At 38.1% G+C, this 41,449-nt stretch carries 36 protein-coding genes and 5 pseudogenes; 17 read left to right on the top strand and 24 right to left on the bottom strand.

Translation table 11 applies throughout. The annotated features are described in order from the left end of the window. Positions 1-184: pseudogene (locus tag SAGCYANO_RS33575) on the top strand (hypothetical protein); the annotation flags it as partial. Between the two features lie 411 nt (positions 185-595). Here SAGCYANO_RS33575 and SAGCYANO_RS33570 read toward each other — a convergent pair. Continuing rightward, on the bottom strand, positions 596-793 hold the full coding sequence (locus SAGCYANO_RS33570; protein ID WP_202224006.1) for an NblA/ycf18 family protein: 198 nt from the start codon (positions 791-793) through the stop codon (positions 596-598). 594 nt (positions 794-1,387) lie between these two features. Here SAGCYANO_RS33570 and SAGCYANO_RS33565 point away from each other — a divergent pair. Then, on the top strand, positions 1,388-1,906 hold the full coding sequence (locus tag SAGCYANO_RS33565; RefSeq protein ID WP_202224005.1) for a tetratricopeptide repeat protein: 519 nt from the start codon (positions 1,388-1,390) through the stop codon (positions 1,904-1,906). A gap of 1,009 nt (positions 1,907-2,915) precedes the next feature. Here SAGCYANO_RS33565 and SAGCYANO_RS33560 read toward each other — a convergent pair. The 8 genes and pseudogenes from SAGCYANO_RS33560 to SAGCYANO_RS33525 form a co-directional block, all read right to left on the bottom strand. Next, a complete protein-coding gene (locus SAGCYANO_RS33560; RefSeq protein ID WP_202224004.1) occupies positions 2,916-3,680 on the bottom strand; it encodes an alpha/beta fold hydrolase in 765 nt (254 codons plus the stop codon). 444 nt (positions 3,681-4,124) lie between these two features. After that, on the bottom strand, positions 4,125-4,223 hold the full coding sequence (locus tag SAGCYANO_RS50930) for a PEP-CTERM sorting domain-containing protein (RefSeq protein ID WP_375340042.1): 99 nt from the start codon (positions 4,221-4,223) through the stop codon (positions 4,125-4,127). A gap of 15 nt (positions 4,224-4,238) precedes the next feature. Continuing rightward, a pseudogene (locus SAGCYANO_RS50925) lies at positions 4,239-4,337 on the bottom strand (FG-GAP repeat protein); the annotation flags it as partial. Between the two features lie 48 nt (positions 4,338-4,385). Further along, positions 4,386-5,588 (bottom strand): RNA-guided endonuclease TnpB family protein, encoded by a 1,203-nt coding sequence (locus SAGCYANO_RS33550; protein ID WP_202224003.1) that lies wholly within the window; start codon positions 5,586-5,588, stop codon positions 4,386-4,388. Positions 5,589-5,603: 15 nt separating this feature from the next. After that, entirely contained in the window at positions 5,604-5,795 is a 192-nt protein-coding gene (locus tag SAGCYANO_RS33545; RefSeq protein ID WP_202224002.1) for a type II toxin-antitoxin system HicA family toxin, read from the bottom strand. 100 nt (positions 5,796-5,895) lie between these two features. After that, the gene (locus tag SAGCYANO_RS50920; RefSeq protein ID WP_375340041.1) at positions 5,896-6,033 is read right to left on the bottom strand and encodes a DUF1902 domain-containing protein; all 138 of its coding nucleotides are present in this window, start codon (positions 6,031-6,033) and stop codon (positions 5,896-5,898) included. A gap of 886 nt (positions 6,034-6,919) precedes the next feature. Continuing rightward, entirely contained in the window at positions 6,920-9,532 is a 2,613-nt protein-coding gene (gene priA, locus SAGCYANO_RS33530) for a primosomal protein N' (protein WP_202224000.1), read from the bottom strand. Between the two features lie 45 nt (positions 9,533-9,577). Further along, positions 9,578-9,724, bottom strand: a complete 147-nt coding sequence (locus SAGCYANO_RS33525; protein ID WP_202223999.1) for a hypothetical protein — start codon at positions 9,722-9,724, stop codon at positions 9,578-9,580. Positions 9,725-10,657: 933 nt separating this feature from the next. Here SAGCYANO_RS33525 and SAGCYANO_RS33520 point away from each other — a divergent pair. After that, positions 10,658-11,697, top strand: a pseudogene (locus SAGCYANO_RS33520) (transposase). Between the two features lie 221 nt (positions 11,698-11,918). Here SAGCYANO_RS33520 and SAGCYANO_RS48375 read toward each other — a convergent pair. The 7 genes from SAGCYANO_RS48375 to SAGCYANO_RS33485 form a co-directional block, all read right to left on the bottom strand. After that, positions 11,919-14,102: a VCBS repeat-containing protein gene (locus tag SAGCYANO_RS48375; protein WP_202223998.1), complete on the bottom strand. Its 2,184-nt coding sequence runs from the start codon at positions 14,100-14,102 to the stop codon at positions 11,919-11,921. 122 nt (positions 14,103-14,224) lie between these two features. Further along, positions 14,225-16,552, bottom strand: coding sequence for a VCBS repeat-containing protein (locus tag SAGCYANO_RS33510; RefSeq protein ID WP_202223997.1), 2,328 nt, complete (start codon positions 16,550-16,552; stop codon positions 14,225-14,227). A 920-nt stretch (positions 16,553-17,472) separates the two neighbouring features. Further along, positions 17,473-17,838, bottom strand: coding sequence for a hypothetical protein (locus SAGCYANO_RS33505; protein ID WP_202223996.1), 366 nt, complete (start codon positions 17,836-17,838; stop codon positions 17,473-17,475). A gap of 16 nt (positions 17,839-17,854) precedes the next feature. Beyond that, a complete protein-coding gene (locus tag SAGCYANO_RS33500; RefSeq protein WP_202223995.1) occupies positions 17,855-18,685 on the bottom strand; it encodes a sulfotransferase in 831 nt (276 codons plus the stop codon). Between the two features lie 312 nt (positions 18,686-18,997). Next, the gene (locus tag SAGCYANO_RS33495) at positions 18,998-20,263 is read right to left on the bottom strand and encodes a tetratricopeptide repeat protein (protein WP_202223994.1); all 1,266 of its coding nucleotides are present in this window, start codon (positions 20,261-20,263) and stop codon (positions 18,998-19,000) included. Positions 20,264-20,663: 400 nt separating this feature from the next. Then, a complete protein-coding gene (locus SAGCYANO_RS33490; RefSeq protein ID WP_202223993.1) occupies positions 20,664-21,050 on the bottom strand; it encodes a VOC family protein in 387 nt (128 codons plus the stop codon). 478 nt (positions 21,051-21,528) lie between these two features. Next, positions 21,529-21,978: a Fur family transcriptional regulator gene (locus tag SAGCYANO_RS33485; protein WP_202223992.1), complete on the bottom strand. Its 450-nt coding sequence runs from the start codon at positions 21,976-21,978 to the stop codon at positions 21,529-21,531. Positions 21,979-22,249: 271 nt separating this feature from the next. Between SAGCYANO_RS33485 and SAGCYANO_RS46235 the strand changes: the two genes are divergently transcribed. From SAGCYANO_RS46235 to SAGCYANO_RS33450, 8 genes and pseudogenes are all read left to right on the top strand, one after another. Next, the gene (locus tag SAGCYANO_RS46235) at positions 22,250-22,429 is read left to right on the top strand and encodes a hypothetical protein (RefSeq protein WP_237396940.1); all 180 of its coding nucleotides are present in this window, start codon (positions 22,250-22,252) and stop codon (positions 22,427-22,429) included. A gap of 68 nt (positions 22,430-22,497) precedes the next feature. Beyond that, on the top strand, positions 22,498-22,992 hold the full coding sequence (locus SAGCYANO_RS33475) for a helix-turn-helix domain-containing protein (RefSeq protein ID WP_202223991.1): 495 nt from the start codon (positions 22,498-22,500) through the stop codon (positions 22,990-22,992). Positions 22,993-23,113: 121 nt separating this feature from the next. Continuing rightward, a pseudogene (locus SAGCYANO_RS50915) lies at positions 23,114-23,299 on the top strand (transposase); the annotation flags it as partial. 406 nt (positions 23,300-23,705) lie between these two features. Then, the gene (locus SAGCYANO_RS48370) at positions 23,706-23,837 is read left to right on the top strand and encodes a hypothetical protein (RefSeq protein WP_255502463.1); all 132 of its coding nucleotides are present in this window, start codon (positions 23,706-23,708) and stop codon (positions 23,835-23,837) included. Between the two features lie 311 nt (positions 23,838-24,148). Then, a pseudogene (locus SAGCYANO_RS33465) lies at positions 24,149-24,511 on the top strand (RNA-guided endonuclease InsQ/TnpB family protein); the annotation flags it as partial. Positions 24,512-24,519: 8 nt separating this feature from the next. After that, entirely contained in the window at positions 24,520-24,903 is a 384-nt protein-coding gene (gene rd, locus SAGCYANO_RS49650; protein ID WP_307786176.1) for a rubredoxin, read from the top strand. Between the two features lie 410 nt (positions 24,904-25,313). After that, positions 25,314-27,311: an AAA family ATPase gene (locus SAGCYANO_RS33455; RefSeq protein ID WP_237396938.1), complete on the top strand. Its 1,998-nt coding sequence runs from the start codon at positions 25,314-25,316 to the stop codon at positions 27,309-27,311. Positions 27,312-27,456: 145 nt separating this feature from the next. Beyond that, entirely contained in the window at positions 27,457-27,681 is a 225-nt protein-coding gene (locus SAGCYANO_RS33450; protein ID WP_202223989.1) for a hypothetical protein, read from the top strand. Positions 27,682-27,938: 257 nt separating this feature from the next. On the opposite strand, the gene SAGCYANO_RS33445 is transcribed toward SAGCYANO_RS33450, so the two are convergent. Further along, positions 27,939-28,577 carry a ThiF family adenylyltransferase gene (locus tag SAGCYANO_RS33445; protein ID WP_202223988.1) on the bottom strand — a complete coding sequence of 213 codons (639 nt, stop codon included), beginning with the start codon at positions 28,575-28,577 and terminating at the stop codon, positions 27,939-27,941. A gap of 12 nt (positions 28,578-28,589) precedes the next feature. Then, positions 28,590-29,429, bottom strand: coding sequence for a hypothetical protein (locus SAGCYANO_RS33440; protein ID WP_202223987.1), 840 nt, complete (start codon positions 29,427-29,429; stop codon positions 28,590-28,592). Positions 29,430-29,525: 96 nt separating this feature from the next. On the opposite strand from SAGCYANO_RS33440, the gene SAGCYANO_RS33435 reads away from it, so the two are divergent. Beyond that, positions 29,526-29,681, top strand: a complete 156-nt coding sequence (locus tag SAGCYANO_RS33435; RefSeq protein WP_202223986.1) for a hypothetical protein — start codon at positions 29,526-29,528, stop codon at positions 29,679-29,681. Positions 29,682-29,823: 142 nt separating this feature from the next. On the opposite strand, the gene SAGCYANO_RS33430 is transcribed toward SAGCYANO_RS33435, so the two are convergent. The 4 genes from SAGCYANO_RS33430 to SAGCYANO_RS33415 all read right to left on the bottom strand — a co-directional run bounded on the left by SAGCYANO_RS33430 (position 29,824) and on the right by SAGCYANO_RS33415 (position 35,034). Continuing rightward, complete coding sequence (locus SAGCYANO_RS33430; RefSeq protein ID WP_202223985.1) at positions 29,824-30,027, bottom strand: hypothetical protein; 204 nt, start codon at positions 30,025-30,027, stop codon at positions 29,824-29,826. Between the two features lie 380 nt (positions 30,028-30,407). Next, positions 30,408-32,081: an iron uptake porin gene (locus SAGCYANO_RS33425; protein WP_237396937.1), complete on the bottom strand. Its 1,674-nt coding sequence runs from the start codon at positions 32,079-32,081 to the stop codon at positions 30,408-30,410. A 786-nt stretch (positions 32,082-32,867) separates the two neighbouring features. Next, positions 32,868-33,884, bottom strand: coding sequence for an ABC transporter substrate-binding protein (locus tag SAGCYANO_RS33420; protein WP_202223984.1), 1,017 nt, complete (start codon positions 33,882-33,884; stop codon positions 32,868-32,870). Positions 33,885-34,284: 400 nt separating this feature from the next. Next, entirely contained in the window at positions 34,285-35,034 is a 750-nt protein-coding gene (locus SAGCYANO_RS33415; RefSeq protein WP_202223983.1) for an ABC transporter ATP-binding protein, read from the bottom strand. A 339-nt stretch (positions 35,035-35,373) separates the two neighbouring features. On the opposite strand from SAGCYANO_RS33415, the gene SAGCYANO_RS33410 reads away from it, so the two are divergent. The 3 genes from SAGCYANO_RS33410 to SAGCYANO_RS33405 all read left to right on the top strand — a co-directional run bounded on the left by SAGCYANO_RS33410 (position 35,374) and on the right by SAGCYANO_RS33405 (position 36,873). Next, entirely contained in the window at positions 35,374-35,655 is a 282-nt protein-coding gene (locus SAGCYANO_RS33410) for a MoaD/ThiS family protein (RefSeq protein WP_202223982.1), read from the top strand. Continuing rightward, a complete protein-coding gene (locus SAGCYANO_RS48365) occupies positions 35,655-35,780 on the top strand; it encodes a hypothetical protein (protein WP_255502798.1) in 126 nt (41 codons plus the stop codon). The genes SAGCYANO_RS33410 and SAGCYANO_RS48365 overlap by 1 nt, the downstream gene beginning before the upstream one ends. 349 nt (positions 35,781-36,129) lie before the next feature. Continuing rightward, positions 36,130-36,873, top strand: a complete 744-nt coding sequence (locus SAGCYANO_RS33405; RefSeq protein WP_202223981.1) for a HesA/MoeB/ThiF family protein — start codon at positions 36,130-36,132, stop codon at positions 36,871-36,873. Positions 36,874-37,303: 430 nt separating this feature from the next. Here the strand turns inward: SAGCYANO_RS33405 and SAGCYANO_RS48360 are convergent, their stop codons facing one another. Beyond that, on the bottom strand, positions 37,304-37,426 hold the full coding sequence (locus SAGCYANO_RS48360) for a hypothetical protein (protein WP_255502797.1): 123 nt from the start codon (positions 37,424-37,426) through the stop codon (positions 37,304-37,306). A 55-nt stretch (positions 37,427-37,481) separates the two neighbouring features. On the opposite strand from SAGCYANO_RS48360, the gene chrA reads away from it, so the two are divergent. Continuing rightward, positions 37,482-38,639, top strand: a complete 1,158-nt coding sequence (gene chrA, locus SAGCYANO_RS33400) for a chromate efflux transporter (protein WP_237396936.1) — start codon at positions 37,482-37,484, stop codon at positions 38,637-38,639. Positions 38,640-38,931: 292 nt separating this feature from the next. Here chrA and SAGCYANO_RS33395 read toward each other — a convergent pair whose 3' ends face one another. After that, positions 38,932-39,729 (bottom strand): ABC transporter permease, encoded by a 798-nt coding sequence (locus tag SAGCYANO_RS33395; protein ID WP_202223980.1) that lies wholly within the window; start codon positions 39,727-39,729, stop codon positions 38,932-38,934. 1,365 nt (positions 39,730-41,094) lie between these two features. On the opposite strand from SAGCYANO_RS33395, the gene SAGCYANO_RS33390 reads away from it, so the two are divergent. After that, complete coding sequence (locus tag SAGCYANO_RS33390) at positions 41,095-41,415, top strand: transglutaminase N-terminal domain-containing protein (protein WP_237396935.1); 321 nt, start codon at positions 41,095-41,097, stop codon at positions 41,413-41,415. Positions 41,416-41,449: the final 34 nt, after the last annotated feature.

Below are 41,449 nucleotides of genomic sequence, written 5' to 3'. Positions count from 1 at the left end.
ATGGCTGGGCATTGATTCAATTATTCAGCGCTATTGGGTACTGGGAAATGATGTCCAACGTCGTAGTGGTTTTGAAACTTTACTACGCTTAGACCCAGAGCGATATTATTCTACTGGCGGAGTTTTAAGTGGTCTTTCTTTGAGTAGTGCTATGGAGGCTACTATAGAGCGTCAACCAGACTAATTAATAAACAATTATTAATATTTTTTAGTATTCTTTGAGTATTCTTAATTTTTTAGCTAGTCACTCAATGATGTTGTTAATACTTGTAATATTTGTAAATTTATACCAATCCAATTAAATAATGTCACACAAATATATATTGATATGAAATAATCGCCTAAAGTTGTTGTCAATGAAACTTCTTAGCTCATAAAATCTTACTTTTAAGTTCAGTGAAACAGTATTAGTTGACCGAAAAATTTGGGTCTGAACCCTCCCTTTAACGAAGATAAAAAAGAAGATTCTGTATTTTTGTAGCTTCTTTATTCCAGAGGTACTGATAACTGAAATGACTCCCCACGATCCCCGACTCTATTTCATTAATTTGAAACTGAGTGAGAGAAAGAGGTCGTCCCTAAGACAACTTCCGTTTTAATCAAAATCAGGGTTAGATTCTAATCCCCACTTATGCTTTAAAAATTGTTGGTAAAGAGTTTCCCTCATCAACATCTGTTCATATAATTGAACCAAGCAATCTTGAGCCTGTTGTAAACTCATCTGGCGTACCTGAGCCTCAAAAGACCGAACGCTAAATTGCTTTTCCAGTGGCATTTCCATCGGTTGGTCCATAGCTTTACTCCATATTTATAATAACAACTATGTACTGAGCCTACTTCAGAGTAAACTCGGTAAATTTAGATACAACAAATCTATCTGGATTGCTCCAGATATGCCTTGTTTGATTTAGCGATCGCCTTAACGAAGTCAGAAGTCAGAAGTCAGAAGTCAGAAGTTAACCCACCCCGAGGGGAAGTAGGGGACTTGAGCAAGCCTCCAAAACATTTCTCCTTAAAAGGCGGGGTTGCCCGACCCAATCCTGTTTGATAAATTTTCTACAACTTGTGAGAATTCGTAAGACTATCGCATCATGTTACAAAATATAACAAAAATTTGACAAAACTGCCATTATTTTCCTTGTATCACAGATATAAAAATAGCAAATGTTTAGAATTTGATTCTGCTTTAAAGAAATCCTAGATAAGAGTCAAGAGTAAAGATGCTCATTTTGAACAAATTTCTGATGAGTAGACAATTTATCAAGAGCCTTAAGCAGAAATTTAAACAAGTTGAGTTTTCTTAAGGTTTATTTCACAAAGAGGGGATCAAATCTAAAAATAAGTAGTATGCTGAAAAAAGTAACTATTACTATTAGCATTCTTAAAAATGTTTTATAAAAAATCTAAGTACAATTTATTGGCCATAGTCACAATACTAAGCTTAGTCAGTACCACTTCAGCTTATGCTTCAACTCTCAAACCAACCGCAAAACAAACCCAATTAGCTAACACAACAATTATTGCCCTGGAAGGAGAAGCCAAAGCAGAATTCGATCGTGGGGTAAAACTCTATAAGGAAGGAGACCTGACATCAGCAGAAGCAGCATTTCGTAAAGCTATTGAATTAGATTCAGAATTTGCAGAAGCTTATGCTAATCTCGGCAGTCTTTTAGCGAATCAAAATAATTTGTCAGAAGCAATTTCCCAATTTGAAAATGCTGTTCGCCTTAAACCAGACTTAGCAGTGCTTCATTATCAATTAGGGGTAGCTTTGTATTTGGAAAATAAACGACCTGAAGCATTAGTATCTCTCACTAAAGCTAGAGACTTATTAAAAGAGCAAGGTAAAGGAGAAGATGCAGAAAAAATCGATAAAGCAATACAGAGAATTCAAGCAGAATCTTAAGAGTAATATAGTTCAACAATTAATAATTAATAATTAATAATTAATAATTACCTCTTTTTATAAAGAATGAGGATTGGCTAAAAAGATTTTTTTCTTCTTTTTCCATGAATGGGGAGGCTTTAGACCACAATTTCTTGGTAAAAAAATATAGTGGCTTGCAATCGATTTATGTGCAAACCACTATTTTTTTTGTTGTTAGTTTTTCAGGCAAAGCATTGCTAAGGCTACAGTTCATGACTTACGCAGAGGCTCTACATACAGGGAGGGCGTTTTGCTCCGCAACATATAAAGCGGAGCTTGGCGTTAGCCAATGCCATTCGCCCCTACAGATGGTGTGTGATTTGATATGCGTGCGTAAGTCCTGAGTTGTTATTGCGTTGATTAGGAAAACAGCATCACCTTATCCATCAGACTATAGAAGCCATTTAGTATCTTTGCTAATGCTGGTTTTTTTTTGCCAAGAAGTTAGGATCTTTATATTTACAGCGCTTTTCAAATTGATGAACCACATCTTCACAAGCAAAATATTGTAGGGACGTTCCATGGAACGTCCCTACTGTGGTTTACCCAAATGAAAACCGCTGTAATTACATAATTGATATTATTCTCCAACAATCAAAAATCAAATCAATTATTGCACTCTTATTCATCAATTATTTCCCCCTACTGGATTGTTTCACCTAAAATAGTGCAGAGCGCTTTTTTCGTCACCCCATCCCCCCATCACCCCCAAATTCCCCTCCACCGGAGGGGAGGGGCGAGGGGTGGGTTCCCATCACCCCATTTTCTAATGCAACATTTAAGATGAAACAGTCCACTACTGGATTGTTTCACCTAAAATAGTGCAGAGCGCTTTTTCGTCACCCCATCCCCCCATCCCCCATCCCCCCATCACCCCATCCCCCATCCCCCATCACCCCATTTTCTAATGCAACATTTAAGATGAAACAGTCCACTACTCTGTACGGACGTTGCATGCAACGTCCCTACGACTACTCCCTAATAGGTTCTATACAGCGAAAGTATCTACAGATACTGAACCTGTTGTGTTACCATTAACGGTCGCGAGTGAGAAAGTAGTGCCGTTGTTTTGCGCGAATGCGGCTCCATCTAATAGATCGTTATACAATGTGTGAGCGTAGCCGTGATTACCTACAAAACTAAAGGAACCTGGTTGGAATAGATCGTCCCAGTTAATGTATAAATCTAAGTCTCCTAATGGAGCGTCGTATCCCAATGTACTGCTGGTATGGAAAGCAACAACTCTATCCGCATCACTTGGATCTAGGCGATCGTCTGTGGGGTTAGCACTAGAGAACCAACCTCCTTCAAACTCAGGACCTGCTGGATCGAGACCAATAAGTTGATCGACTTCCCCACTACGTTCGCGAAATTCTTCTCCTGCTTCACCCATCACATGAGCACCTAGACTGTGACCAATAAGTGTGGTATCGGCAGGATTAATACCTTGACCCAACAAATAGTCTGCTACTTCAACTCCCACATCATCAACTCTGTCAGCAGCAGCCCAATAATTGAGAGTATCAGCGCCATCTTGCCAATCTACTAACAAAATGTTAGCATCATTGCCCTCCAAATCTCGTATATTTTGTGCCATTTCTGACATCCAACCTTCAGGGGTAAAGTTATTACCTGAATTTCCACCCGTACTTTGGAAACCATGTACGATTACATAAGTAGGATCGCTTGTGTCTATAGAGCGTGAATTATTTAATCCGCCATCATCCCAAGAATTAAAGAAAACGTCTACCATATTTTTAGTTTGTTCTCATGTATAAGTGTTTACTGAAAATATCAAACTTTTTTGATGGATTTTTTCCATCTATAGTTATCTACAAGTTTTTATAACATTTTCAGGACTTACGCAAATTTACCTTGAAAACGCCATATGTAGGGGCGAATGGCATTGGCTAACGCCAAGCTCCGCTAACGCCCTCACTGGATTTAGTTTCCGTCCGTAAGTCATGAAAATATAAGTAGAACTCTCAAAAAAAATTAAGCAAAGATTTAGAGGCTGAATTCCTTATGTAGGGGCGAATGACATTGGCTAACGCCAATATCCGCTAACGCCCTCAATGGATAAGCGTGCCCGTGCGTAAGTTATGAAAATGTAAGTAGAACTCTCAAAAGAAAATCAAGCAAAGATTTAGAGCCTGAATTCCTTGCTTGATAAATTAGCTATGAGGAATTTTTATGGTTATTTTTTCTGCTGCTTCTTTCGGGATAAGGCGGTGATCGCGAAAGTGCCTGCTATTCCTAAGAGCGATGATGGTTCTGGTGTTGATTGAGCGTTAATGGTAAACAGGTAAGCTGAACCACTGTCTGTTCCATTGTCGTCGTCAACCCGGGAACCTATCAGAGCTGTGTTATCGCTTAGAGCTACTGAGAATCCGAAGCTGTCGTCAGCAGAACCGTCGGGTGCGTTGACATCCTCCCCGGCCCAAAGGCACGGGGATTCCTACCGGGCCGTAGCTCCTCGGCGGGTTGACGTTTCATAGGCTGCTGCTACCTTGACGCTAGTCTTACGCTTGCCTCCACGTCCGTTTTTTGTCTCGAGCTGCCCGCCCGCGACTAATATATTTATTGCTGCATTCTGGTCTCTATCGTGTTTTGCACCGCAGTTGAGACACTCCCATACTCTTACTGAAAGGTCTAACTTGCCACCTTTAAAACCACAGCTAGAGCAAGTTTGAGATGTGGGTTCCCAACGACTAATTACTCTGAAATCACGACCATATTTTTCTGCTTTTCCTTCTAGGAATGTCCGGAACTGTCTCCAACCTAAATCTGATATGGCTCTGGATAATTTGCGGTTTTTTACCATTCCAGAAACGTTCAAATCCTCCAAGACAATTGTTTGGTTTTCACGAATTATTTCGGTGGATAATTTATGTAGAAAATCTGTTCTGGTATCTTTTAGTTTGGCATGAAATTTAGCAACTCTAACCCGCGCTTTTTCGTATCTATATGACCCCTTAGTTTTTTTAGATAAAGACTTGCTCAACTTTCGATACTTATTAATCCTTTTCTTTAATGGTTTCGGTGCATCAATTTTTTGACCATTACTCAATGTTGCAAAGGTTTTAATTCCTAAATCTATACCTACTGAATTATCAGTTTTTGCTAAAGTTTCTGGTTGTATTTCTACTACAAAACTTAAGAAATATCTGTTAGCTGAATCTTTGATTACTGTTACTGATGATGGAGCAGCAGGTAGTTCCCTTGACCACACAATTTTCAGTTTTCCTATTTTGGCTAAATAAACTTTATGCTGACCAACTTTAAATCCACCTTTTGTAAACCTAGCTGTTTGCCTTGACTTTCTACTCTTAAATTTAGGAGGTTTAACAGGTTTACCCTTTCTCTTACCTTTGGTTGATTGAAAAAAATTTTGATAAGCCTGGTTTAAATGGTTTAAAGATTGCTGTAGTGGTATAGCAGAAACCTCTGATAACCACTCTCTGTCTTCAGTTTTTTTAGCTTGAGTAATAAACTGTTTTTGTAGCTGTGAGTTAACAGGTTTTTTCTCTCCTGAAGTATACTTTTCCTGACAGCAAGCTAAACTATCATTCCAGACAACACGAACACAACCAAATAGCCTTGCTAATCGGTGTTTTTGTCCTGATGTTGGATATATACGGTACTTAAATCTCGCTTTCATAAAACGACTTTTGAACTAACAATATGATAACATGATCTTTTGTAAATAATCAACTAATAAAGTCGCCCTAGAAGGGCGAGGCACATACCCCAATTTTTCGGTAATTGGGCTATGCCAAAATTCATGGTCTCCCTTACTCTGTCGCTCGAAATAGCAACCTGCTTGTGTGAGATTTTTTTTTAATCTAGGAGTTAGTGATGAAACCATTTTAAGAAGCTACTTTGATTTGTTCTTCTCGATGACTGGTTAGTTGAAATTCAATGTACCCAACATAATCAGACGAAATTATATTGTTCAAAACCATTAATTATGGAATCATTTGCCGGAGTTTCTGACTGAGTGCTTCAATGGTATCTGCTTCTGTTGCTAATCCAGGAACATCAGCACTTGTTGCTACCCAAACTTTTGCTTCTGCATCCCAGAATGATTCTACTTTACAAGTAATTTACTGTTTCATAAAAAGATTTATAATTTTTATTTATAGGAGTAATATAACACACATTGAAATTACTCCAGGAATTTTTGGTAATTTAATAGCGATCGCACTTGACAACTAGAAAAAGTTGCTATATTCTGAGATTAGATTAGTACTATAGGAAAATAGTGGCTCTTTTTTTAGAGTCTGAATAACCGTAATTAAAATTACTCCAGTAGTTTTTGGTAATTTAATAGCGATCGCACCTTGACAATTAGAAAAAGTTGCTATATTCTGAGATTAGATTGGTACTATGGGAAAATAGTGGCTCTTTTTTTAGAGTCTGAATAACCGTAAGGGTGTCTTAGCGTTTGCGCAGCATTCCGAAGGAAAGCGAAATATCAAATCCGGTTAAACAGCCATAGAATGGTTAAGTCAGGAGGAGTCAGGTAGTAGGGGCGCCATTCGATAGTTATGCGCAAGCTTTCGGCCGAAAGCTTGCGCAAAGCTCCGCTAACGCCCGTACAGGAGTCAGGAGGAGAGAGAATTACAAAGATGAGCCTACTTATGACGATTGGATAATTTTTTTATGTGCAATTAGGCGGATTTGATATAACGCACCGAAACATTTTAGATAGCACAAGCTACTCAAAGGTGCGTTACGGTGCAACGTGACACTTGAGTATTCAACCATACTTTGTAGTAAGCGCCTAACGCACCCTACTGGACCGACACAGCTAAAATGGTGCATTAGATTCAATTCAAAAGTCAAAAGTCAAAAGTCAAAAGTAAGAATTTTCAAGTTAAAAGCTAATGCACAGTCTTAGCTGTGTCACGCCACTACTGAACTGCATCCATCCGTGCATCCGTGGCCAAATCCGTGTCTTGCCCTAACTTCCCGACTGAACTAAGTTGATCACAAATTCATAGGATCGACATCCACAGTCAAACTCACCCCAGGAGGACAAAGATTACTCAACCTAGTCAGATCGGGTACATCCTCACATCCAGGCAATAACTTTAATAAAATCTGCCACCGATAACGATTAGCTACTCTGGCAATAGGAGCAGGCGCAGGCCCCAATAAATCATATTTTCCCTCTTCCGCTTTTTCCATCAACACACTTGCTAACTTTTGAGCAGTTACCGCTACCTCAGTCGGGTCATAACTACTCAAACGCAACAAAATTAACCGCCCGTGGGGAGGATATCGTAACTCTGCTCGTTGTTGTAATTCTGTCTCCACAAAAGATTCATAATCATTACGTTGCACTGCTTGAATCACAGGATGTTCGGGAGTATAAGTCTGAATAATTACTCGCCCTGGGTTATCTCCACGACCTGCACGTCCTGCTACTTGCAACAATGTTTGAAAAGCACGCTCACTAGCACGATAATCTGAAAAATGCAGCAACCCATCAGCAGAAACAACTCCTACTAATGTTACCTGAGCTAAATCTAAACCCTTGGTCAACATCTGAGTACCAATTAATAAATCTGCTTCTCCATTAGCAAACTGAGTTAACAATATTCGGTGTGCATCTTTGGTGCGGGTAGTGTCGCTATCATATCTAATACATCGTAAATCTGGAAACTGTCTAGTTAACTCTTGAGTTACCTTTTGAGTACCGCTGCCAAAAAATTTAAAGAAAGGAGAATCACATTCCGGACAACGTTGGGGTTGTAGTTGGGTGTAATTACAGTAATGACAACGTAACAGTTGAGTTCCGCCTTCGTGGGTGTAATGATAGGAAAGTGAAACGTCACAATGGGGACATTCCATTACATAACCGCAACTACGACAAGACACAAATGTACTATGACCGCGACGGTGGATGAATAAAATGCCTTGTTGTTTTGTTTCCTGTAGTTGTTGCAGTGCTTCTTGTAGAGGATAGCTGAACATTGTGCGGTTTCCCTGTCGTAGTTGTTGGCGCATATCCACTATTTCTATGGGTGGCATCGGTCGTGATTGGACGCGCTCTGGTAGTGACAGGTAGTAGGTTTTAGGTGTTAGGTTTTGGGTGTTAGGTTTTGAGGAAACAGTTTCATCTACATTTTCTGGTAGATTAGGAGATGCTTGACTCAGGTTTTCTGGATGGTATTCTCTTGTTTCCAACCAACTTTCTAAAGAGGGTGTTGCGGAACCTAATATTAATGGGCAGTTTTCCAGCTCTGCTCGCCATTTCGCTACAGTGCAAGCATGATAACAAGGGGCGGGGCGGTCTTGTTTGAAACTGTTATCGTGTTCTTCGTCTAATACTATTAAACCTAGTTTTGGTAATGGGGCAAAGATGGCAGAGCGAGTGCCAATAATAACTTGAGGAATACCCCATGTCATATTACGCCAGGTATCGTAACGTTCCCCCGGAGACAGAGCGCTATGGTAAACGTAGACTTTTTTTCCGAAACGAGCGCGAAATCTATCTGTGAGTTGGGGTGTTAGACCAATTTCGGGAACGAGTACAAGAGCAGATTTGCCATTTTCGAGAATAGGAGCGATCGCCTGTAAGTATACTTCTGTTTTCCCAGACCCCGTAACTCCATGCAACAATATTTGAGCAAATTCTTGTATTTGGGTAATAGTTGTTAGTGCTTCTGCTTGATAGGGTGTCAGCATTTTGATTTCATCTCTGATATTGCCCCTACCTTGTTCTCGTCGCAACACCTCCTGTGCTTCTATGATGACACAGCCTTTTTCTTCTAGTTTTCTTACCACAGAAGAGTTGGTTTTGCAACTGTTAAGTAATTCAGTTAACCATGTTTCTCCACCGTTTCGCCGTAGTACTTCCATCACTTCTTGTTGACGTGGGGTTAAATCTTTGGGTAAGTTTTGAACAACTAAAGTTACAGCTTGTCTCAATTTTGGTTTTGGTGGCGAAGGAGGTTCGAGATAACTTTCTACCCAACCTCGTTGGAGTAAATCTTTTAATCCTCTGTTAGCACCTTTGACTTGACGTTGGATATATTGCCAGGTGTAATCTTTGGTTTTGGAATTTTGCAGAACTTCCAGAATTTTTTTAGCGGTAGCATTGAGGAAAATTTCTGCACCTGTTGGTATTGCTTCTTCTATAATGCGGATGCGTCGTTGACTACGTTTGAGTAACCCTGGTGGTAGAGCTGTGCGAATAACTCTAATAATAGGTGTTTGATAATAACTAGCGACTTTTTCTATAAGTTGCCAATAAGTGGGAGGGAAAAAACCTCTAGTAATAATGTCCGATACATTTTTTATGCGCTCCCTCGTTAACCCTTCTGGTAGTTGGGAGGTTTTACGAATAGCGATCGCTCCTACCTGTTGACTGCCAAAGGGTACTGTTAAAATGTCTCCTGGTTGAATGTCCAGTTCGGGAGGTATTTTATATGTAAATAATTTTTCCTCCTCTTCAGCATCATCTGTTGAAGTTTTGAAAGGAACATCAACTAAAACTTCCACCCACTCTTGGGACTCTTGAGGATGGTTGTTTGTGTAAGACGATCCAGGTTCAGCCAATATTGGTTTTGAGAGCGCTTGAGTAGTTTGGGACATTTTGCCAAATTAACTAGAGGACAAGTAGGGTACTTTACAAAAGAATTAGCGGGACGTTAAAAGCCGCTCCCCTACTCTTAAGCCTAATCCTAAGACCGTTCGTGCCATAAATTTACGCAAACAAGGACCACGAAGTTGAGCTGCGGTTTCAGACAACAAGACTTTCAGCTCCTCAGTTAATTCTATCGACATCCCAATGGCCTCAATATCCTCAAATCAATACCAGTTTCAAGTTTACTACAAAAAAAGTGGAGTGGGAAGGGGCTGCTCATAGCAGCCCCTTTCTCTTAGCAATAATGATTATTATTATCAATTATCGTGTCCCCGCGTCCCCGTGTCTGGAGTGTCCCCGTGTCTATCGAGAATGAATACGAACTTTATATTACATTACCGAATAATATCATGTCCGGTTGAACAGTTATAAATAAATAACGACGGAGGAGTCAGGAGTCAGGAGTCAGGAGTCAACCCACCCTAACCCCTCCCAACCCACCCTAACCCCTCCCAGGAGGGGAGGGGAAGTCAGGAGGGAAGACTGAAGTTGGAAGAAGGAAGAAGAGGAAGGGGAAAGTTTTTTTTATAACTAATTATCCGGACATGATATAATTAAGGTAAAATGCCTCTCCTTTAAAGGAAAACAGCGGTCGTAGCGGAGCTTCCCGTAGGGTGGGATGGCGTTTTGCTCCGCACGCAACATATAAAGCGGAGCAACTCTGATAAGAGCGGGTTTCGGAGCCATATCCAATCGACCAAGAGAGAAAAAATTTTCATTATTAGTCAATCAATTCCGTTTTCTTTTGAGAGGTAATTATTAATCAGGACTTACGCAAAGACACTATATATAGTGTATGGAAAACTGAGTGATAGCTATGATTTTTAAGCGATCGCCAGAGCAACAAAATTATTATAACTTATAACAAGACACTATATATAACGTATACTGAATAGAGCGAACTCTTAAAAATTTATAGCGATCGCCTGCACAAAAACATTCTTATAACTAATATTAAATATAATCTAGTATAATTAATTTTAGCTCTATGATATGTGGCTAATTGTAAATAAGTTTGGCTCAAATACCCTGATTATTGTAGAATAATATTACTGTTAATTTGAGCTAACAAAATGAATTTTAACTATATTGATTATTGTCAATATTTACTAAATTATCATACAAATTATACCATCACAAATTTAGCAAATCACCTAGAAAACATTAGCCATGATACGATTAATCGTTATTTAAGAACAGAATCTCTAAACTCACAAGACTTATGGGAAAATGTCAAAAAGGAAATTGTCCAAAATACGGAAGCATACCTGATTTTTGATGATACAGTAATTAAGAAAAAATATGCTAATAAAATTGAAAGCGTAGCTCCTCTGAAAGAGGCACTTGTGCGAAAACAATATAGTGGTAATGAACATCAAGTAATTCAGGGTATAGGAATAGTTAATTGTATTTATTTTAATCCCCAAAACTAACAATTTTGGATAATAGATTACCGTATTTATGATCCAGAAAGTGACAAAAAAACGTGAGTTTGATCATGTTGAATAAATGATCTTAAACGTGGTAAATAAAAATAAATTAGCATTTAAAACTGTACTAATGGATAGTTGGTATGCAACACAAAGATTAATGGGACTGATAGATAACTTAGGAAAAATTTATTATTTCCCCTTAAAAATTAATCGTTTAGTAGATGATACTGGTGGTGCAGAAAAATATAAAAGTATTGGTAAATTAAGCTGGAATGAATCAGAAAGAACATCAGGTAAAATAATAAAAATTAAAGGTTTTCCAAGAGATAAAAAAGTCAAACTATTCTGGGCTACTATTTCTGCCAATAGAACAGAATACATTGTCACTAATGACTTAAGTCAATCTTCGACAGATGATGTAGAATTCGAGTCGCTTTCCTTGATGGAAAATCGAAGAATTTCACAGATAAATTAAGCAATTAACAGGAATAGAGTTTTGTCAATGTCGCCTGGCAAAAAATCAAAAAAATCATATTGCCTGTGCTATGTTAGTTTGGAATAATTTAAAAAAATTAGCTTACATTCTGGGAAAAACTATTTATCAACTCAAACATCAATTATTATCTAAATATCTAGTATCTGAACTCAAATATCCTGCAATTAAAATGACGGCTATTTAAGTTTTTATCACTAGAGAAATTCTCGGCGTTGGCGGAGCAAGTGCGGCAGCTATATCGCTCTCTAAAAATTATAGCTATCGCTCGGTTTGCCATAAACTATATATAGTGTCTTGGTATAAGTTATAATAATTTTGTTGCTCTGGCGATCGCTTAAAAATTATAGCTATCGCTCAGTTTGCCATAAACTATATATAGTGTCTTTGCGTAAGTCCTGTTAATTATTAATTGTTGAAGGCTACATCCCAAGCATTACCTATACTTCCGGGATTAACACTACTGTCTAATGTGCCGTCGTCATCCATCAACCAAATCCGGTTAGCTCCATTATTTCCATTACGCCAGAGAATATCTGCTACTCCATCATCATTAAAATCGGCAACTCCGGCGACATCCCAAGCTGTACCTAACCTTCCCAGATTAACAGGTTGACCGCTCCTTCTTCCGTTATCATTCATAAACCAAATCCGGTTAGCTCCATTATTTCCATTACGCCAGAGAATGTCTGCTACTCCATCATCATTAAAATCGTCTAATCCGGCGACATCCCAAGCTGTACCTAACCTTCCCGGATTAGCTTGAGTGTTCCGTGTGCCGTCATCATTCATAAACCAAATCCGGTTATTTCCATTATTTCCATGACGCCAGAGAATATCTGCTACTCCGTCATCATTAAAATCGTCTAATCCGGCGACATCCCAAGCTGTACCTAACCTTCCCGGATTAACAGGTTGACCGCTCCTTCTTCCGTTATCATTCATAAACCAAATCCGGTTATTTCCATTATTTCCATGACGCCAGAGAATATCTGCTACTCCATCATCATTAAAATCGTCTACTCCAGCGACATCCCAAGCTGTACCTAACCTTCCCGGATTAGCTTGAGTGTTCCGTGTGCCGTCATCATCCATGAACCAAATCCGGTTATTTCCATTATTTCCATGACGCCAGAGAATATCTGCTACTCCATCATCATTAAAATCGTCTACTCCGGCGACATCCCAAGCTGTACCTAACCTTTGGATATTACGTTGACTGTTCCGTGTGCCGTCATCATCCATGAACCAAATCCGGTTACCTCCATTGTTTCCATTACGCCAGAGAATGTCTGCTACTCCATCGGAATTAAAATCAAAACGGACTGGTTCGTTGTTGACAGCGTTACTGCGAGTAATCGTAATGCCAAACAAGTCATCGTTGTTCTGGTCATCACCTGATGCAATGATCTCTGGAGCAGAACCATCTGTGCCAGCATCAGCAGCATCATTAGAGTCGAATGTAGTGCTGCCATCAATAGTGACAGTAGGGAGAGAAGTTGGCATTCCTTGATCGCTACCAAGGAAGTTTGTACCAGTGAGTTTCATAGCAAAGATTCCACCGCCGAGACCTTCTCCATTGCTTACACCAGAACCACCAGTGGCAGTATTATTGCTAAAGGTACTTTGGGAAATATTAAGGCTGCCGGAACGGATAAATACAGCTCCACCCATTCCATAACCACCATCGCCACTATTGCTACCTAGACTGTCGCTGAAGCCACCGTTGCCACCACCGTAGCCACGGTTGCCACCAGAGCTGAAGCCATCGCTATCGCCACCAATGCCCTGGCCACCACCGCCACCAAAGCCACCATCACCACCGTAGCCATCGCCATCGCTATCGCCACCAATGCCCTGGCCACCGCCGCCACCAAAGCCACCGTCACCACCGTAGCCATCGCCACCGTTGCCACTGTAGCTGTAGCCACCGTCGCCGTCACCACCGTCGCCACCAAAGCCACCATCACCACCGTTGCCGTCACCACCGTTGCCACTGAAGTTGTCGCCACCGATGCCCTGGCCACCGTCGCCAAGAAAGCCACCGTCGCCACCGTTACCATCGTAACCGCCGTAATCACCTATATCATCAGTACCATTATTAGAAGATAACCTAGTACTAAAGATACCGCCACCTACATTGCTAGCAGTAGCATCACCAGAATCTCCACCTATTGCCTGGTTATTACTAAAGTTAACACTATCGACAGAAACATTACCATCATAGATAAACAGGGCACCACCCATTCCGGCACCCCCGCCTCCTTGATCGCTATTTCCACCCTGTGCTTTACCATTAGTCAGGGTTAAGTTGTTAATATTCACTGTTCCCGACCTAACAAACAATGGGCGGTAGGTATCGTCGCCACTAATTATAGCTGTTTCTTCCTCAACTGTATCCGGATCGTCCCCCGTAATCGTAATATTACTATCAATTAGTTGAATCATTTCGCCGGATAATGTAACATTGTTCTTGATAACGATAGTATCGTCCCCTGGTAGGTTATTCGCATCCAAAATTGCTTTACTTAGGGTTCCGGTAGTATTCCCCAAACCATTATCTGTTGGTATAGTTACTTCAAATGTAGCCATTTTTGTTAGTCCTCCTGAGTTATTGTTGTATTAATTTGTTGACATTGAAGGCAAGGTGTCTACGGAGTTTGGAGACCAAACTCCTAGATTCTGAAATTGTATCGATGCTACTGGATTTGATATTATATTCCGGCTACATCCCAAACACTACCTATATTTCCGGGATTAACGCTACTGTCTAATGTGCCGTCGTCATCCATCAACCAAATCCGGTTCGCTCCATTTCCACGACGCCAGAGAATATCTGCTACTCCATCATTATTAAAATTGCCTACTCCGGCGACATCCCAAGCTGTACCTAAATTTCCTGGATTAACAGGTTGACCGCTCCTTCTTCCGTTATCATTCATCAACCAAATCCGGTTCGCTCCATTATTTCCATTGCGCCAGAGAATGTCTGCTACATCATCATCATTAAAATCGCCTACTCCGGCGACATCCCAAGCTGTACCTAAATTTCCTGGATTAACAGGTTGACCGCTCCTTCTTCCGTTATCATTCATCAACCAAATCCGGTTACGTCCATTGTTTCCATTACGCCAGAGAATGTCTGCTACTCCATCATCATTAAAATCGTCAACTCCGGCGACATCCCAAGCTGTACCTAACCTTCCTGGATTAACAGGTTGACCGCTCCTTCTTCCGTTATCATTCATCAACCAAATCCGGTTAGCTCCATTATTTCCATTGCGCCAGAGAATGTCTGCTACTCCATCATCATTAAAATCGTCAACTCCGGCGACATCCCAAGCTGTACCTACATTTCCTGGATTAGCAGGTTGACCGCTCCTTCTTCCGTTATCATTCATAAACCAAATCCGGTTAGCTCCATTATTTCCATTGCGCCAGAGAATGTCTGCTACTCCATCATCATTAAAATCGTCAACTCCAGCTACATCCCAAGCTGTACCTACATTTCCTGGATTAGCTTGAGATATCCTTCTTCCGTCATCATCCATAAACCAAATCCGGTTAGCTCCATTATTTCCATTACGCCAGAGAATATCTGCTACTCCATCATTATTAAAATCAAAACGGACTGGTTCGTTGTTGACAGCGTTACTACGAGTGATTGTGCTACCAAACAGGTCATCGTTGTCTTGGTCATCCCCTGATGCAATGCTGTCTGGGGCGGAACCATTTGTGTCAGCATTAGCAGCATTATTAGAGGAGAATGTAGTGGAGGCATCAATAGTCACAGTAGGGAGAGAAGTGGGCATCCCCTGGTCGCTACCATCGGGGTTTTCATCAGTGAGTTCCATAGCAAATATTGCACCACCGAGACCTTCTCCATTTGCACCATCGAGACCACCTGGAAATATTCCACCAGAGCCACCAGTAGCACTATTATTGCTAAAGGTACTTTGGGAAATATTAAGGCTGCCGGAACGGATGAATACACCTCCACCCATTCCGTCGCCACCGTCGCCACCCAAGAAAACCTCGGGAGTAGCACCCCCGCCAAACTTGCTGCCACCTTTGCCAGCACCGAAGCCACCATCGCCACCAGAGCCAACGCCTCCTCTACCAAGGAAGGCACCAGCGCCAGGGGGGCCACCGTAGCCAGCGCCACCGCCACCACCGAAGCCACCTTCGCCACCGTAGCCAAGGCCACCAAAGCCACCTTCGCCAATGAAGCTGTCGCCAGCGCCACCAAAGCCACCAATACCGTAACCACCGCCACCACCGAAACCACCGTTGCCACCGATGCCAGTGCCACCGTTGCCACCGTCGCCACTGAAGCCGAAGTTGGTAGAGCCGAAGCCACCAAGGCCACCGATGCCAATGCCACCGCTACCACCGAAGCCACCTTCGCCACCGCGGCCAGTGAAGCCACTGACAATACCTGAAGCCGGGCCACCAAGGCCGTAGCCACCGTTGCCAAGGAAGCCACCGTTGCCACCAGTGGCGCTCCTACTGTTGAATACTATGCCTGAATCATTAACTCCTTCATTCTCAGGTAACCTCGTACTAAACATACCGCCACCTACACCTACATTGCTATTAGTATCATCATCAGAATTTCCACCTATTGCCTGGTTATTACTAAAGTTAACATTATCTACAGAAACATTACCATCATAGATAAACAGGGCACCACCCATTCCGGCGCCTCCGCCTGATAGATTACTATTTCCCCCCTGAGCTGTACCATTAGTCAGGTTTAAGTTATTAATATTCACCGTTCCCGACCTCACGAACAATGGACGGTAGGTATTGTCACCACTAATTCTAGCTCTTTCCTCCTGAGCTGTATCCGGATCGTCACCCGTAATGGTAATATTACTATCAATTAGTTGAATCATTTCGCCAGATAATCTGACATTGTTCTTGATAACAATAGTATCGTTCCCTGGTCGGTTATTGGCATCCAAAATTGCTTTACTTAGGGTTCCGGGAGTATTCCCCCTACCATTATCTGTTCGTCTAGTTACTTCAAATATAGCCATTTGTGTTAGTTCTCCTTAATAATTGTTGTACCAAGTTGTTGGCGTTAAAGGCAATTTCCCTACGCTCTTAAATTTTAGCAATGGATAATTAATAATGCCAATAGTTAATGGGTAAGAGTTTAGGTGTTGCTTTCTAGTTTTTGAATTGTGACAACATACTTAGGGTTTGCTGAAAAAGTCTTATGGGGGGTAGGAGACAGGAGACAGGAGACAGGGGGAATGAGCGAGGAGGTAGGAGTAATATCATCTTCCCCCGGAGGGGGAGCTACGCTAACGGTTGAATACTTATAAATAACTGTTGTGAGGAGTCAGGAGTCAACCCACCCCTCGCCCCTCCCAGGAGGGAAGAAAGGAGAAAAAGAGGAAATATTGGAGATGGGGTATTGAGAATTTCAGTATTTCTTTGGTACTGTCGATACTATCAGTTATTAAATTTTATTTATAACTGATTATCCGTTAGCGCAGCTCCCCTGGAAGGGGAACATGATATAAGAATTTTCCCTTGATTTTTCTGCCATAATCATCCCAAAATACTAGCTTTATGCAGCTCGTATCCACCGAAAAGCTGGTACTTTTTTAGACAAAAAAATGCTAAAACCAATATCAGTCAATGCTTTGATATTTAATCAGCAAGCCCTACTTATAGTTTTCATTTGTTTTGTTCCATGAAAGTAGAGATAGAACATCTGTTCCGCTTTGCTATGCACATGGAAAGCGAAGCATTCCGCAGGAAAAGGCGGAGCAACTGCTGCAGTTATAACGCTCTGTTTCCCGATATTTATGTTTTATTTATCTATTGTCCAATAGTTACAGTAGTAGACTGACACATATTTGCTACGCACATGGAAAGGGGAGCATTCCGCAGGAAAAGGCGGAGCAACTGCTGCAGTTATAACGCTCTGTTTGCCGATATTGATGTTTTATTTATCTATTGTCCAATAGTTACAGTAGTAGACTGACACATATTTGCTACGCACATGGAAAGGGGAAAATTCCGCAGGAAAAGGCGGAGCAACTGCTGCAGTTATAACGCTCTGTTTGCCAATATTTATGTTTGATTTATCTATTGTCCAATAGTTACAGTAGTAGACTGACACATATTTGCTACGCACATGGAAAGGGGAAAATTCCGCAGGAAAAGGCGGAGCAACTGCTGTAGTTATAACGCTCTGTTTCCCGATATTGATGTTTGATTTATCTATTGTCCAATAGTTACAGTAGTAGACTGACACATATTCTATTAGGATTGATGCAGAACTGTGGTATCTAGTAAGGGCGAATGCCATTCGCCCCTACAGCTCGTTAACTCTGAATTAGCCCTGGATAGAACAACTCGTAATACCATTGGTAGTTACTCCTTAACTCTGCTTCAATGCGTGGTGACACCCAATGACGTTCTGGTGGTTTTACCTTAGTATAAGTACGATGACGATATTTAAACCGATAGAAACTATCTGCTTCCCCTGGTTGTACTACCAAATTCTCCGGGTCTAATTCATAATTTCCCACCCCCAACCAAGCAAACAAATCTTTCATCGTTGGTACTGGTTCCAACATTAAATGCTCGAATACCAGAAAATACATTCGTTGTTGGTGAGACTGGTTCATATCTTGTATCCCTTGCAAAGAGCGTAATGGTCCTCCCACCACTCCTTTTTTCCCCAGTAAAGCATCAGCACGTCCATAGGGAGACAGAGAAGCTAGGTTATCCGGGAAGTCTAACCATACTGTTTTTTGATGTTGGGTTTCAATGGATGCTAAAATTTGTCCCAACTCCCGGACACACACCACCATTTTTACTTCTGGGTCTAATTCCAAAGCTAGTTCTACTTGACTTAACCAACCCCGATTTTTGTCTACTACTACCGGACAGTCTGTTTCCTCCCACCATGCTGTAGCAAAAGCACGACAAGCACGTTGCAACCTTGCATATACAGTTTCAAATTCCCCATCTAACTGAGCTAGCAAAAAATTGTTATCGCTTAGATGCGCTCTAATAGCTTGTAATGTCGGCAACAGAGGCGAACTCATGCCATTACAGTAGATTTCTGGGTGTTGTGCCAGGAGTTGGCAAGTTAAGGTGGAACCTGCTCTGGGCAAACCTGTAACGCAGACTAATTTTCGCTTTAACATTAGACCTCTGGGAAAAAGAATAGAATTTTTGCAGAAGTAGGCAACAGGCAACAGGCAACAGGCAACAGGGAAATATGAAGAAAAAAAGATAACTGTACCTCGCTAACCTGAGAAAGGCTATATATAGAGTTTCTCAAATTGGTGAGATACAGTTTTAGATCCCCCCTAACCCCCCTTACTAAGGGGGGAACCGCTAAAAAAGGGGGGAGGTTTCAAAGTCCCCCTTTTTAAGGGGGATTTAGGGGGATCGTAAATGTACCTCATCTTTATGAGAAATGCTATACCTGCAATCTACTGTCATTAATTATCTTACTATTGTTGATAATCAGATATAACTTTTTCCAAATACCAAATCCTATCTCTTCCAGGATATTTTTCTCGGACTTTTGCGATTAATCTTTCTGCCATTTCCCAATGCCCACCAACCATTTTTAAAAGTTTTTGTTGTAGTTGTTTATATTGATTATCTTCGTTAATATCCTGATTTTGACTAGGAACAATTCCCTGAATTTTCTTCAAATTATCTAAGGTTTTTTTATAGTTACTCCAATCTTCAGCATCTCCAAATAATTTAGCAGCATTCTGATAATCATCTATGGATTTTTTCATGTCTTCTAAACGAGAATAAACAATGCCTCGATGATAAAAAGCTTTGGCTTCATTAGGGTTGATTTTTAATGCTTGTTCATAATCTTTTATTGCTTCTTGATATGCCCCCATATCCCGATAAGTATTTCCGCGACTTACATAAATAAGTGAATTATTCGGTTCAATTTTTAAAGCTGCATCAAAGTCAGCGATCGCTCCTTTAAAATCTCCCATTTTACTGCGAATTATCCCTCGATTTTGATAAGCTAAAACATCTCGGTCGTTCAATTGCAAAGCTTTATTAAAATCTGATATTGCGCCTAAATTATCCCCTTGTTTATGACGAATAATTCCTCGACAACAATAGGCTTGAGAATCTTCTGGATCTACTTGTAAAGCCCAGTTTAAATCTGCTATTACTCCCTGGCGATCGCCTTTTTCAAATTTTCTCAAAATCTTGGTTAAAAATGTTTTACTATCTCCTTTTTGGAGATTATTTTCAATTTTTACAACAGCAGTAGATACAGATTGTATTTGTTTAATATTATCCAAACATTTCCGACAATTAACTGCATCTTTCTGTTCTAAATATAATTCTGCTCCTCGCTTAAAATTATCTATTGCATCTGCTTGATTATTTTGTTGACGATAAGCATTACCTAATAGTTTATATGCCGGAGCATAGTGATTATTAATAGTAATTATTTGATTAGCGTCTGCAATAGTTGCCGAAATATCTTTTACTGCCAACTTAGCAATACCACGAGCTAAATAAGCATCTATATAATTAGGATTAATTGCCAAAGCTTGAGTATAATCAGCGATCGCTTCTTTGTTGTTTCCTAAATCAAACTTTGCTAAACCTCGGCCGTAATAAGCTTCAGCAAAATTAGGATTAATTTCTATAACTCGACTAAAATATTGAATTGCTGCCTCATAGTCTTTAGCACGAGATTTTACTACTGCTTGCTTATAAATTTCTTGTTCCATTAAATTCTAAATTAATTGTTTTATAAATAATCCTAGCATTTATTTGAAGGAAGAAGGAAGAAGGAAGAAGAAAGAAGGAAGAAGAAAGAAGGAAGAAGGAAAAGTGGATAGGTACTCAAACCCCTTCTTGAGTAGCTAGGGACGTTGTATGCAACGTCCGTACAGGGAGATAACCCACCCCTAACCCTCCCAGGAGGGGAATTCATTAATTGATAATGGATAATTACCTCTGGTTAAAACCGCTCTTGATTGAATATAAGGAAATATTATTTCTTTTTTCCCCTTGAAAAGGAAGGCTTTAGACCTTATTTTTGCTAAACAATTAATAATTATCTCTCCTTGAAAAGAAGAGGTAATTATTAATTATTAATTATTAATTATTAATTGTTAATTGCCTTTTTCAACTTTCATAAATTTCCAGAGGCAACCCATCTGGATCGGGAAAGAAAGTAAAACGTTTGCCAGTTATTTCATCAATTCTAATATCTTCTACTTCTATATTGTGAGACTTCAAATAATCGACAGATTCATCAATATTATCTACTTCTAAAGCTAAATGTCTCAAACCACAAGCTTCTGGACGAGTTAATCTTTTTGGAGGGTTGGGAAATGAAAATAACTCTATGCGATCGCCACTTCCTACCAGTAAATCTAATTTATAAGAATTGCGTGGTTTTCTCCAAGTTTCTTGAATAATTTCAAACCCTAAAATATTCACATAAAAATGTTTTGATTTTTCATAATTAGAGCAAATAATTGCAACATGATTGAAGCTTTTGATTTTCATAGGGTAATCCTGTAGTTGGCAATAGTAATTAACAAAAAGAAGATGATAAAAATTACAGTTTAAAAATGCTCCATCAGGCGATACTAAAATATTCGCGAGCAAGATGCTCGCACTATCAAATTTATTTTTCCCTGATGGGTTTAATACCCCAACCTCACCCACGGTATCTAGAATTGGTTGGGGAGCGATCGAGGGTCATCAACTTTTTAGTATCCCCATCAACTTTTCTCTTACTCTTTCTTCCTTCTTAGCAATACTAAAATATTCGCAAGCAAGATGCTCGTACTATCAAATTTATTACCCAATAATTAAGGTTTAAAGTCTCTCCTTAGTAAAGGATAAAAAAGCGGTCGAGGGATGGATGGGTTTCCTAACCATCCCTCAACCGCTTTTTTCCCCTTAAAGGGGAGGCTTTAAACCAGAATTATTTAATTATTAATTATTCATTATTCGGTAATTATTAATTATTAATTATTCATTATTCATTATTGAACAATACTCCATTACAACTTTCACGACTGCATGTACCCTTAACAATAACCTCATAACTTTCAGGGTAAATTCCTGGTGGTAAACGATCTATTTGTAAATTACTAAAAGTTTCCCAGTCGATATCAATGATCGCGCCACACTTTTGACAGCAAAAATGATGATGAGGTTTAACGTTAGCGTCATAACGAGTTACTCCCTCTTCTAGCAATACTTCCTTAACTAACCCTACTTCTCGTAACACAGTTAGGGCGCTATAAATAGTTGCCTTGGAAGAAATTGGTAACTCACGGTTGACTTCACTCAGTATCTCCTCAACTGTGGGATGGTCTGAACGAGATAAAAGATTAGCATAAACCGCAAACCGCTGAGGAGTAATTCTCAGTCCTTTAGATTGCATTTCTTCCTTAATATTTGTTGCAGTATAGTTACTGTTCATTAACTTAAGCTTATTATATACATTTCATACCAGCTTCAGATTATAACACATCTCAACAAATATTGGTTGTTAAATTTAATTTAATATTATCCTTGACATTTTCTTAAATCAGAATTATTCTTAGATATAACAGAGTAAAAGAAAGAATTCAGGAGAACACCATGGACTTGTCCAACTCTAACACCGCCAAAAACTTGTCTGATGCTTTTGCAGGGGAATCAATGGCTAACCGTAAATATCTCTTTTTGCCGAAGTAACTAAGAAATTGGGCATGGAAGATTTAGCCAAACTTTTCCGGGAAACAGCTAACCAAGAAACTCAACACGCTTTTTCCCACTTTCGCCTACTTCACCCAGAGTTAGTAGTAGACGACCCATCTACTTTGACCGAAGAGCAGAAAAAAGCGATCGCTTCTCGTTGTTTAGAATTAGCAATTGAAGGAGAGCATTGACTTAATCAGAGAATAACGATACAATACCTATTTAAGCATACCATTAGACTGGATGCCAATACGCATACATGAAATCCATTAGAACAAAGCTAAAACTTAATAATAAACAGAAGACTCTGATGGCTCAACACGCTGGCTATTCACGCTGGTGTTATAACTGGGGTTTAAGTTTATGGAATGCTGCTTATGTTGATGGTTACAAGCCCAGCCCTCGTAAACTCAGAGAGGTTTTTACCAATCACACAAAACCACTTTATCCTTGGATGAAAAACTTATCATCTAAAGTTTATCAATATGCTTTTATTAACTTGGGTGAAGCATTTAAGAGGTTCTTCCAAGGCTTAGGTAAATATCCAAGATTTAAGAAGAAAGGTAAATCTGATTCATTCACAATAGATAATTGTGGAAAACCAATAGAATTAAACGGATGGAGTCACAAATTACCTTTTATTGGTATAGTCAAAACTTACGAACCAATTGAAGCAACAACTCAAAAAATAACTATCAGCAGACAAGCTGGTGATTGGTATCTGTTGAGGAACGCCGTTCGCCCCTACGAATGAATTTACTCCAACTTTAACACCAAAAACTACAGAAATTGTAGGTGTAGATTTAGGAATTAAGACACTAGCAACACTAAGCACATGGTGAAGTATTCGAGAGTGTTAAGCCCTACAGAAAGCGCAAAACAGATTAGCTAAATTACAAAGACAACTGAGTAAAAAAGTTAAGCATTCAAGCAATTGGTACAAAGCAGTAATTAAGCTAGCCAAACAGCATAGACGAGTAGCTAATATCCGCAGAGATGCACTTGATAAATTGACAACATACTTAGCCAAGGTGCGACTCGTTCCTGTTAGGAGCCTCTAGAAACTAGAGGGGTATGAACAGGGTTCAAAGAGCAATTAAGCTCAATGAATAACTGAGTCACGGATGTGGGTGAAAGTCCCACCTGCCAAGGGAAGGCAGACTCCCGACCTGGCCACACCGAGCTAGACCTTTCCACTAGCAGAGTGAAGCTGGCAACAGGCCCCAACCAGAGCGTATAGTGGTAGGCACACTGGGGGTAATGGGGAGACGGCATGGGTACCGGGGCGGAATGTCCTGAAAAAGCGCCTCAAAGTACGGCAAGAACCACCTCTTATCTCTTGACCGCACACGAGGAAATCCCGCGTAATATTTTGGCATTAGACGCATCCCTGGGAATCGTGTAGGCGAATTGGACAGCCCTAAACCGTCAAAATAATCTGTAACTCGGAACGAGGAAAAACGGCAAGTGAGTCTGACTAAAATAGGTTATTTAGTTAGTAGGAGGGAAGCTCGGAATTCTCACTTGACGGGTAGGATGGGGGAACAGAATTGCCCCCGGCAGTCGAGAAACGGTAGTTGGATAGGTGATGATGCTTAGACACCTAGAGTGAAGCTCGCTGAAACTATGCGTACAGGGCAGAAGCTTTTAACCTGTAATTGCCTTGCTCGTTAGTCGAATGCAAAGCGACCCGGAAGCAGAAGCTCCAAGGCGGTAGGATTAGACACTCCTTGAAAACAATAGTGGAAGATTAGGAATCACTGGACTCTGACCAAGTTTAGTCTTAATCAAAGGATTTTGTATCTCACATGATACGTTGCCATAGACTGCTAGGAGCCTTGTGCGGTGAAAGTCGCACGCAGGGTTTTGAAGTAGAGGTGCGGGCGGTAATACGCCACATCGACTATAACAACCACGGCACTGTTGTGATTGAAGACTTAAATGTATCTGGAATGTTAGCCAACCATAAACTAGCAAAGTCAATAGCCGACCAAGGATTTTATGAATTTAGAAGACAGCTAGAATACAAGTGTCAATGGTATGGCAGTGAATTAGTAGTAGTTGATAGATTTTTTCCATCATCAAAAACTTGCAGTAGGTGTGGTCATGTACAAGATATGCCATTAAATCTAAGAACTTATGACTGCCCAGAATGTGGTATATCAATAGACCGAGACTTGAATGCCTCAATTAATTTAAGAGATGCGGTCGGCTTGACCGTTAATGCCTGTGGACGGAGTGCTGCCGACAGTTCCGGTGGAAGCAGGAAGTAAACATTGGAATGTCAGGCTATGTGACGTTTTATATCAGTTTTATGAAGCAGCAAGAGGAAGAGTCTCGAGAACACGCTTCCATGTTTCGTCAAGCAACTCATAAGTTTGGTTTATTGACTAGCATTGAGCATCACCACGCGGATCAATATACGGAAGCTCTCGAAGGTTTGAATGGTGTTGCACCTAAACAAAAAGCTGCTGGAAAGGAAGCTGCAACCCGTAAATGGATCTGTCGGGTGTGTTCGATGATTTACGATCCAGTTGTTGGCGACCCTGACTCTGGTATTGCTCCTGGTACAGCATTTGAAGACATTCCTGAAGATTGGTCTTGTCCTATTTGTGGAGCCCAGAAGAAATCTTTTGTTCCTTATGAAGAAGCGGTTGCAGCTTAGGTGTTTCTTTTGCTGATAGGAGACTGAAGGTTACGCAAATTCACCTTGAAAACGCCAGATGTAGGGGCGTTTGCGGAGCATGACCTTAGGAAATGGCATTCGCCCTTACTTGATTAATATCCGCGCGTAAGTCCTGTAAATGTTTAACTTAGCTGCATTTTAGGCAAAACCAAAACCCACCTTTATAACCAGATAATCAAGTTCGCACTCTGACATTGAACCTATAGTGCGGAGTTTGTATGATTGTTCAATTTTAGACTAGAATAGTTAATGTTCACAGCCTAAAATTTATAACTTACTGAATGATTCTCAAAACTTTATACATTCGTTTTTACAAGTCTTTTAATTATGATTACCTCAGAAAGCATCATCCAAATGTTGTAAAAAAACCTTGGGAAATGATTGATAAGATGTGGTATCCGTATGTACAAATTCCAATTGATTCCAAAGTAACTACAGTAGTAGGGGCAAACGAGTCTGGAAAGTCTCATTTATTGAGCGCGATTAAAAAGGGAATTTCTGGTGAAGGAATTACATATCAAGACTTCTGTCGTTACTCACAGTTTTTTACGGTTAGAAAAAATGAGCTAAGATTGCCTGATTTTGGCTTTGAGTTCTCAAATTTAACTCCGCAAGAGCGGGAAAAAATTTGCGTTGTTTGTTCAATTCCGAAAAATACTGAATTTGATCGCTTCTTTCTCTTCCGAACTGATCGAAAAAATCTTTGTGTTTATATACAGCAGGAAACAGATAAGTACACAACATATGAAATTACCAATCAAGAAAATATAGAAAAAGTTTCAAAACAATTGCCTAATGTATTTGAGTTAGAAGCAAAGATTGCTGTTCCTGGAAGTATTCCGATTAAACAACTGGTAAGGAGAATTAAAAAGCAAGAAATTAAGAGTACAAAATATGAACTAATAACACGTCCAGATAGGGCTAAAGTTCGTAAAATTGTTGATAATATTTCGGAAAAATATCATGCTTATCTGCCAGAAAACAATTCAACATTTTCTAAGCCAGATGAAGCAGCACAAAATAACATTAAATCATTAATTACGATTTTCAATAGTCTAAAAAATGATGACTCTGAAGGGTCTCAAAAAAACCATAAAGAATACGATCTTGTTTATGACTTAATCTGTAAAATTGCTAATGTAGATCCAGAAGTATTGCTTACCCTGGCAGATTCCTTAGCAGAAGGAAAAGAAGGTCACGCTAATAGCATAATAGCCAAAATTAATACTCATCTATCTGATAGCCTCAATTTACAAAAATGGTGGACACAGGATAAGGATTTTTCCTTACTGGTATCAGCACAAGAACATGATTTAGTATTTACAATTCGCGACCGGACTGGTACTGAATACTCCTTTGAGGAAAGAAGCAATGGACTTAAGTATTTTTTAAGCTATTACATTCAATATCGTGCTCATAAACCCCACCCTGAAAAAGATGAAATTCTCTTGATGGATGAACCAGATGCTTATCTATCTAGCCAAGCTCAACAAGACCTTCTCAAAATATTTGAAAAGTTTTCCAACCCTGATAAAGGAAAGCCTATTCAAGTTATCTATGTCACTCATTCTCCATTTTTAATTGATAGAAATCATGCTGAAAGAATTAGAGTTTTAGATAAAGGAAAAAAAGAAGAGGGAACAAGAGTAGTTAAAGATGTAGCAAGAAATCACTATGAACCACTAAGGTCTGCTTTTGGTGCTTTTTTAGGTGAGACAACTTTTATTGGAAACTGCAATTTAATGGTTGAAGGAGTTGCCGATCAAATTCTAATTGCAGGAGCTTCAACTCATCTATTTCGGAAAGGAGCATCAAAGGAAATAGAAACTCTTGATTTGAATCAAATTACTATTGTTCCAACAGGTTCAGCTTCACATATTCCCTACATGGTTTATCTAGCTCGTGGGAGAGATAAGGAACAACCAGCAGTGATTGTTTTGTTAGATAGTGATGAAGCAGGTAATGATGCAAAGAAAGCTCTAAAAAGAGGGGGAGCAAACAAAAAAGAATTACTCAAGGAAAGTTTTATTCTTCAGATAGGAGATTTAAAAAAAAATTCGGATTTAACTTTGCCAGAAGGATTAATACCAACTGAAATAGAGGATCTTGTTCCTTTATCTATCTGTGTAAAAGCTGCTAAAGATTATGCGAAAGATATTTGTCAAGTGGAAAATAGTGTTGTTGAGTCTATAACAGAATCAGCTATCTTGGAAAAAATACCAGATAACAAAACTATATTCAAAGCTATTAAAGCTTATTTTAAAGAGTTATCTAAGGAGGGTTTTCATATTGACAAAGTAGGATTTGCCAGAAATGTAGTTGACTCTCTTAAAAGTTATAAAAATCTTTTAAAGAGGAAGATGTTACAAATTTTGAAAAAACTTTAAGATATTATTTTCTGAGTTAAATAAAAGGAAGCGACAAGCTGAAAAGAAACTAACTCAAGAGCATATTTCACAAAAAAAAGAACGCCTTATAGACTCTTTCCTCCAAGATTATCCTACAGTAGCAAGACGCGAGCAGGCAATAATTTTGTTTGAGGAATTAGAAGCTGTTTTATTAGATGATGATAATAGTGTTGATAACGAAGAAGCTACGAAAATAATTCATAATTTACGCTCCGTTCATCAACTTGACACTGAGATGACAAGAGTCATAGAAGATTATGAATCTTTTAGGCAAGGATTAGAAAAAATTAAGTATGTGGACATAATTGCTAGTCAGGAAAAAGATGATGATTATCAAAATCAGGAATAGGAAAATAGATCATACAAATGGTAATAGTTTAGTTAACTTCATTGCCAAACTTTATGTCTGATGAAATAACCAATTTTATCTCTGGAATACTAAAAAGATGAACATCAAATAATCAACCAGAAGATATTTTTGAAATTAAATATATTCGTTATATTCGGTGGGTTACAGCAGATAATTATAAAATTGTGTAATTTTGTAGAATTGTTCTTGCCTAACCCACTCTACTAAATATTGAGATTATTTTTTTCTTTCCCTTTCTAAAAATCTATAGACCTAACAGCAAAATCTCCTAAAGTAACAGTAAAATTATCCTGCTGTTTTGTCGCTGCAAAGTTCACCACAACTTCACAAGCAACAGCAACAGTTAACATTACTAAATTTCTCGCTAATGGATAATCACAAATATCATCATTTACTGGAGAAGGGACTCGATAATTTTCATTCCAAATTATCTCTGAATATTCAGAAGCTAACCCTACATGAACACAAGAAATATTAGAATCAGCACAATAATTTTTCACAGCACTCCGACTAATACTATTATCAAAAGTGTCAATCACTAACTCACTTTTTCCTAATAGTTTACCTGCATTTTCTTCAGTTAATTTTTGAGCTTGACCATCAATTTTTACTCCTAAAGCACGATAGAGACTATTGGTCAAAATTTTCACCTTAAAAGCTCCCACATCAGAACGATAATAAGGTTGAGTAGATAGGTTACGCTCTTCAATGCGATCACAATCTATAACCCGTAATTTACTAAACCCAGAACGAGCTAAATTTTCAGTAATATTTGCTCCTAAAGCACCTGCACCACAAATAGTTATTGACAATTTTTTTAGCTTTGTCATAATTTCTGGACTGCGGTAAAGTTGTTCGTGAAAAAATATAGACATAGTTCCTTCCACTTAATATCTTTGCTCAACAACACCCACTAAAGATTGTAAGTCAAAATGTCGATCGCCCCCACTCAGACAAATACCAGCACTCACTACAGTCAAATCATTTTTATCAATAGCGGAAGTATGACGTTCCCCATCCCTTGTCACCCATTCTACTTGCCAATAGGTAGAGCGATCGCGAAAATTCTGCAATTCACCTCCTCCCATTTCTAACGCTTCACGCAGTTGTTTTTCATCCCTTTGTTGTTGCATTTGTTTCATAAACTCTTCTTTTTGTCGCGCTACTAAGTCATAAACTGTTTTCATTTCTGGAGTTATCCCCTTAAACCTGACTTCTTTGGGTGGGGTAATATTTTTGAACGCTTCCCGTAACTGTTCCGCAACAAAAGGATCGGCACGGCGATCGATATCTTCAAACCACCAGGAACTACCATCAAATCTAGCAATTATTGACTCAAACATAACTCCTTCTGTTACTAGATGAACTGCTATTGGTTTAGCAAAACCAAAACGTTGTTTAGCATCAGATTCATTAGTTGGATATGCTAGCCATTTTTGCCCTTTTAATTGATAGGCAAGGAATAATCTGAGAGGTTTTAAAAGTTGGAAATATTCCTCTAGTTGAGGTAAGCTTGGTTCTTCTACAAATTTTGCTGTTTTGTCATTAATTGGCTGAAAGATTCCCCAACCTTCAAATTTTTTTGGTTGAGTTTGAAAGGTATAAACTATTCCTGCTACTCTTGTTTTTACTCGCCCACCTCCCACACAAGGTGCTAGAAATTGAATATTATTTAACTGTGCTTCTTGAGCGGCTAATTGGTTTAATAAATTCCGAATATCTGTCATAGTTTTTGATTTATTGAAGAAGGAAGAAGGAAGAGGGAAGAGGGAAGAAGGAAGAGGGAAGAAGGAAGAAAGAAGTCCGAATATCTGTCATAGTTTTTGATTTATTTAAGAAGGAAGAAGGAAGAAGGAAGAGGTAAGAAGGAAGAAGGAAGAAGGAAGAAAGAAGTCCGAATATCTGTCATAGTTTTTGATTTATTTAAGAAGGAAGAAGGAAGAGGGAAGAGGGAAGAAGGAAGAAAGAAGAAGGAATAAGTAATATCATGTCCGTGGGTATCCTTTTGGAAGTTAAAATTTATTAACTGGAAGGAAGATAGTAATATTTAATTTCTGGAGATGTCTATTTAGCAACAAAGAAATAGTTTGGTATAGCATTTCTTAAATTAGTGAAATACAGTTACCTTTTTGTCTTTTTATTCCCTGTTCCCTCAAATATAAAATTTTGTACCTCACGCTTTTTGGGAATTGCTATATCAAGAATTTTAAGTTTTAACTTCTTAATATCAAATCCGTTTACTTTGCGAGTAACATCATTTCTACCTTTAGTAGAGGCAAACGGCCATTTTTCCCTACAATGTTGACTGTTATTTTTTAATTTCAATACTTAATTATAGCAGTTTTGAATAAAGCCAAAAATTTATCGCTTTTAGGCAACAGGCAACAGGCAACAGGGAATAGATAAGAAAAAAGTATTTTTGCAAATATGAGATGCACCCTAAAACTCAGACAAAGCAAGACTTTTCTTTCTTCCTTCTTCCTTCTTCCTTCTTTAGTTAGGACAGTTCAAAAGTTGAAAATTCAGACAATGTAATACTTTTCCTTCTCCCTTCTCTCTTCTTCCTCCTTCCTCCTTCCTTCTTCCTTCTTTAGTTAGGACAGTTCAAAAGTTGAAAATTCAGACAATGTAATACTTTTCCTTCTCCCTTCTCTCTTCTCCCTTCTCTCTTCTTCCTTCTTCCTTCTTCCTTCTTCCTTCTTTTCCTAAAACAAAAAAATCATCCGAATAATTCCCACAGTAATAGTGTCATTATCTTCATCATGTTCGGGATTAACAACTACCAAAACTCCCGGATTAATTGAAATATTGTCATTAATTTGATAACGATAAAAACCCTCTAAATGCCAAGCTGTATCATCATCATCTGGACCATTATCAGTATCAGTTACTTTAGGTGGATTTCCAATTACAAAACCAAGCAAACTTCCCTGTTTACCTAAGTCAGTAAATCCGAAAGTAACTGCCCAATTAAAAATAGTTGCTTCATCTCCCTCCTTAACCATACCAACAGATTTTTCAGCATCAGCAAAACTCCATCCAGTCCAACCGGAAACTGTGAAATTATTCAAAGCACGCCAACTTCCTTGAATACCTAAATGATCTGCGGAAGTAGGAACTAAATTACCAAAAGGCGCATTTGCTCTTCTACTACCTGTTGCTGCTGAGACAAATAACTTCCTTTTTGGATAATAAGAACGTACATAAGTAATGCCAAAACGGAGGCGATCGCTTGGTCGAATATCTAGTTGTGCTAAACCTGCATTACTACCATTAAAAAATCCATTACTCTCTGTTGGATTTTCCGGGTCTCTTGCTAAATATCCTAAAGATAAACTTACTGATTTATTAATATTATAAACAACTGTTACTCCAGCACCCCGCGCTCCTTGGGCATAGATAGGATTGAAGCGTCCAAACCTAGAAATTGCCCCTGATATTCTATTTGCAAAAAGTCTGTTGAAGTTATCAGAAACATTCATATTAAACCTACCACCAATAGCATCAACATGAACTCTAAATTTTTTCCCAACGGGAAAACGATAAAACAATTTACCAATATCAACAGTATTATTAGTATTTCTTTGAAAAGCTAAACGAGTCATATTTGTTCCAGTTATTGGCACTCCATAGGCAACAGTATCCAGAGCATCTAAACGAGTTCTAAATAAGTCTCGTCCTGTAAAGCTAGTATTAAAATTCAAACTTACTCGATTATTTAAAACGGTATTATCTTCTAAACTACCACCACCAGCTTTCTCTTCTCCAAAGACATTACTAATAGCAAATACAATTTCTCCACCTAGTTTAGTTGTGGTAGAAAACTGATTTGCTTCTAGTTCTGTAGTCCGTGCTTCTAGAGCATCTATTCTGCCTTGAATTTCTGCAAGTTCGACAGCAAAATCTTCTTGTAAACGTTGTAAAACTGCTAAATCATCTTTAGTTACTAAGTCTGCTGTAGAGGCAGCAATTAATTCGGTAATTCTGTCTAAACAAGCATTTAAACCTGCGGCAAATTCATAGCGAGTCATAGGACGATTACCACGATAACTACCATCGGGATAACCAACAATACAACCGTAACGTTCTACTAATGATTGTAATGCTTGAAATGCCCAATCTGTGGGTTGAACATCGGATAATTGAGATACAGAAGTAACTTGACCCATTGAGTCTGTATTTTGCTCAAGTTGATTTGGTTTAACGATAATTGCATCTTCAGCAACCGGAGTTATATTTGGTTTTGATGATTCTTTTTCTAATGTTTTTCTTTCAGAATTTATTTGTGTATATTTAATTTCATTTGCTTGAGTTACAGCACAAAATATTACGGTGTTACAGAAGATTAATAAAAGACAATTAAATAAAATTTTTGACATATTTAACTCCTTAAAAAATTAATTTTATTAAAAATTGAACTCTAGACTAGATGTTATATCATGTCCAGTTAAATAGTGATAAGTTAGAAGCTCTCGTAGTAGAAGTTGAGTAAGAAGATAGATATTTCAGGGGCTAGAGCAAAACTACAAACAAAAACTTTTTTATCACTTATTATCCGGACATCATATTAATAGGAATTTCTATCTCGGTTCTGACGGAAATGGGGAGTTTCATTTTAACTAGGAAATGTATCTCATTTATAAGAGAAACTCTATATCTATTATTGCCAAGTAATTAGTTCCTTCAGCGATTAATAAATTCGTAAATATTTCCTGCGGAATGCTGCACAAACAGCTAGCTTGCTGTCAGTTCGAGTGCAACAAGACTCTCTTCTTAAGGACAGTGTTTAAATTAATATAGACTTTAAGGGCAAGGGAGCCAACTTTTCTAGTAAGATAATTAGGGCTTACTGATTAAACCTAAAAGCATTGACATATAAAGAATTTAGCCTTTTCAGGATCGAATAAAGTGCTTAGTTTTCAGTCTAAAACACTCAAAAAGTTAGTATTTTAGGCGCATAGTTGGGCAGAAAAATCATTCTTACAATTCTTACTCCTACCTCCTCTAAATTCCTATTTCTCCTGTCTCCTGTCTCCTGTCTCCTACCCCTACTAAAAGACTTTTTCAGCATACCCTAATTAATCAAGCTTTTATAGTAAACTAAAAGCAATAGCTGATAGCTGATAGCTGACGGCTGAATGCTTACATAAATTCTGTCATATTTATCATCCATAATAAAATTCATCATCGGGCAAACTTCCACCAAAAAGTTTAGGATTTTGCTCCAATAAACGAGAATACCAAAACTCTAAATCCTCTTTTGCATCCTTAGCACTCACCATTTCTAATGGCGTATATCCCAGAGATTTTTTAATAACAGGAGCTTTCAATCCTAGATATTTTGCTCCCAAAGCAGCAGCATCATCAGGATTTTTTTGAGACCAATTTACCGCCTCAACTAATCCATTTTGGATAGTCTGAATTATATCGGGATATTTATCAATTAAAGAAGTTAAAGCTAAAGTTCCTGCTTGGGGAAAACGAGGCGCTCTACCTGTCACTTTTCCCCATTCTTCTTGTAAATTAATTGCCAGTTTTATATCTAATCCTTGTTGTTGACCGCGAAGTTCAGCACCAGTACCCGCAGGTTCAGATAAAAGAGCTGCATCACCACGACCAGCTAATAATAATTGCACTGCTTGAGCAAAGTCTGTGGTGTATTGAATTTTTAAATCTTTCTCTGGATCTAATCCATTTTCTTTGGCTAAATAAAAGAATAATTGAGCAGGTAAACCGCCCCGGAAAGCTATTAGTAATGTTTTGTTTTTTAAATCTTCAAAACTGCGGATATTTTGGTTGGACCAAATATTTAAGACTCCCCAAACCAGTACATTAAGTAATTTTATCGGAACTTTTCTTTGATATAGATTTGCTGCAAGGGATGTAGGAGTTGCTGATACTTGTAGTTTTCCAGAAACAGCATCTGCTCGGAGTTGGTCGTGAGTCTTCCAAATACGGAAGTCTACTGTTTCTACTAAGTTTTTAATTGTACTTTGTTCTGCTAAATAGGCTAGCAGAATTGTAATCATAATTGGAGAGCCACCAATGGCTAAGTTTGACAGTTTTTCTTCAGACTGAGCGATAATTTTTTCTGCTTTTCCCTCAGATAAATTAGTAGTAAATGTTAAACCAGTAGTAGCTAATATTAATTGTAAAAATTGACGACGTTTTTGATTAAGCATTCTTAATAATTAATAATTAATAATTAATAATTAATAATTTCTTCTCCTTGAAAAGAAGAGGATTGACTCAAAGGAAAAATTTTTCTCTCTTGGTCGATTGGATATGGCGAGGAGACCCGCTCTTATCAGAGCCGCTCCGCTAACGCCATTCCTCGACCGCTTGTTTCTCCTTGAAAGGAGAGGCTTTAAACCTTAATTATTCGGTAAAATTAGAATCAAAAAAAGTAGGCGACTAACGTAAGCAGTCAGCTATCAACAACAAGAATATCTCCTTCAGAAAAGTGTTTAAATTAATAACTTTAAGAGCAAGGGAAGTCACTTTTGTAGTAAGACAATTAATAAAGCTTTGCTCCTAAACTAAAAGCAATAGCTGATAACTGATAACTGATAACTGAAATGACTAACTGCTAGAACCAACAAATAATCCAGTGGATAGTCGGAAACAAGTCGCTACTTCTGGAATCATCAAAAGTTGAGAAAGTGTTTTGTAAATGTATGCCTCATCTCTTACTGTTGGCGGTCTATCGGGTTGCCACTCATAGACAATGTTACTAGGAGAGGGTGATAAAATAATCAAGTTGTCTGCTACTAAGACTGCTTCTGCTAAGTCATGGGAAACTAAAATAGCTGCCATATTACGTTCGCTCAATAACTTTAACAATAGCCTCTGGAAATCGCGTTTTCTACCAATATCTAAAGCACTAAAAGGCTCATCTAGCAAAAGTAGATCGGGTTCCACTGCTAATGCTCTCCCCAAAGCAACTCGCTGCTGCATTCCACCACTAAGTTGATGTGGGTATTGGTTAGCTGCTTCGTTAATACCTAATTGTTGAGCCAGAGCGATCGCTATTTTTTGACGTTGTTTTTTCGTTATTCTTTTTGCTTTTAAACCAAAAGCAATATTTTCTAAAGTAGTAAACCAGGGAAGTAGTCTTGCTTCTTGGAAAACATAACTTGTCTGTACAAATTGATTTTTTATCTTACCTGAAGTTGGTTTAATTATGCCTGCTATGATTTGTAAAAGAGTAGTTTTTCCGCAACCAGAAGGTCCTGTTAAACATAATATTTTTCCTGGTTTTAGGTGAATATTAATATTATTAAGTACCGTGAGGTTACTGTATTTATGGTGAATGTTTTCTAAGACAATCATATTAGCATAATTACTAACTATAGGAATAATTTTTAACTCTTGGTTTAGTGGTATTTTGGAGACCTGCTTCTTAAATTCCTAGATTTTATTTTCTAATGAATTATTTTTAAACTCCTAATATAATAGCGTTAAATATTATAAACAATAGGTTTAACTATGTCAAAAGACAAACTGTCAAAGTTCTTCTAATCCTGTCGTTTAGTTGATTTAGAAGCTCTTAACATTTATTTTAATATTTCCAAAAAATTACTTGACTTATGCAAATAAATATATAATTATTACTACTAATCACACTGAAAAAAGTTCTATGAATGTACTATAGACATTCTCAAAATAGCTATGGCAATAAAAGTGAATTATTTTGCACAAATCAAACAAGTTGTAGGGGGAATTGACTCTGAAACTATCCAACTAGAAACTCCTTGTTCAGTTAAGCAACTGGTTAATAAACTTGTTGAAAATCACGGTGATTCATTGCAAAATTTACTCCTAGATTCTAGCGGAAATTTACGCTCAACTATTCTTTTAGTTATTGGTGATGCTCAAATTCCTTGGAATAGTCCTGTAGAAATTAAAGAAGGAGACGAGATTAGTTTACTTTCCCCACTAGCAGGCGGCTGATGAAGTCAGAAGTAAGTAGGGGCGAATGGCGATTCGCCCGTACAGAAGTTATTTTTGTAACGGGGAGGTTCGATCCCAAAATATTTCGCCTTAAAAGGTGGGGTTGGGCGACCCAATTATTTTGATAAATTAATTAGGACTTACCAATCTAATCTAAAAGCATTGACTGATATTTGCTTGACCCTTTTTAGATTCCCAAAAAGTGCCCTGGTTTCAGCTCTTCATGCTCAAAAAGGCACGCATAAAAGGTAGACAAGAACAGAAAAATTGAGGGACAACTCTTACTCCTACCTCCTCTAAATTCCCCTTTCCTCCTGACTACTGTACGGTTGATTCACGTTTGCGGAGCATGACCTTAGGAAATAACCTCTACTGACTACTACAAAGAGCAAAAAGACTTTTGAGCGCAAACCCTAATTATTTGTCTTCATTTTAGAACTGACTTGGAAACTTTCAAATAAATACATTAACTAGATGAAAAAATTAACAGAAGAAGAAAAAGCAACCTATCAATGGCAGATGTGGGTACCTGGTTTCGGCGAACAAGGACAGGAAAAACTCAAACAAGCATCGGTTTTAATCTCCCGTGTTGGTGGTGTTGGTAGCGTCGTAGCTTTAGAACTAGCAGCTGCGGGAATAGGAAAACTTGTCTTAGCTCATGGAGGTAATATTAAACCTTCTGACTTAAACCGACAGCTTTTGATGACTTATGATGGTATAGGTAGATCGCGAGTAGAATCAGCAACACGTCGGTTAAAAGAGTTAAACCCTCATGTAGAAATTGAAGCTATTCCTGAAAACATATCTGAAAGCAATGTAGAGCGCTTGGTGAGAGAAGTCGATTTAGTTGTAGACTGTGCTCCACTCTTTGAAGAACGTTTTGCCATGAACTCCGAAATAGTTCGTCAGAAGAAACCTCTGGTAGAGTGCGCCATGTATGAAATGGAAGCGCAGATTACAACTATTATTCCTGGTCAGACCCCATGTTTGTCTTGTTTGTATCCGGAAAAACCTAACATTTGGAAAAGAGAGTTTCCAGTATTTGGAAGTGTTTCTGGAACGATTGCTTGTATGGCCGCGACGGAGGCGATTAAAGTAATTTCCGGACTAGGAGAACCTCTGTTAGGAAAACTATTAATTTGTAATTTACGGCAGATGACATTTCAGAAATTTGATATTTATAGGCAGTCAAATTGTTCAGTTTGCGGAGATATTTGAAGAAGGAAAGCATCCCCCTTGCCCCCCTTTAAAAGGGGGGAGGAAGAAGGAAGAAAAAATGGATGGGGACAGTCAACTTAGGAGCTAATTTTTAATACTAATTTTCTCGAATATACCATTGAAGAAGGAAGAAGGAAGAAGGAAAAGGGAAGAAGGAAGAGGGAAGAAAAAATGGATAGGTAAAGTCAACTTAGGAGCTAATTTTTAATACTAATTTTCTCGAATATACCATTTTTAATTTTCGAGGTACACTTGTATTTTTTTGCTATATTCCCTCTTCCATCAAACCTATAATTTTGAACATCAGCAATATGATAATTGCTATCATTATTAGAGTAAAAAAATCAAATATATTATAAATTAAGGCTCCTTAAAAAATAATTATAATAGGGATTAAACTATTTTAAGAGATGTTTATATAGTAATAATATCATGTCCGTTGGTATCGTTTGTATATAAAGTTGTGGAAATATCTAGCGCCATATAAGGTTTTTCCTTCTCTTAAAGCTTCTTCCTTCTTCCTTCTTCCTTCTTCCTTACCTTCTCTATACAATACCGATGCTACCGGACATGATATAACTTAGAAAATTAGTTAAGGATAGAAGTCATTGATTAGCAAAGAAAAATTGCAACGACTCCTCGAACTAGCAAGTGTTTTTCTCAAAGTAGGTAGTATCGGTTTTGGTGGTATGCCAGCCATCATTGCTATGATCAAATCTGAAGTTACTGATAAGCGAAAATGGCTTACTCAAGACCAATTTATCGACTTTTTTGGCGCTACCAACCTGCTCCCTGGACCAAATACTGTGGAAATTGCTACTCATGTTGGTTATTTGCAAAGTGGATGGTGGGGATTTGCTATTGCTGGTCTTTGTTTAGTTTTCCCATCAGCTCTAATTGCAATTGCTTTGGCTATCCTCTACAATCAATTTGGCTCACTTCCTGAAGTTACACCTTTTCTAGATGGGATTAAACCAGTTGTTCTATCCTTAATTTTAGTGCCTGTCTATAAATTGGGCAAAACAGCAATAAAACACTGGAGTTTGGCAGTAATTGTCATCTTTGTGATACCAGCATCAATCTTGGGATTAAATAACATAATTGTTATTCTTCTTGGGGGTTTTTTGGGTATGTTTTGGCTTCATTTTTATCGGGAATTTACCACTGAAACTCCGGTAAATATACCTTCGGAAAATTCTAGAATTCGATTACCAAAAACACTGATAATTTTATTGATACTCCTGGGAGTATTTTTATTGATTGATATCCTGACAACATCCGAGATTTCTCTATGGAAACTTAGTAGTTTTTGCCTGAAGGTAGGCAGTTTATTATATGGCAGTGGTTATGTATTAATTGCCTTCCTACAAGATTTAGTAGATCAGTTTCATTGGTTAACTCAGCAACAATTGTTGGATGCTATTGCTATCGGACAAATCACACCAGGACCTTTGATTTCCAGCGTCACTTTTATCGGCTATTTATTATTAGGATTACCAGGGGCAATAGTAGGGACTATTTCAATTTTATTACCTGCATTTTTGTTTAGTGCTGCACTCAATTCTTTGGTTCCACAAATGCGTAATTTTCGGTGGACTTGTGAATTACTTGATGCTATTAATGTTACTTCTATTGCTTTAATGGCATCTGCTTTTCTGACATTATCTAGCTCGACACTTATTAATTGGCAAACTTGGTTAATTGCTATATGTGCTTGTCTGATAAATTTTCGTTGGAAGATAAATATTATTTTGATGATTTTTTAGGTGCTATTTCTGGTTGGATACTGTTCAGATTTTAATTGTTAAAAAGCCTTTCCTGACGGAATGCTGCACAAACAGCAGTTCAGCAATCAGCGGTCAGCTTCATTCCCTTGAATTGTATGAGTTATACCAATTTCATAAAATATTGCAAAGCGTGAGGACACAGGGAACAGGGAACACCTGAACTGTGGCTAGTGAAAGAAAAACATTCCTTTTAACCCAATCCTCTTCTTTTCAAGGAGAGGTAATGCTAAATTCTAAATTCTAAATTCTAAATTCTAAATTCTTGAAAACCCTACTTATTTTTTTCACCATAATGCCAAGGTTCCAAAAATCTGCGGATGGGGCGAATAACTAAATATTCAGATATCAAAATCAATACTACTGTTACAACCACCCATGCCATTACTTCCGCTGTATCAAGATTAATTCTAGCTAGATTCATTTCTGCACCAATACCTGTTTCTGATGATAATAATTCAGACATTATTGCCACTCGCCAAGCTAATCCTAATCCAGATGCTATTGAAGGAAATAAACTTGATAATAAATGTGGATAATATAAGTCTAATAATAAATTTTTGATGGGAATTTTAAAAGTAAAAGCCATTTCGATTAACTGTGAATTGATATTTCTCACACCTTCCACAGCACCAATAAAGATAATAGGTAAAGTAGCAACAGCAACAGTAAATATTGAAGTAGAATTACCAGTGCCAAACCAAAGTAATGCAATTACAATCCAAGCAATAGGTGGTACTCCTTGCAAAGCAGTAATTAGAGGTCTGACTGCTCGACTAATCAAAGGTTTTATACCAGATATTATTCCCAGGAAACAGCCACTTAATGTTGCTATTGTGAAACCACTAATTGCATTTAAAGTAGTAGTTGAAATGGCCATAGTTAATTTATTTGCTGTTGCTAAATTTTTCAGAGCGACTAGAGTTTCTAGAGGAGAAGGTAGAATGATTGAACTATAGTGCATTGCTAGTAGTTGCCATATAGCGATCGCTCCTATAAAGCCGATTAATTCAGGTAAAATAACTTGAATTAGTTTGAATATATTTTTATCAAATTGATCGGATTTAATCATCTACTTGACTCTGTTATTTTTAACTTGAATATAATCTTTACAGGATTTAATATTTGCTGCTACATATTTTCCAGAATTATACTTGAGATGATGAGTCCATGGGTAATATCATATCCATGATGCCTTCTCTCCATCTTCTGACTCCTGATACCAAATCCGGTTATTACAGCGCTTTTCAAATTTATTAACCACATCTTCACAAGCAAAAATTTTGTAGGAGCGATGCGCGTTTGCGGAGCATTCCGGAACGGAAATCGCCCCTACTGTGGTTTACCCAAATGAAAACCGCTGTAAAAGTCCGTTTTTCAAATTCTTCTCTAACCCTTCTGCCTTACCTTCATAATAACGGTTCTTTCGATTGCCGGATTTAGTATGAGGAGGTCCTCCTGACTCCTGGTCAAAAAACTTAATTGTTGACAAAGATACCAAAATAAAAAATTCTCCACCATAATGTTAAATTTGGTAGAGAATAATGTTAATTATATCATGTCCGTTTATATCGTTAGTTTCAACAATTAATAATGAATAATGAATAATGTATAATTACCTCACCTTGAAACGGATAGGATTGACAAATTCATGAAAATTTTTCTTCTCTTGGTCGATTGGATATGGTTAGGAAACCCATCCATCCCATCCTAACGGACTGCTCCGCAAACGACCGCTTATTATCCCCTTAAAAGGGGAGGCTTTAAACCACAATTTTTCGGTAAACCCAAGGGTGAATATCTACAGGAAATAATGGTTTTTTTTCTTGCGAGGGTAGCCTTCCTCATTTTGCAGAAAATATTTCGATGACAATTAGAAATTCTCATAACTTCCGGTCAACTAATTTTTCCTATTTGTAGTAAAATTATATATTCTCAAAAATATAAATAATATCTAAAATTTTATTACTTCTAAGTCAGTTTTTGATATATTAATTTTTTATCTTAATTTATGCTAATGTTACCGGACTTCTAGCTTTAGTAAGAACAATGAAAATCAATCAAAATCAACTAAAAATTACCTTTTATTTCTCTAATAGCAGCCATTTATTATCAAAATAATTGGGTCGTGAAACCCCGCCTTTTAAGGCGAAATATTTTTGGATAGTTGCTCAAATCCCCTACTTCCCCTCCTGGCTCCCCTCCTGGGAGGGGCGGGGGTGGGTTAACTTCTGACTTCTGACTTCTGACTTCGTTAACTGCTAGCCTAGTCATAAATCAAGAATTATTAAACCTCAAAAAAACAGTAAAATTATTAACTATAACTAGCTAATTTAGATTTTTAGTATTTCTCTATGAATTGTTATAATTAAGATTATCTCTAGGATAAAAACAGTTTCAAAATCAACCTGTTTCCTGTTTCATAGCAGAAATAATAATGTCAATAAAAGTCAGTCTCAATCATCAACTTATTTATAACTTTGACCGCCCGATTATTCTCGGTCCGCATTTATTAGGATTACGACCTTCTCCTCATTGTCGTACCCCCATTCAAAATTATTCACTAAAAATTGAACCTCAAGAACATCAAATTACTTGGCAACAAGACCTCTACAGTAATTTTATTAGCAAAATAAACTTTCTTCAAAAAACAAATAAACTCAAAATAGAAGTTGACATAATAGCCGAACTAAAACCAATAAATCCCTTTGATTTTCTCCTAGAAAATTATGCAGAAAAAATATCCTTTTGCTTATGAAAGCCAACTCAACAAAGAACTAATCCCATTTTTA

Origin of the sequence: Okeania sp. KiyG1, assembly GCF_014132355.1 — a bacterium.
Lineage (GTDB): Bacteria > Cyanobacteriota > Cyanobacteriia > Cyanobacteriales > Microcoleaceae > Okeania.
This window is presented reverse-complemented; position numbering and strand designations above follow the sequence as displayed.

Bases quoted from the DNA above. Each gene is read 5' to 3' on its own strand.
- priA (WP_202224000.1), bottom strand. From the start codon at position 9,532: ATGTCCCAAACTACTCAAGCGCTCTCAAAACCAATATTGGCTGAACCT.
- SAGCYANO_RS33485 (WP_202223992.1), bottom strand. From the start codon at position 21,978: ATGAACAGTAACTATACTGCAACAAATATTAAGGAAGAAATGCAATCT.
- SAGCYANO_RS33475 (WP_202223991.1), top strand. From the start codon at position 22,498: ATGAAATCCATTAGAACAAAGCTAAAACTTAATAATAAACAGAAGACT.
- SAGCYANO_RS33395 (WP_202223980.1), bottom strand. From the start codon at position 39,729: ATGATTAAATCCGATCAATTTGATAAAAATATATTCAAACTAATTCAA.
- SAGCYANO_RS33415 (WP_202223983.1), bottom strand. From the start codon at position 35,034: ATGATTGTCTTAGAAAACATTCACCATAAATACAGTAACCTCACGGTA.
- SAGCYANO_RS33445 (WP_202223988.1), bottom strand. From the start codon at position 28,577: ATGTCTATATTTTTTCACGAACAACTTTACCGCAGTCCAGAAATTATG.
- SAGCYANO_RS48375 (WP_202223998.1), bottom strand. From the start codon at position 14,102: ATGGCTACATTTGAAGTAACTATACCAACAGATAATGGTTTGGGGAAT.
- SAGCYANO_RS33420 (WP_202223984.1), bottom strand. From the start codon at position 33,884: ATGCTTAATCAAAAACGTCGTCAATTTTTACAATTAATATTAGCTACT.
- SAGCYANO_RS33455 (WP_237396938.1), top strand. From the start codon at position 25,314: ATGTGGTATCCGTATGTACAAATTCCAATTGATTCCAAAGTAACTACA.
- SAGCYANO_RS33425 (WP_237396937.1), bottom strand. From the start codon at position 32,081: ATGTCAAAAATTTTATTTAATTGTCTTTTATTAATCTTCTGTAACACC.
- SAGCYANO_RS33410 (WP_202223982.1), top strand. From the start codon at position 35,374: ATGGCAATAAAAGTGAATTATTTTGCACAAATCAAACAAGTTGTAGGG.
- SAGCYANO_RS33545 (WP_202224002.1), bottom strand. From the start codon at position 5,795: ATGGTTTCATCACTAACTCCTAGATTAAAAAAAAATCTCACACAAGCA.
- rd (WP_307786176.1), top strand. From the start codon at position 24,520: ATGTCAGGCTATGTGACGTTTTATATCAGTTTTATGAAGCAGCAAGAG.
- SAGCYANO_RS46235 (WP_237396940.1), top strand. From the start codon at position 22,250: ATGGAAGATTTAGCCAAACTTTTCCGGGAAACAGCTAACCAAGAAACT.
- SAGCYANO_RS33500 (WP_202223995.1), bottom strand. From the start codon at position 18,685: ATGTTAAAGCGAAAATTAGTCTGCGTTACAGGTTTGCCCAGAGCAGGT.
- SAGCYANO_RS33565 (WP_202224005.1), top strand. From the start codon at position 1,388: ATGTTTTATAAAAAATCTAAGTACAATTTATTGGCCATAGTCACAATA.
- SAGCYANO_RS48365 (WP_255502798.1), top strand. From the start codon at position 35,655: ATGAAGTCAGAAGTAAGTAGGGGCGAATGGCGATTCGCCCGTACAGAA.
- SAGCYANO_RS33525 (WP_202223999.1), bottom strand. From the start codon at position 9,724: ATGTCGATAGAATTAACTGAGGAGCTGAAAGTCTTGTTGTCTGAAACC.
- SAGCYANO_RS33440 (WP_202223987.1), bottom strand. From the start codon at position 29,429: ATGACAGATATTCGGAATTTATTAAACCAATTAGCCGCTCAAGAAGCA.
- SAGCYANO_RS33390 (WP_237396935.1), top strand. From the start codon at position 41,095: ATGTCAATAAAAGTCAGTCTCAATCATCAACTTATTTATAACTTTGAC.
- SAGCYANO_RS33550 (WP_202224003.1), bottom strand. From the start codon at position 5,588: ATGAAAGCGAGATTTAAGTACCGTATATATCCAACATCAGGACAAAAA.
- SAGCYANO_RS33490 (WP_202223993.1), bottom strand. From the start codon at position 21,050: ATGAAAATCAAAAGCTTCAATCATGTTGCAATTATTTGCTCTAATTAT.
- SAGCYANO_RS33405 (WP_202223981.1), top strand. From the start codon at position 36,130: ATGAAAAAATTAACAGAAGAAGAAAAAGCAACCTATCAATGGCAGATG.
- SAGCYANO_RS33505 (WP_202223996.1), bottom strand. From the start codon at position 17,838: ATGGCATTCGCCCTTACTAGATACCACAGTTCTGCATCAATCCTAATA.
- SAGCYANO_RS33510 (WP_202223997.1), bottom strand. From the start codon at position 16,552: ATGGCTATATTTGAAGTAACTAGACGAACAGATAATGGTAGGGGGAAT.
- SAGCYANO_RS33570 (WP_202224006.1), bottom strand. From the start codon at position 793: ATGGACCAACCGATGGAAATGCCACTGGAAAAGCAATTTAGCGTTCGG.
- SAGCYANO_RS33495 (WP_202223994.1), bottom strand. From the start codon at position 20,263: ATGGAACAAGAAATTTATAAGCAAGCAGTAGTAAAATCTCGTGCTAAA.
- SAGCYANO_RS33560 (WP_202224004.1), bottom strand. From the start codon at position 3,680: ATGGTAGACGTTTTCTTTAATTCTTGGGATGATGGCGGATTAAATAAT.